At 37.0% G+C, this 54,895-nt stretch carries 57 protein-coding genes and 3 pseudogenes (1 of these 60 running past the window's edge); 41 read left to right on the forward strand and 19 right to left on the reverse strand.

What is annotated here, in order from left to right; genetic code table 11:
* Positions 1-890, forward strand: partial view of a methyl-accepting chemotaxis protein gene (locus ACZLXV_RS05635; RefSeq protein ID WP_482382768.1) — the 3' portion only. The gene continues 970 nt to the left of window position 1, outside the view; 890 of the gene's 1,860 nt are visible here — the last part of the coding sequence; the start codon falls outside the window, past its left edge; it ends in the stop codon at positions 888-890.
* Positions 891-1,020: 130 nt separating this feature from the next.
* On the opposite strand, the gene cbiQ is transcribed toward ACZLXV_RS05635, so the two are convergent.
* Positions 1,021-1,794: a cobalt ECF transporter T component CbiQ gene (gene cbiQ / locus ACZLXV_RS05640; RefSeq protein ID WP_482382769.1), complete on the reverse strand. Its 774-nt coding sequence runs from the start codon at positions 1,792-1,794 to the stop codon at positions 1,021-1,023.
* 11 nt (positions 1,795-1,805) lie between these two features.
* Entirely contained in the window at positions 1,806-2,846 is a 1,041-nt protein-coding gene (locus ACZLXV_RS05645; RefSeq protein ID WP_022223756.1) for an energy-coupling factor ABC transporter permease, read from the reverse strand.
* A gap of 316 nt (positions 2,847-3,162) precedes the next feature.
* Here ACZLXV_RS05645 and ACZLXV_RS05650 point away from each other — a divergent pair, with 316 nt between their 5' ends.
* Together ACZLXV_RS05650 and ACZLXV_RS05655 are read left to right on the forward strand one after the other, a co-directional pair.
* Entirely contained in the window at positions 3,163-3,909 is a 747-nt protein-coding gene (locus ACZLXV_RS05650) for an energy-coupling factor ABC transporter ATP-binding protein (RefSeq protein ID WP_482382797.1), read from the forward strand.
* Positions 3,910-4,035: 126 nt separating this feature from the next.
* The gene (locus tag ACZLXV_RS05655; RefSeq protein ID WP_482382770.1) at positions 4,036-4,326 is read left to right on the forward strand and encodes a metal-sensing transcriptional repressor; all 291 of its coding nucleotides are present in this window, start codon (positions 4,036-4,038) and stop codon (positions 4,324-4,326) included.
* Positions 4,327-4,389: 63 nt separating this feature from the next.
* Here the strand turns inward: ACZLXV_RS05655 and ACZLXV_RS05660 are convergent, their stop codons facing one another.
* Positions 4,390-6,123 (reverse strand): methyl-accepting chemotaxis protein, encoded by a 1,734-nt coding sequence (locus ACZLXV_RS05660; protein WP_482382771.1) that lies wholly within the window; start codon positions 6,121-6,123, stop codon positions 4,390-4,392.
* A 153-nt stretch (positions 6,124-6,276) separates the two neighbouring features.
* Here ACZLXV_RS05660 and ACZLXV_RS05665 point away from each other — a divergent pair, with 153 nt between their 5' ends.
* Positions 6,277-7,260 (forward strand): alpha/beta fold hydrolase, encoded by a 984-nt coding sequence (locus tag ACZLXV_RS05665; RefSeq protein ID WP_482382772.1) that lies wholly within the window; start codon positions 6,277-6,279, stop codon positions 7,258-7,260.
* Entirely contained in the window at positions 7,257-9,434 is a 2,178-nt protein-coding gene (locus tag ACZLXV_RS05670) for a M56 family metallopeptidase (RefSeq protein WP_482382773.1), read from the forward strand. Before ACZLXV_RS05665 ends, ACZLXV_RS05670 begins: the two co-directional genes overlap by 4 nt.
* 4 nt (positions 9,435-9,438) lie before the next feature.
* On the opposite strand, the gene ACZLXV_RS05675 is transcribed toward ACZLXV_RS05670, so the two are convergent.
* From ACZLXV_RS05675 to speB (ACZLXV_RS05720), 10 genes are all read right to left on the reverse strand, one after another.
* Complete coding sequence (locus tag ACZLXV_RS05675; protein ID WP_482382774.1) at positions 9,439-10,059, reverse strand: GDSL-type esterase/lipase family protein; 621 nt, start codon at positions 10,057-10,059, stop codon at positions 9,439-9,441.
* A 226-nt stretch (positions 10,060-10,285) separates the two neighbouring features.
* A complete protein-coding gene (locus tag ACZLXV_RS05680) occupies positions 10,286-11,377 on the reverse strand; it encodes a C40 family peptidase (RefSeq protein ID WP_022223749.1) in 1,092 nt (363 codons plus the stop codon).
* Between the two features lie 206 nt (positions 11,378-11,583).
* On the reverse strand, positions 11,584-12,390 hold the full coding sequence (locus ACZLXV_RS05685) for an urease accessory protein UreD (protein WP_482382775.1): 807 nt from the start codon (positions 12,388-12,390) through the stop codon (positions 11,584-11,586).
* Positions 12,391-12,449: 59 nt separating this feature from the next.
* Positions 12,450-13,046, reverse strand: coding sequence for an urease accessory protein UreG (gene ureG / locus ACZLXV_RS05690; protein ID WP_022223747.1), 597 nt, complete (start codon positions 13,044-13,046; stop codon positions 12,450-12,452).
* A gap of 23 nt (positions 13,047-13,069) precedes the next feature.
* Positions 13,070-13,762 carry an urease accessory protein UreF gene (locus ACZLXV_RS05695; protein ID WP_022223746.1) on the reverse strand — a complete coding sequence of 231 codons (693 nt, stop codon included), beginning with the start codon at positions 13,760-13,762 and terminating at the stop codon, positions 13,070-13,072.
* A gap of 73 nt (positions 13,763-13,835) precedes the next feature.
* A complete protein-coding gene (locus ACZLXV_RS05700) occupies positions 13,836-14,312 on the reverse strand; it encodes an urease accessory protein UreE (protein WP_022223745.1) in 477 nt (158 codons plus the stop codon).
* A gap of 22 nt (positions 14,313-14,334) precedes the next feature.
* Positions 14,335-16,056, reverse strand: a complete 1,722-nt coding sequence (gene ureB / locus ACZLXV_RS05705) for an urease subunit beta (RefSeq protein ID WP_482382776.1) — start codon at positions 16,054-16,056, stop codon at positions 14,335-14,337.
* A 1-nt stretch (position 16,057) separates the two neighbouring features.
* Complete coding sequence (ureB, locus tag ACZLXV_RS05710) at positions 16,058-16,411, reverse strand: urease subunit beta (protein WP_022223743.1); 354 nt, start codon at positions 16,409-16,411, stop codon at positions 16,058-16,060.
* 62 nt (positions 16,412-16,473) lie between these two features.
* On the reverse strand, positions 16,474-16,776 hold the full coding sequence (ureA, locus tag ACZLXV_RS05715) for an urease subunit gamma (protein ID WP_022223742.1): 303 nt from the start codon (positions 16,774-16,776) through the stop codon (positions 16,474-16,476).
* A 58-nt stretch (positions 16,777-16,834) separates the two neighbouring features.
* The gene (gene speB / locus ACZLXV_RS05720) at positions 16,835-17,794 is read right to left on the reverse strand and encodes an agmatinase (protein ID WP_022223741.1); all 960 of its coding nucleotides are present in this window, start codon (positions 17,792-17,794) and stop codon (positions 16,835-16,837) included.
* 386 nt (positions 17,795-18,180) lie between these two features.
* On the opposite strand from speB (ACZLXV_RS05720), the gene speB (ACZLXV_RS05725) reads away from it, so the two are divergent.
* The 22 genes from speB (ACZLXV_RS05725) to ppdK all read left to right on the forward strand — a co-directional run bounded on the left by speB (ACZLXV_RS05725) (position 18,181) and on the right by ppdK (position 40,260).
* Positions 18,181-19,134 (forward strand): agmatinase, encoded by a 954-nt coding sequence (gene speB, locus ACZLXV_RS05725; protein WP_022223740.1) that lies wholly within the window; start codon positions 18,181-18,183, stop codon positions 19,132-19,134.
* 144 nt (positions 19,135-19,278) lie between these two features.
* Positions 19,279-20,166 carry a transporter substrate-binding domain-containing protein gene (locus ACZLXV_RS05730; RefSeq protein ID WP_482382777.1) on the forward strand — a complete coding sequence of 296 codons (888 nt, stop codon included), beginning with the start codon at positions 19,279-19,281 and terminating at the stop codon, positions 20,164-20,166.
* 106 nt (positions 20,167-20,272) lie between these two features.
* Positions 20,273-20,938: an amino acid ABC transporter permease gene (locus ACZLXV_RS05735; RefSeq protein WP_482382778.1), complete on the forward strand. Its 666-nt coding sequence runs from the start codon at positions 20,273-20,275 to the stop codon at positions 20,936-20,938.
* Between the two features lie 14 nt (positions 20,939-20,952).
* Positions 20,953-21,612 carry an amino acid ABC transporter permease gene (locus ACZLXV_RS05740; protein WP_367335293.1) on the forward strand — a complete coding sequence of 220 codons (660 nt, stop codon included), beginning with the start codon at positions 20,953-20,955 and terminating at the stop codon, positions 21,610-21,612.
* A gap of 19 nt (positions 21,613-21,631) precedes the next feature.
* Positions 21,632-22,408, forward strand: a complete 777-nt coding sequence (locus tag ACZLXV_RS05745) for an amino acid ABC transporter ATP-binding protein (RefSeq protein WP_022223736.1) — start codon at positions 21,632-21,634, stop codon at positions 22,406-22,408.
* Positions 22,409-22,457: 49 nt separating this feature from the next.
* The gene (locus ACZLXV_RS05750) at positions 22,458-23,753 is read left to right on the forward strand and encodes an AAA-type ATPase lid domain-containing protein (protein ID WP_482382779.1); all 1,296 of its coding nucleotides are present in this window, start codon (positions 22,458-22,460) and stop codon (positions 23,751-23,753) included.
* Positions 23,754-23,827: 74 nt separating this feature from the next.
* Positions 23,828-24,433, forward strand: coding sequence for a cytidylate kinase-like family protein (locus tag ACZLXV_RS05755; protein ID WP_022223734.1), 606 nt, complete (start codon positions 23,828-23,830; stop codon positions 24,431-24,433).
* A gap of 76 nt (positions 24,434-24,509) precedes the next feature.
* On the forward strand, positions 24,510-24,992 hold the full coding sequence (locus tag ACZLXV_RS05760) for a ribonuclease FAU-1 family protein (protein WP_022223733.1): 483 nt from the start codon (positions 24,510-24,512) through the stop codon (positions 24,990-24,992).
* 143 nt (positions 24,993-25,135) lie between these two features.
* Positions 25,136-25,483, forward strand: coding sequence for an AtpZ/AtpI family protein (locus ACZLXV_RS05765; RefSeq protein ID WP_022223732.1), 348 nt, complete (start codon positions 25,136-25,138; stop codon positions 25,481-25,483).
* Positions 25,484-25,504: 21 nt separating this feature from the next.
* A complete protein-coding gene (locus ACZLXV_RS05770; protein ID WP_482382780.1) occupies positions 25,505-25,900 on the forward strand; it encodes an ATP synthase subunit I in 396 nt (131 codons plus the stop codon).
* A 141-nt stretch (positions 25,901-26,041) separates the two neighbouring features.
* A complete protein-coding gene (gene atpB, locus ACZLXV_RS05775) occupies positions 26,042-26,785 on the forward strand; it encodes a F0F1 ATP synthase subunit A (RefSeq protein ID WP_482382798.1) in 744 nt (247 codons plus the stop codon).
* A gap of 33 nt (positions 26,786-26,818) precedes the next feature.
* Entirely contained in the window at positions 26,819-27,085 is a 267-nt protein-coding gene (gene atpE / locus ACZLXV_RS05780; protein WP_022013168.1) for an ATP synthase F0 subunit C, read from the forward strand.
* 43 nt (positions 27,086-27,128) lie between these two features.
* A complete protein-coding gene (gene atpF / locus ACZLXV_RS05785; protein WP_022223729.1) occupies positions 27,129-27,686 on the forward strand; it encodes a F0F1 ATP synthase subunit B in 558 nt (185 codons plus the stop codon).
* On the forward strand, positions 27,674-28,225 hold the full coding sequence (locus tag ACZLXV_RS05790; RefSeq protein WP_022223728.1) for a F0F1 ATP synthase subunit delta: 552 nt from the start codon (positions 27,674-27,676) through the stop codon (positions 28,223-28,225). The genes atpF and ACZLXV_RS05790 overlap by 13 nt, the downstream gene beginning before the upstream one ends.
* Before the next feature lie 29 nt (positions 28,226-28,254).
* Complete coding sequence (gene atpA / locus ACZLXV_RS05795) at positions 28,255-29,769, forward strand: F0F1 ATP synthase subunit alpha (RefSeq protein ID WP_022223727.1); 1,515 nt, start codon at positions 28,255-28,257, stop codon at positions 29,767-29,769.
* Between the two features lie 14 nt (positions 29,770-29,783).
* On the forward strand, positions 29,784-30,662 hold the full coding sequence (gene atpG, locus ACZLXV_RS05800) for an ATP synthase F1 subunit gamma (protein ID WP_482382781.1): 879 nt from the start codon (positions 29,784-29,786) through the stop codon (positions 30,660-30,662).
* A gap of 33 nt (positions 30,663-30,695) precedes the next feature.
* Positions 30,696-32,093 (forward strand): F0F1 ATP synthase subunit beta, encoded by a 1,398-nt coding sequence (gene atpD / locus ACZLXV_RS05805; RefSeq protein WP_022223725.1) that lies wholly within the window; start codon positions 30,696-30,698, stop codon positions 32,091-32,093.
* Positions 32,094-32,132: 39 nt separating this feature from the next.
* Positions 32,133-32,543 (forward strand): ATP synthase F1 subunit epsilon, encoded by a 411-nt coding sequence (gene atpC, locus ACZLXV_RS05810; RefSeq protein ID WP_367335374.1) that lies wholly within the window; start codon positions 32,133-32,135, stop codon positions 32,541-32,543.
* 404 nt (positions 32,544-32,947) lie between these two features.
* Entirely contained in the window at positions 32,948-33,100 is a 153-nt protein-coding gene (locus ACZLXV_RS05815) for a hypothetical protein (protein ID WP_482382782.1), read from the forward strand.
* Positions 33,101-33,141: 41 nt separating this feature from the next.
* Positions 33,142-33,831, forward strand: a complete 690-nt coding sequence (locus ACZLXV_RS05820; RefSeq protein WP_022223722.1) for a peptidylprolyl isomerase — start codon at positions 33,142-33,144, stop codon at positions 33,829-33,831.
* Between the two features lie 360 nt (positions 33,832-34,191).
* Positions 34,192-37,242, forward strand: a complete 3,051-nt coding sequence (locus ACZLXV_RS05825; RefSeq protein ID WP_482382783.1) for a glycoside hydrolase family 3 C-terminal domain-containing protein — start codon at positions 34,192-34,194, stop codon at positions 37,240-37,242.
* Positions 37,243-37,623: 381 nt separating this feature from the next.
* A complete protein-coding gene (ppdK, locus tag ACZLXV_RS05830) occupies positions 37,624-40,260 on the forward strand; it encodes a pyruvate, phosphate dikinase (protein WP_482382784.1) in 2,637 nt (878 codons plus the stop codon).
* Between the two features lie 211 nt (positions 40,261-40,471).
* Here the strand turns inward: ppdK and ACZLXV_RS05835 are convergent, their stop codons facing one another.
* Complete coding sequence (locus tag ACZLXV_RS05835) at positions 40,472-40,963, reverse strand: IS66 family transposase (protein WP_482382785.1); 492 nt, start codon at positions 40,961-40,963, stop codon at positions 40,472-40,474.
* A 64-nt stretch (positions 40,964-41,027) separates the two neighbouring features.
* Between ACZLXV_RS05835 and ACZLXV_RS05840 the strand changes: the two genes are divergently transcribed.
* From ACZLXV_RS05840 to ACZLXV_RS05895, 12 genes and pseudogenes are all read left to right on the forward strand, one after another.
* Positions 41,028-41,315, forward strand: coding sequence for a transposase (locus ACZLXV_RS05840; RefSeq protein WP_482382786.1), 288 nt, complete (start codon positions 41,028-41,030; stop codon positions 41,313-41,315).
* 41 nt (positions 41,316-41,356) lie between these two features.
* A complete protein-coding gene (locus tag ACZLXV_RS05845; protein WP_482382787.1) occupies positions 41,357-41,770 on the forward strand; it encodes an IS3 family transposase in 414 nt (137 codons plus the stop codon).
* 15 nt (positions 41,771-41,785) lie between these two features.
* A pseudogene (locus tag ACZLXV_RS05850) lies at positions 41,786-41,962 on the forward strand (DDE-type integrase/transposase/recombinase); the annotation flags it as partial.
* Positions 41,963-41,971: 9 nt separating this feature from the next.
* Positions 41,972-42,229 (forward strand): integrase core domain-containing protein, encoded by a 258-nt coding sequence (locus ACZLXV_RS05855; RefSeq protein WP_482382799.1) that lies wholly within the window; start codon positions 41,972-41,974, stop codon positions 42,227-42,229.
* Positions 42,230-42,289: 60 nt separating this feature from the next.
* Positions 42,290-42,439: pseudogene (locus ACZLXV_RS05860) on the forward strand (IS481 family transposase); the annotation flags it as partial.
* Positions 42,439-42,870: a hypothetical protein gene (locus ACZLXV_RS05865; RefSeq protein WP_482382788.1), complete on the forward strand. Its 432-nt coding sequence runs from the start codon at positions 42,439-42,441 to the stop codon at positions 42,868-42,870. The pseudogene ACZLXV_RS05860 and the gene ACZLXV_RS05865, both read left to right, overlap by 1 nt.
* Before the next feature lie 66 nt (positions 42,871-42,936).
* On the forward strand, positions 42,937-43,503 hold the full coding sequence (locus ACZLXV_RS05870) for a hypothetical protein (RefSeq protein ID WP_482382789.1): 567 nt from the start codon (positions 42,937-42,939) through the stop codon (positions 43,501-43,503).
* Between the two features lie 192 nt (positions 43,504-43,695).
* Positions 43,696-44,187, forward strand: coding sequence for a helix-turn-helix domain-containing protein (locus tag ACZLXV_RS05875; protein WP_482382790.1), 492 nt, complete (start codon positions 43,696-43,698; stop codon positions 44,185-44,187).
* Positions 44,188-44,287: 100 nt separating this feature from the next.
* On the forward strand, positions 44,288-44,908 hold the full coding sequence (locus tag ACZLXV_RS05880; protein WP_482382791.1) for a hypothetical protein: 621 nt from the start codon (positions 44,288-44,290) through the stop codon (positions 44,906-44,908).
* Positions 44,905-45,075 carry a hypothetical protein gene (locus tag ACZLXV_RS05885; protein WP_482382792.1) on the forward strand — a complete coding sequence of 57 codons (171 nt, stop codon included), beginning with the start codon at positions 44,905-44,907 and terminating at the stop codon, positions 45,073-45,075. The genes ACZLXV_RS05880 and ACZLXV_RS05885 overlap by 4 nt, the downstream gene beginning before the upstream one ends.
* Positions 45,076-45,095: 20 nt before the next feature.
* The gene (locus ACZLXV_RS05890; RefSeq protein WP_371818814.1) at positions 45,096-45,212 is read left to right on the forward strand and encodes a putative holin-like toxin; all 117 of its coding nucleotides are present in this window, start codon (positions 45,096-45,098) and stop codon (positions 45,210-45,212) included.
* Positions 45,213-45,402: 190 nt separating this feature from the next.
* Complete coding sequence (locus ACZLXV_RS05895; RefSeq protein WP_022223439.1) at positions 45,403-45,585, forward strand: hypothetical protein; 183 nt, start codon at positions 45,403-45,405, stop codon at positions 45,583-45,585.
* Between the two features lie 45 nt (positions 45,586-45,630).
* Here ACZLXV_RS05895 and ACZLXV_RS05900 read toward each other — a convergent pair.
* The 4 genes and pseudogenes from ACZLXV_RS05900 to ACZLXV_RS05915 all read right to left on the reverse strand — a co-directional run.
* Positions 45,631-45,843 (reverse strand): annotated as a pseudogene (locus ACZLXV_RS05900) (hypothetical protein); the annotation flags it as partial.
* Positions 45,844-46,008: 165 nt separating this feature from the next.
* On the reverse strand, positions 46,009-46,836 hold the full coding sequence (locus ACZLXV_RS05905; RefSeq protein ID WP_482382793.1) for a helix-turn-helix transcriptional regulator: 828 nt from the start codon (positions 46,834-46,836) through the stop codon (positions 46,009-46,011).
* A gap of 161 nt (positions 46,837-46,997) precedes the next feature.
* Positions 46,998-47,423: a transcriptional regulator gene (locus ACZLXV_RS05910; protein ID WP_022223437.1), complete on the reverse strand. Its 426-nt coding sequence runs from the start codon at positions 47,421-47,423 to the stop codon at positions 46,998-47,000.
* Positions 47,424-47,443: 20 nt separating this feature from the next.
* Positions 47,444-49,378 carry a serine/threonine-protein kinase gene (locus ACZLXV_RS05915; RefSeq protein WP_482382794.1) on the reverse strand — a complete coding sequence of 645 codons (1,935 nt, stop codon included), beginning with the start codon at positions 49,376-49,378 and terminating at the stop codon, positions 47,444-47,446.
* Between the two features lie 249 nt (positions 49,379-49,627).
* Here ACZLXV_RS05915 and ACZLXV_RS05920 point away from each other — a divergent pair, with 249 nt between their 5' ends.
* The gene (locus ACZLXV_RS05920; RefSeq protein WP_022223434.1) at positions 49,628-51,415 is read left to right on the forward strand and encodes a methyl-accepting chemotaxis protein; all 1,788 of its coding nucleotides are present in this window, start codon (positions 49,628-49,630) and stop codon (positions 51,413-51,415) included.
* Positions 51,416-51,688: 273 nt separating this feature from the next.
* The gene (locus ACZLXV_RS05925; RefSeq protein ID WP_482382795.1) at positions 51,689-53,590 is read left to right on the forward strand and encodes an HD domain-containing phosphohydrolase; all 1,902 of its coding nucleotides are present in this window, start codon (positions 51,689-51,691) and stop codon (positions 53,588-53,590) included.
* 151 nt (positions 53,591-53,741) lie between these two features.
* Here ACZLXV_RS05925 and ACZLXV_RS05930 read toward each other — a convergent pair whose 3' ends face one another.
* Positions 53,742-54,830 carry a CapA family protein gene (locus tag ACZLXV_RS05930; RefSeq protein WP_482382796.1) on the reverse strand — a complete coding sequence of 363 codons (1,089 nt, stop codon included), beginning with the start codon at positions 54,828-54,830 and terminating at the stop codon, positions 53,742-53,744.
* Positions 54,831-54,895: the final 65 nt, after the last annotated feature.

Here is a 54,895-nt window from a genome sequence, read left to right on the forward strand (position 1 = left end):
CGATTGCCTTGAAAAACAGCATTGAACAGGTAGATGATACCGTATCCGGTATTGAACAGGCTGTTACGGGGATTGCAGATGGTGCCGGAAGCCAGGCTGATGATACACAGCGTGCAAATGAAAATGTTATAAGTATAGGCAATGATATAGATGCATGTACGGATTCTATGAGAATATTATCTGAAACTGTAGAAAAAATGAAAGACATGAGCAACGAGACATCAAAAGTGCTCAAGGAGCTTGTTAAGATAAGCGAAAATACTTCAGAAGAAATTGCAACATTAAAAGACGAGACATTCAGAACACATACTTCGGCAGAGGCTATCAGAAGTGCAGTTGAATTGATACAGTCAATTGCAGACCAGACAAGTCTTCTTTCTCTTAATGCATCCATAGAAGCAGCAAGAGCCGGTGAACATGGAAAAGGATTTGCTGTTGTAGCGAATGAGATAAGAAGTCTTTCTGACAGCAGTATGAACAGTGCTGATGAAATTGAAAGAATAGTTTCAGAACTTTTGGACAATTCAAATATAAGTGTTAAGAGAATGGAAACTGTAAGTAATGATGTTGCTATTCAGGTTGACAGACTTGGTAATACAAGAAAATCCTTTAAAGGTCTTACTGAAGAGACAGACAAGGTTATTGAGCTTACAGAGACGATATCAGCTCAGGTGGATAAAATCAATAGTGCTAAGAACAATGTAAGTAGTGTTCTCGAGAGTCTTTCGGCAATTGCAGAAGAAAATGCCGCAAGTACACAGGAAACATCAGCTTCAGTTCAGGAGATTGGTTCTTCAATCAATGAAATCAGTGAGAGTGCAGTAGCTTTACAGAATCTGTCTACAGATATGAGTAATTATATAAAGAAATTTAAGTTGTACGAGAATTAATGAATAATTCTTTAAATCCTGCCATTAAAAATGGGATTGATAATTAACTAAAAATCTCCGCTTCTTTTATAGAGTGCGGGGGTTTTTAGTTCTAAATTTTGTGATTTTAGTTTTTTTAGTTTTGGAACTTTTAAATTTTTTTATTACTGTTTTTCTTGCCTTCGGGGTTTGGAAAATCTCCATTGAAGCCACGCAGAAGCATGGCATTGTAAATTTCGTCAGCACGATCAATTGTGCGTAACAGAAGATGACCGAGAAGTGAACCCCAGTTTTTAATATTTATACCTTTTTGATTTGGCGCACGCAAAGCATATGCTTGAGTAATGCGTCCTGCTTCAGAGAGCAGAAGTGTGACATATCTGTAGGTGAGCATTACCTGTGTTACAATTACAGATGGAATTTTTATAAGACGCATAGCATAGCATATTTTTTCAATTGTTGTCGTTGCGATGAGGATGTATGATGCAATTACGGTTAGTATACCTTTTAATGCCAGAGTAAGCATTGATATTATGCCGCCTGTTATGGCAAGGTTTTTAAATAGCGATAAATTTTGAGTTAGTTCAATGCCGTTAGAGCGAAAGAGTACATGTCTGTCAAAAAAAGGATTTAATATTCCTATAAGACAGACAAGCGGCAGAACTATTCTAAGGCGTTTAATACTGTCCTTAAAATTTATATCTCCAAGAATAAACATTGCCACCGGATAAACTGCCATTATAACAAGCCTGCTTACATTATATTTTGGTGTGGATATGACAAGCAGTATATATCCGATGGTTATAATAAGTTTAATTAAGGGGTGTATGTTATTTATCAATTTGTCCTGCCTTGCAAGTTCGTCAATTTTTGTTATTTCATGTATTGTATTTCCGATTTTATCTTTCGGTTTTCTTTTTGTCATTTGTATTTTTCCTATTTGTTTTTGTGTCTGCTTACAGACCTGATTATAAGGCATATGACTGTGCAAAGAATTAGTACGATAAGTGAACCGGCTATACCGGAAAATGATGTGCCGCCCACTGTATCGGAATTTTTGAAAGCGTAATCAGGCAGGAACGAAAGCATGCTTTGTATTGATGAAAATACAGAATGTACTTTATCGGAGTTTCCTGAAATGTCAGTTGAGCCTGTAAGCTTTGCTATAGACCATTCAAGTCCGTCAGGGTGTGAAGAAGCAAAGAGGGAAATAATTCCTCCTGTTACAAGTGTAACTGTGAATAAAATTGTAAGTATCTTTTTCAGTGATAATTTTTTGGTAAAGTCTGTTTGCGGCAATGCTGTGTTTGTTTCGTGTGTGACAAAGTTTTCGTTTTTATTGGTCCCAAGCATTTCAGGACGTGATTCGTATATGAATACAAGTACAGCGGCAGTTATAAGTCCCTCGACAAGTCCGATTGCAAGGTGTATCGGCTGCATTGTTTTTACAAATGTCATAAACGGCAGTTCAGTGATGCCTGAGATTTTTGTTTCGACTGATACACTAAATGCTCCGAATTGAAGAGAAATGACTGAGCCGAGGATAGAGGCTGTTATAATTCCTGCTTTGTTTATGCCTTTTTTGATAATCGGTTTCCACACGAGAAAATATCCGAGAAAGCATCCATAAAATGCCATATTCCATACATTACATCCAAACGCCAGCAAACCGCCGTCAGCAAAGAAAAGACATTGAATTAGTAAAACACTGATGAGTGTTAAAAAAGCGGCGTAAGGGCCTAATAAGGCTGTCAAAAGCATGCCGCCACAGAGGTGCCCGCTTGAACCTGTACCCGGAATTGTGAAATTTATCATCTGGGCTGCAAAAATAAATGCACCCATAACTCCCATGACAGGAATTTTTTTGTCGTCATTCTCAAGACGAATTTTTTTTACTGAATAAGCTGCTGCGCCTGCCGAAAGTGCATACATGGTTCCGGCAACTGTTGCAGAGACAAGGGCATCTGCCATATGCATATAAATCACTCCATTCTATAAAAATTTAATATAAATAAAAAAAGCATCTGAACTGTGAACATCGTTGTCCGGATACTTTTTTTATTATTGATAATACATTTATTGTGTTATATTAACATATTATAATACTGTCCGGAAGCTTCCCAGGGGGATATTTTTTGGAATAATTTGTGTAAAAGAGTGAAAGTTTGGAAAACATGATAAGAATCAGACACATGAAATGCAAAAGTTTAGAGAAGGGTTTTAAACTTGAAAATAAGATATTTTTTTGTCATAATAATATGAAGATGGAGATAAGGAAATGGGGATTAAAATGATAAATGATATAACTGTTAATATAAAAAATGTCAGCTTTTGTTATGAAGCGGGAAAAAATATTTTAAATAATATTTCAATGAGTGTATGCGGCGATGAAAACATAGGTCTTATTGGTGCAAACGGTGTCGGAAAATCGACATTGCTAAAACTTCTTGTCGGTCTGAATTTAGGATTTCATGGTGATATAGAGATAGAGGGAATACCTGTCACTAAAAAAAATCTAGCTGGAATAAGAGAGAAGATTGGATATGTGTTTCAGGATTCTGAAAGCCAGCTTTTTATGTCAAATGTTTATGATGAGATAGCTTTTGCACCGAGAAATTATGGATTGAGTGAGGGTGAGACAGAGAAAAGAGTTGAGAATGCTCTAAAGAGTATTCATATTGAATATCTGCGTGGCAGACAGATATATAAAATGTCGGGCGGGGAGAAAAAGATGGTCTCGATAGCTACTATCCTTGGAATGGAGCCTGATATAATATTGATGGATGAGCCATCAATTGCACTTGACCCTGCGAACAGAAGAAATCTTATAAATATTTTAAAGGAAACAAAGCAGCTTAAAATAATCGCTTCACATGACCTTGATATGGTGCTTGAAGTTTGTGACAGGGTTATTTTGATGGCGGATGGAAGAATAATGAAAGATGCAAAGGCAAAGGAAATTCTGACTGATGAACAATTGCTTTTGGATGCAGGTCTGGAACTTCCGCTTTGTATGCAGCAGCCGAGATGGAGAAGTTAAAAAATATCAGAAAGTAATTATAAAGGATAGAGAAAATACTGTTACTGTTTAAATTTATGGTGAGATAAATAATAAATATAGTTTTTTGAAAAAATATGGAGGAATACTATGTGTGAGGTTCAAAATATGGATGAAAAAAAGCACAGTCATAGCCATAGTCATACACAGACTAAAGCTGTTGTAAACAGGCTGTCACGTGCAATTGGACATTTGGAATCCGTGAAACGAATGGTTGAGGATGGAAGAGACTGTACAGAGGTGTTGATACAGCTTTCAGCAGTAAAATCAGCAATAAATAACACAGGAAAACTTATTTTGAAAGATCATATAGAACATTGTATTGTTTATGCTGCCAAAAATGATGATGAAGAAGCGATACATCAGCTGGAGGAAGCAATAGATAAGTTTATGAAGTAAAAATATTATGGGAGATATTGAATTTTATCTAAATTTCAATATCTCCCATTTTAAATAATGAAATTATAGTGTGACAAATTTGTCTGCCTCATCTTTTAATTCATTTGAAATCTGTTCATTTGTTGTCATTTCTGATGAGATGTCTTCAATGCTTGCAACCAAATCTGTTGTGTTTGTTGCAACTGTCGTTATGCCGTTTGTACTCTCTTCAATTGCAGATGAAATTCCATCGAGGGATTCTGCAACATTTGACATTGACGATTTTATGGATGATGCCATATCATTAAATTTGCTGACTATCTCAGAAACGTGTTCTGCATCATCACTGTACTGATGTCCTGATTTTACAAAGCCTACATAGTCTTCCATTACATTGTTTTTTATGTAGTCAATCATTTCATTTGAATTTTTGGTTAATTCTTTGACTGCAACAATAACCATTCCATTTATATTCTGTATATTGTTTGCCGCTTCTCTGCTCGAGTCAGCAAGCTGGCGGATTTCATCAGCTACTACGGCAAATCCTTTTCCGGCGTCTCCGGCTCTTGCTGCTTCAATGGAAGCATTTAATGCAAGAAGATTTGTCTGGCTTGAGATGTTTAATATATCCATTGTGAGATCGTTGACTTTGTCCACGCTCTTACTTTCTTCAATTGCATTTTCAAGACTTTCTACAATTTCGCTAATAATCTGATTTGCATTGTCACCGTTTTTAACAGCGGTTTCTTCAAGTTCATTTGCACGAACTTTCATTTCGTTTACATAGTCAAAAAGTTTTATAGATTCATCTGAAAGTTCAGAAATGCTTGAATCAACGGAGTTTGTATTGTCATTTACGGATATAACGGTTGCGGATACTTCTTCCATTGATGATGAAAGCTCTTCCATAACTGCTGAAATGTCACATGAGTTGTCGTTTGCTTTAACAACTTTGTCGGTAACCGTACCAACAATACTTTCAAGCTGATTTGTGTTGTTGGTGATTTTTTTCATAATGTTCTGTAAAGTTTCTATAAAATGATTAACGCTTATACCGATAACTCCGATTTCGTCATTGCCTGCGACATAAACCCGTTTTGTAAGGTCACCGTGTCCGGAATTTATATCATCAATAAGGTCAGTGAGTTCTTTGTTCATGCGCGCAACAGGACGACATACGGCTTTGTAACATATATATATCACGCTTAACCCCAAAATTAAACCGGCTATAAGCAATATTATACCGCTGATCTGGCTTGTTCTATAAACACTTGTCTGTTTAAGAACACCGTTATCCATAGCAGCCCGATTTAATTTCTGTAATTGTGTAATATTGTCTTCAATCTTCGCAGATTGTGTTATAAGAGTATCATTTGCCATCTGGGCAGCAATAGTACCCTGACCTGATGCACTGGCATTTATTGCTGTTTTGTAGTCTGTCAGATATGCATTGTAATTTTCCTGAAATTTATTAAAAATCTCTGTTTCTTTGCTGGTATTAAGTCTTTTCTTGAAATTAGCAATGAGTTTTGAAATTTCATTTATGGTGTTTTCGTATTCTGTGACAAGCTGTTCTTTGGCCTCGCTGTTTGTAGCAATACAGTGCTTGTAGATAGTACCATTTAATTTTTCAAACTTTTCAGATATCTTACCAAGCTGGGTAAGGCTTGCCGAGTAATTGCCGGAAATTTTTTGGCCTATACTAAGCATATTATTTGCTATTCTTATAGAAGTTAAACTTGATATTACAAGAAGTATTGATATTAATGCGACGGGCATCATGATTTTGAATTTTACATTCATATTTTTAAAATTCATAAATTTTCTCCTTTCGAATCATAATATATTTATTTTACAACAAAATGAAGATTAAATAAATACACAAATACGAATAAATATGGTATTATTCAGACATGTTAATGCATTAAAAATCAGAGATTTGAGAAATTTAATTTTAGAATGGAGATTGTTATGTGCGATATGTATCTAAAAGACAGCAGATTTATTGAGGATATGGAAAAGACAGTTGTGCCAAAGCTCTCAAAAATAAAGGAGTCAGGTTATTATGGTACAAATGACGGAAAAAGACTTTATTATGAGAAGTTCATAAATGAGAATGAGCGTGCGGTTGTAGTTATTTCTCACGGGTTTTGTGAATTTGCGGAAAAGTTTGAGGAAGTTATATACTATTTTTTGTGCAAGGGATATTCGGTATATATACCGGAGCACAGAGGGCATGGCAAGTCTGACAGGGACGTGGACGATTTATCAAAGGTGTATGTTAAAAGTTTTGATGAATATGTGAGTGACTTTGCGGGTTTTGTAAATGACATAGTAAAAAAGGAAACAGAGAAAGATAAAAAAATTATTTTATATGCACATTCCATGGGAGGTGCCATAGGAGCACTGGTACTGGAGAAATATCCACATTTGTTTGACTGTGCAATATTAACGTCACCTATGCTTAAAATGAGATACAACGGGATGCCTGAGTTATTGGTAAAGTTTTTGAAGGCATATGCGGCATTGTTTCCGGTTGGAAAGAAATACGTCATTGGTCAAAAGGCATTTACCGGAGATAGAGAAGATGATTTTGGATGCTGCACCTGTGGTGCAAGATATGAATACATCTTTAAAAAACGTGAAAGAAATAACAGGTATCATATGAATGGTGCAACTTACGGATGGAGTGTAGGTGCGATGAATGCAGTTAAAAAGCTGCAGAAAAATGCACATAAGGTTGACATTCCTGTACTTTTGATGCAGGCAGACAATGATATGGTTGTTGACAACAAGGGACAGGATAAGTTTGCAAAGGCGAATAAAAATGTTATTCTTATTAAGATACCAAATTCAAAACATGAGATTTATGGTTCTGATTACAATACAATAAAGTGGTATTATGATATTATATGGAAATTTTTAGATAAACAAATAGGAGGAAATCTTGGTTGAATATATTGTATAGTCTATTTTATACTGTTTTTTCGCTTGCCATTGTTTCGGCGGCAGCTTTGCCGGTGATATTGTTTATAAGATTTATTGTTATCAATATTCCAAAAAAATTTATTATGTATTTGTGGATGCTTTATCTGGTGAGAAGCATATGTCCCGTATCGCTGTCGAGCATCTTTGCGATTGTTCCATCATTTAACAGGAAAGTGCATATTTTTATGGAGACGATGGGACTTTCGTTTGTTTCAAATGGCGGAAGTTTAAAAGGATGGCAGAGTGTTTTTGTCGAGCCGTTTACCGTAAACATAAACTTTAGATTTTGCAGTATTATATGGGCAGCAGGAGCCGTTTTTATATGTATATATACATTTGTGAAACAGGCACGCATAAGAAACTGGCTTAACAGCGGGGCGAAGAGGCTTGAGAGTGATATATATCAGCGTGAAAAATTAAACATACCTGTTATGACGGGTATATTTAATCAGAAGAAATATATACCGCAGGAGATGAAGGCGGCAGAGGCAAAGTACATAATTAAACATATGGATATACATGCCGGCAGGCATGATGGGGTTTTGAGAGCAGCAGCATTTGTCATTATGTCAATTCAGTGGTTTAACCCATTTATGTGGCTTGCGTATTATTTTATATGCAGGGATATTGAGATGGCGGCAGACGAGGACACGATTAGTTATTTTGGCTTGGAAAAGCGTGCAGAGTACGCTCAGGAAATAATTAACATGAATAAAGGAAAGAAAATCATAAATCCATCGCTGGTAACATTTCAGGAAAATTACCTTGATGACAGGGCATCAAAAATGTTATATCAGCAAAAGGTGAAAAAAAAGGACAGGCAGATAGTTATTTTAGTGTGTCTGCTTATATTCATATGGTGGTTTATGGTAAGGCCGCTTCAGATATTGTGGAACGGAGGTTTGTGGGATGGCAATGCAAATGAATCGCAGACAAACACCACAAGCGAACCGTTGTTTTCAAATGATAATCAGAAGGTTGTGACAAAAGCGTCGGTTAAAAGTTCCGACGGACTTGAAAAAATTGTAAAAATTGTTATGACGGACGGAATTGAAAATGATAACGGTTATGATGGCCGTTTTAGTATAATGCTTGAGGACAACAGCGGAAATAAACTTGCGGAGGAAAGCCTTGATAATTTGTATTCTGTGAGAGAAGAGAATAAGCTTCATTTTAACAAAGATTTTGAGGTACATATATCAGATTACAATAATGACAGCATAAATGAGATTTCTGTGGGACAGGATATAGAGGTTTCTGACGAAAACGTGAAAGCGGCATTAGGAAAGAAAGCAAAGAACAAAAAAGAAAAGAATATAAAGAGCCTGCAGGAATACTATCTTTGGAATATAGAAGGAAATGATTTGCGCAGAGCATCAGAATCGATTTATCTTACAGGAAAGAGTGATAATTCGGTTAATTCCTGTGAGCTTAAAATTCCTGAGAATACAACAGGTGTTATAAAGAGCAAAATTGCAGGAAACAAAATATTCTATGTGTGGGATACAGATAAAAAGTTATTTGTAAAAAAAGAGCTTAGCAAGGAGGAGTTAAAAAGCTACAAAAAAGCTGATACTTCTGATAATGCAGAAAAGACTACGCATTCATTAAACAATGATTCTAACCGTGAGATTATAAGAGTTACTACACAAAAGGACAGTACAGGTTCGGAGGAAATCAAAAAAGTGGAGATAACGCCGGATGGCGTAAGTAAGTCGTTTAAGAATATAAAAGGCTACTATTGTGATATTAAATGGGTTCAGGATACGCAGGATGAACAGAGATATGCAATTTTGACATATAACGGTACAAAATCACAGACATTCATAGTTTTCGATACAAAGCTTAAAGACGTGTATTATAAACAGGAGGATGGAAACAGCACCCTGAGCAAAGTTTTTGAACGTTACAACGGAGACAGTATCACATTTGGCAAAAAAGACATTGTCGTTTACACGCTGCTGGAGAAAGATAAAGATATTCTTAAAATTGGATTTGCAGCTAATGCAAAAAACAATGTCACTGTTAAGGGCAGTTATAAATATGATGTTGAAAATGAAAATCCGTATGAGTTCAGCTATTCTCAAAGCACCGGTACATCCGGCGGTGATGAAAGCGGAGATAATACTGAAACAAACTGATTTATCAGTTAAACAAACCAAGATTTAATATTGCATCTGCAAGGTGGCGGTGGCCTATGGCATCCATATGTTCCATATCATCGTCACTGTAGGATGCGGCATCTGAGGCTGCTAGAAAATGGCAGCCGTATTTTTTGGCTATTTTTTTATATACATCTTTAAGTTTATGTGAAGTCTTTACGGAAGTTTTGTTAAATTCAGGGTCATACTCAGGCTTCCAGACTTCATCACCTAAAACAATAGGAGACATAAGCAGTATACTGAGTTCTGAATTGTAGCTTTTAATCTGTGCAATAAGCTTTTCAATGCCTTTTCCGATAAGTCCGGCAGAAGCGTTGTAGTAAGTTTTGCAATCGTTTGTTCCGAGCATAAGAATTACATAATCGATAGGATTGTGTGATTCGAGAAGAGCCGGAAGCATATCTACACCACGTCTGTTGTCACGAAGTTCATCTTCAAAAATTGTAGTGCGGCCGCACAAACCCTCCTCGACAATCTTATAACCTTTTGAAAAAAGTTCTGATTCGAGTATACCGGTCCAGCGTGTATCACGGTCAAAGCGGGATGTAGTTCCCGGGATAAGTCCATATGTATTTGAATCTCCAAAGCATAATATCTCTTTCATATATATATATAACCCTCCAACTAAATAAATCAAATTTAAATTCATACTTATCATACTAATCTGATAGGATATATATGATTATATGTATGAGGGATGCTTTTGTCAAGAAGTTTTTGAATTTTTCAAATAAAATAAGTGCAGATGTCAGAGTTATTTACAGTTTGACGTTTGCACTTTTATGGCACTAAAAAAGCCACTGTTTTCAGTGGCTTTTAATTATCTTAAATTATTTGTAAGCAATTCTTCTTGCACATTTAGGTCTTGAATAATTGTATTTTGAAATCTTGATACCTGTCTTTGGATTGCTTGCATGAACAATATTACCGTTTCCGATATACATTGCAACATGGTTTACACGACCTGTACCGTGTGTATAGAAGATAAGGTCTCCGGGTGCAAGATGCGAAAAGCTGACTTTCTTTCCGTATGTTGACTGTTCACGGGAAGTTCTAGGAATTCTGTATCCGAACTTTTTGTAAACACTCATTGTAAAGCCTGAGCAGTCAGTTCCGCGAGTAAGGCTTGTGCCACCCCATACGTAACGATTTCCGACAAATTTTTGTGCATATACGGAAGCTTTATATCCTTTGCTTGAACCGTATTTTCTTGCTCTGACACCGTTAAGTGTGAGAGCGTTGCTGAATGAGTAGTAAGCTGTCATAGCTGAAAGTTTATCAGTATAACCTGTTTTGTTTCCTGATTTAACTTTTGCCCATCCATCACTATATAAGTTAACTAACTTGTAGCTTTTTCCTGTCTTAATGCTTGTAAGTGTTTTTGCACTTGAATTTTTTGATTTCTTTAATGAGATTTTCTTTGCTGACTTATTAACTTTTACATATTCAGTACCATATTTATTTGCAACTTTTGCCGCATCAGTACCGATTGCTAAATATTTTTTGTTTACATATCCTGAAACTCTTCCTGATTTAACTTTGAGCCAGCTTTTATTTGTAGAACCAATGATGTTTACTTTATAGCCTTTGTAAAGCCTTCCAATGACTGTACCTCTTCCCGCTTTTTTGTTTACATTGATAAAACCACTCTTTTTAACAACGATACCGAGTTTGCTGAAATTTGTTGTAACTTTGATTGCTGAGTTGATAGCTGAACCTGTTGTTACAGTATCGTCTGTATTGTCATCTACATCTGTAGTATTGTCATCATCTGTAATCTGATCGTCGAAATATATCATTCCCGGAATTGTTGCCGCTTTAGTCTCAGCAGGTGTACTAAACGATGAAAGTACGCAAGCAACAGACATTGTCAACGCTGTTCCAAGTGATAATGCTTTTTTTGTCAAGCCTTCCTTAAACATATTATCCTCCATAATTATTCGTTTTATAAGTAAATTGTATTTTTGTTAAAAGAATTTGTAATGAATTATTTAAGTTTGTTACAAAAATATTACATCACGATTTTTATTGTAACAACTTGATATATATTTGTCAATACAATTTAATTAAAAATTACAAAATGATTAACAGATTTATACGTTTTTTTGTGATATTTTCATCTTTTTTGTTAAAGTATGTTTAAGATATGTTTAAGAAGACTTGTAACATTTTGGAGCTGCTGTGCGTTGTTTCCGAGAACTTTGATTATAAATCCGTGTTCAATTGCTGAAATGCCTCCTGTCATTTCGGGATTTTCATTTATTTTTTCATATATTGAGGATTGTTCCCGTTCTGTAAGGAGAAAATTCAGCAAAAGAACGGTGGCAAGATGTGAATGTTTTTCAAACATGCCAAGTCCGTTTAAATCAGATTTGCGAGGAGAGTATCTTGTATTATCGAAAAAGACAAGTTCATCTCCGATATAAGCGTTTATTAACGAGTTGTAATATTTGTATTTAAATGCCTCCCCGTGTGCTATTCGTCCTGCACTGATAATATCAGTGAGTGCAAAGCGGGATGTATTGTCATTTAATGATATGTCAATTTGATTTGTAAATGCGGAGTCTGCAAACGGAATGACGGGAAGCAGCTCGTACCAAAGCGTTGCATTGCTATCAACTGTGAGTTTTATGGTGCGTCCGGCCTCGCCGTTATTCATTTTGTGAATTTTTTCAAACGCCTGTGATGTGCATAAAAGGTTTGCATTTTCTTTAGCATGTATAAAAACTTCCTGCCTGTCGCCCTCCATAAGTCCGGCAGATACGGAAATTATCATGGTTGTCGCAAATTGACTGTTATCGTTATAAAAAGGAGGAAGTATTTTATATGGAGATGTAAAATACACATCATCAATAATTGTCTTACCGTCCTTTGAGGCGGCTGAGAGTCTCAGTGTGGAGGTTTTTCCAAAGCGGTTTATATTTGTGTCAGGCATTATATCGAAATCTCCTTTTGATGGAATATGAAAATATTCATACAGCAGTAAAAAAATTATTAGAAAAGAACATTTTCCTTAATCCATTCTACAACTGTATCCACATTTTCGTCACCTCTTATGTTTGTAAATATAAAAGGTCTGTCACCACGCATTTTTTTTGAGTCACGTTCCATTACACCGAGGTCGGCACCAACCATCGGAGCCAAATCGGTTTTGTTTATTACAAGCAGGTCGGAACGGGTGATTCCGGGGCCGCCTTTGCGTGGTATTTTATCGCCCTCGGCAACATCTATTACAAATATTGTAGCTTCGACAAGTTCAGGGCTGAATGTTGCGGAGAGATTGTCACCGCCGCTTTCTATAAAAAGAAGCTCTATGTCAGGAAATTTGTCGATAAGTTCATCGACAGCTTCAAGATTCATGGAGGCGTCCTCCCTTATGGCGGTGTGCGGACAGCCACCTGTTTCTACACCTATAATACGTTCTTTTGGCAGAACACTGTTTTTAGATAAAAATTCAGCGTCCTCTTTAGTGTAAATATCATTTGTTATAACGCCAATACTGTATTCTTTTGAAAGTTTTCTTGTCAGTGCTTCGATAAGAGCTGTTTTTCCCGATCCGACAGGGCCGGCTATACCGATTTTTGTATACATATTTATGTACCTCCTTGTTTGTTTTAAGACATATAAAGTCTGGAATATAATCTTTCATGCTGCATGCATCTTATGTCAAATCCGGGACAGGACAGACAAAGCATATCTTCTGAAGTGTTTTCAAGCTTTTCAAGAAGAGTTTCAAAGAGTTCATGACAGTCATAAAGAATTTTTTGTCCCTGTGTCTGGCTCAGGGGAATTGTTTTTACGCAATTTGTGACCATCGCCGATGTTTGTGCATACAGATATGTTTCTAAAGTTTTGGCTTTATCAACACCTGCAGAAGCACAGAATACGCCATAGGCAACGGAATGGCTTGGCTGTTTTACTTCTTTAATATAAGTATTAAATATATCTGCCGTGGATTTATCATCGGTCTGCCAGCCTGATACCGTTTTTACAAATCTTGAACCGAGTTTTTGGGCAGCAAGCCTTATTTCTTTAGGTGTTTTTGCTGCCCTTAATTTGGCTTCGAGACTTTTAAGCCTGTCAACATTGCCTGAAAGACTATATTTATATGCAAGTTTTACGGATAAAAGTTCCGTGTAAAAAAGTGAATTTGAAAGTTTTTCTTCTATATATAATGCTGCATCATCTGCGTTTTTTATAATGTCCTTCTGAATGTAAGTTTCAAGCCCATAGGAGTGTGAGTACCCGCCTATGGGAAATAATGCATCATTTATCTGCAGAAGTAAAAAATCGTTCTTATTATGCATAACATTCCTTTTGTGATAGTACAACGAATGATTTGTATATCAAAGATTTAATTTTCGTTGTACTATTTTTACTCTAATGAGTGTGGTTGTTTACTGTTGATGAGATGCTTTTGTCAAAGTCAAGGTGAATAGTGTCAACATGTACAGTCGTGCCGTGTATTTTTTCGAGCATTTCTTTCATAGTCGCTGTGTATGGAGTTAAAAATTGAAAGTCTCCCTTGCCATGTAAAAGTGTGGCATGACGGTTGCCTATTTCGTAACATACTTTTGCAACTGATGCTAAGTGGTCGGGTCTGACATCAATAATGATTGTCTCGCATGGAAGAATATTTACGACAACTGTTTTCTTGTCATCCTCATATAAAATATCACCGTCACGAAGTCCTTTTTTTAAGATGTCATTGTCCAGTCTTATGCCGATTTCTTCACCTGAGCTTGTGATTTTTTTATGGAGTTTTTTATATATTTCATGCCATTCAAAATCAACTGTTTCTACAGCTTTAGTATGATTGGTGTTATTTATGTTTCCGAGTATTTTTTCACAGAGCATATTTCTACCTCATTTCTTTATCTTAAAAAAGATTGTAAAGTTGTGTCAGCGGAAGTTTATCAGCAGGTTCTGATGTCACAGGAGTGTCGTCAACTTTTACTTCATATGTTTCAGGGTCTACATCGATTGAAGGTGTCTTGTCATTAAATACCATATTTTTCTTTGTGATGCTTCGGCAGTTTTTGACCGGGAGAATTACTTTATTTAATTCAAGAGCATCTTTTATATCTGCTTCATATGCCGCTTTTGAGACAAAGGTAATACATGATGCCTTTTTAGCAAGTCCATGTGCGCCAAACATATGCCGGTACATTATAGGTTCGGTTGTAGGGATTGAGGCATTGGCATCACCCATTTTTGAGGCAATTATCATGCCGCCTTTTATAATAATGTCAGGTTTGCTGCCGAAAAATGCCGGATTCCAAAGAACAAGGTCTGCGAATTTTCCTTTTTCTACAGAACCGACATATTCGGAAATACCATGTGTTATTGCCGGGTTTATTGTATATTTTGCAATATATCTTTTTGCTCTAAAATTGTCATTGCCGTGATCTTCGTCCTCAGGAAGAGCACCTCTTTGAATCTTCATTTTATGGGCTGTCTGCCATGTTCTTGTGATGACCTCACCGACACGTCCCATAGCCTGTGAATCGGAACTCATCATACTGAAAATACCCATGTCGTGAAGAACATCTTCTGCTGCAATTGTCTCAGGTCTTATTCGGGAGTCAGCAAATGCAACATCCTCAGGAATGTTTTTATCGAGGTGATGACACACCATAAGCATATCCATATGTTCGTCGAGAGTGTTAATGGTAAATGGCATTGTTGGATTTGTACTTGAAGGCAGTACATTTAAAAATGAAGCAGCCTTGATAATATCAGGAGCATGACCGCCGCCGGCACCTTCGGTGTGATATGTATGTATTGTTCTTCCGTCGATAGCGGCAATTGTATCCTCAACGCATCCGGCTTCATTTAAGGTGTCTGTGTGGATTGCGACAGGAACATCGTATTCATCTGCAACATTCAGACAATGGTTTATAACCGCAGGAGTTGCACCCCAGTCCTCATGTATTTTCAATCCCATTGCGCCTGCTTTTATCTGTTCTTCAAGCGGTCTTTCGTCCGAGCAGTTACCTTTTCCTAAAAATCCGAGATTCATAGGATATTCTTCGGCTGCTTTTAACATCATTGCAAGGTTCCAAGGACCGGGTGTACAGGTTGTTGCGTTTGTTCCGTCTGCCGGACCTGTACCACCGCCAATCATGGTTGTCACACCACTGTAGAGTGCACAGTCTATCTGAGTAGGGCTTATAAAATGAATATGGGAGTCAATTCCGCCTGCTGTTACGATAAGATTTTCTCCGGCGAGAGCTTCTGTTGATGCACCTATAGTCATTCCGGGTGTTACATCAGTCATAATATCGGGGTTGCCGGCTTTTCCTATACCTGCGATTCTGCCGTTTTTAATTCCGATGTCTGCTTTAATGATACCGGTGTAATCCAATATCAGGGCATTTGTGATAACGAGGTCGAGATCACCGTCAGAACTTGTTGTGCGGACAGACTGCCCCATTCCGTCACGGATTGTTTTTCCGCCGCCAAATTTTACTTCATCACCATAAGAGGTGTAATCCTTTTCTACTTCTATTATAAGGTCTGTATCGGCGAGTCTTACTTTGTCACCGACAGTAGGACCGTACATCATGGCATATTTTTTCCCGGTTATTTTACAACTCATTTTAATCCTCCAATCCTAATTTGATTTTTGCAGCTTTGTTTGTCTGACCACATGTCAGGTCATTTAAACCAAAAACCCGCTTTTTGCCGCCGAGTTCAACAAGCTGTACGCTTTTTGTCTCACCCGGCTCAAATCTTACGGAAGTACCTGACGGAATATCAAGTCTGTATCCGAAAGATTCTTTTCTTGGAAAATCAAGAAATTTATTTGTCTCAAAAAAATGGAAATGTGAGCCGACCTGAATAGGTCTGTCACCTGTATTAGATACATTTATTTCTTTGGTTTTGCCTGATGAATTTAGAACTATCTCATCATTGTTAGAGATAATTTCGCCTATCTTCATATTTAAACTCATTTGTAAAGCCTCCTTTTGCAGATGTTTGTGTGGCATTCTGCTTTAATTTTAATAAAGCAAAGTTACTGAATAGGGTTGTGTACGGTTACAAGTTTTGTGCCGTCAGGAAAGGTTGCTTCTACCTGAACTTCGGTTACCATGTCTGCAACTCCATCCATTACATCATCTTTTGTAAGTATTTTTGTGCCTTCGTGCATAAGTTCTGTTACGGTCTTTCCGTCTCTCGCAAGTTCAAGAAGTTCTGAACTTATATAAGCTACTGCTTCAGGATAGTTTAGTTTAAGACCACGTTCTTTTCTTTCTTTTGCAAGATTACCTGCAAGATGTAAGAGTAGTTTTTCGCTTTCTTTTGGCGTTATTCTCATTATTATTTTCCTCTCTCTGTAAATTCAAGTAAATGATTTCCTACTATATTAAATATACTTATTTAAAGTAAATTTTGTTTTTTTTCTTATAAGCAAGATGAGCCATAAATTCTGTCATAAGATTTGCTGCTGCAAAGGAAGTGATATTTCCAACATCGTACTGTGGTGCTACCTCTACCACATCATATCCTACAATATTGAGGTCTTTTAAACCACGCACAATTTCAAGAGCCTGTGCAGTTGAAAAGCCACCGATTTCAGGAGTGCCTGTTCCTGGAGCGAATGCCGGATCCAAAAAATCTATATCAAATGTTAAAAATGCTTTAGAATCACCGACACGTTCTTTTATCTGTCTAACAATTTCATTCATGCCGATTTTATGGCATTGAGTGGCAGTTATGACTTTAAAACCGAGATCGGGACTCATTTTTGTATCGGCTTCAGTATAAAGACCGCCACGTATGCCCACCTGTATTGACTTTGAAGTGTCAATAATGCCTTCATTTGCAGCAATCCTGAATGGGGTTCCATGGTTGTATTTTTTTCCGAAGTATTCATCCCATGTATCATAATGGGAATCAAAATGAATAAGAGCTACTTTGCCATTAGCCTGATAACAGGCACGAAGCTCAGGAAGCGTGACAGAGTGATCACCGCCCATTGCGATAGGAACAATGTTGTTTTTAAATAAGGTGAGCATATCGGAGGTTATTGCTTCGTATGAATCTTCTATATATCCCGGAACTGTTTTTACATCGCCATAATCAATTCCACTGCAATAATCAAAGATGTTTACATTAAGTTCAGGATTATACGGTTTGGTAAGAGAGGAAATTTCTCTAATCGCACTTGGTCCAAATCGTGAACCTACTCTATATGATGCACATGTATCGAAAGGAATACCCACAACAGCAAAATCAACATCTTCTGTTGTTTTGATATATTCCATTCTCATAAATGTTTTTATTCCGGAAAATCTTGGAGATTCCTGTGAATCTGCTGCTTTGTATCTAATCATATCAATCATCCTTTCCTAATCAGTTAATTATTATTATTGTTATTGTTTTATACAAAAGAAAAAGGCGTCTTGAACAAAATGTTCAAAAACGCCTTCGTTTTTGTTGTATTTATTATACATACAAAACGCCGGTTTTGTAAAGGCGTATTCAAAAATGAATAAAAATTATTTTTTGCAAAACTATAAAATGGAAAATCCTGTTTTATACTGATTTCAACGCTATTCAAAAATGAATAATAAAGCAGAGGCAGACAAATTTTGTTATAAAAAAATTATTTTTTGACTTGACAAGTGAATTTTTTTGTCTAAAATGGGGTTCATCAGCTGAGAACAAAATGCAACTATGACAGACAAGAGATTTAACAGACGGAAAAGAGGTATGCAATATGAGTAATTATCAGCCACCTAGCGCATCAGGTTCACCACGTTTTTGCAATATGGGAAATTTTATGAGACTTCCACATGCACAGAGTGCAGAAGGTCTTGATTTTGGAATTATAGGTATTCCATTTGATACGGCAGCTTCATTTAGAGCCGGAGCAAGATTTGGTCCTAACGGCGTGAGAAATATTTCAGCCATGATTAAACCAAATAATGTGGCTATGGGTGTGAATATTATGGATACACTTAAAGGCGCAGATCTTGGTGATGTCCCTGTTATTCCTGATTATATACATGAAACTTATGCGGCTATTGAAGAAACACTTACAGGAGTTTTGGATGCTGGAGCAGTTCCGATTAGTATCGGAGGTGACCATGCGATCACACTTGGAGAGCTTCGTGCAATAGCGAAAAAACACGGAAAAGTTTCACTTGTTCATTTTGATTCACATCTTGATCTCTGTGATACTGTATTTGGACAGAAATACAATCACGGAACACCTTTTAGAAGAGCGATGGAAGAAGGTCTTATTGACCCTTCAAAATCAATTCAGATTGGTATGAGAGGTTCACTTTACGATCCTGATGATTTTAAGATTGCAGCAGATTTAGGGTTTAAGGTTATTCCGGGAGATACATTACATACTATGACACCAGCAGATCTTGCAAATGCAATTAAGGAAAGAGTTGGAGACAACAAAGTGTTCCTTACATTCGATATAGACTTTATTGACCCGGCTTATGCACCGGGAACAGGTACACCGGAAGTCGGAGGATTTACTTCATATGAAGCACTTCAGTACATAAGAGGTATAAAAGACCTTAACTTTGTAGGATTTGATGTTGTAGAAGTCGCACCGCCATATGACCATTCAGAGATTACGGCATACATGGGTGCAAACCTTATATTTGAATTTTTATCAATCCTTGCTTATCAGAAAGCAAATAAGAATAAATAAAAATCAGTTTTGAATTTAAAAATAAACATGTATTAACAGCAAAGAGGCTGGTAAAACCCCTGACGGGTTTACTGGTCTCTTTTCGTCTATAAAAGCAAAAAAATCAGCAGCAAAGCATTTTAATATGCGGAAACGGAGGCATTTATGAGAAAATTGAAAAAGTTATTAGCGGCGGTACTTGCAGGAACAATGGTCATCACAAGTCTTACGGGATGTGGAGGAAGCGGTTCTTCAAGCAAAGGACCTCTTACAATTGAACAGATAAAGAAAAACGGAAAGCTTATTGTTGCGACAGAAGCAGCTTATGAGCCTTTTGAGTACCTTGACAAAGACGGTGAAACCATCATCGGTTACAATGCGGATTTGTTTAAGGAAATCTGTAATGGCCTCGGTGTAGAACTTGATTATATGGATGTACCATTTCAGGGGATTCTTGCAGGGCTTGAAGCTAAAAAATATGATGTTGTAGGTGCAACACTTGGAATAACAAAGGAGAGAGCAGATAAATATACAATGACATTGCCTATTCAAAAAGGTACAAATGTATTTATTAAAAGAAAAGGTGACAATTCTATAAAGACACCTGAGGATATGGAAGGAAAAGTCGTGGGAACACAGACATCATGTTATAACGAGACAGATACAAAGGCATTTAATAAAAAACTTATATCAAAAGGTGGAAAGGGATATAAGGCTTTAAAGACATATGATGGTTTTCCAGATGCTTATATGGAATTAAAGAATGGGAAGCTTGATATTGTAGCACAGAACTATGCATCATCAGCAGCTCTTGTAAAAAATAATCCGGATGATTATGAGCTTGTTCAGGATGGAAAAGGCAATGTGGCAATGGTAAGTGATACCGATACATGGCTTTCATGGGCTGTAAGAAAATCAGATACAGAACTTTCAGATTATATTAATAGTGAAATTAAGAAGTTTAAGAAAGACGGAACACTCGATAAACTTCAGAAAAAATGGTTTGGACAGACTGTAGAACTTCCTGATAAGGATTATATTCCAGAAAAATAGTAACAGGCAGACGGGTATATGCGGGCATGGGCTATTTGCTACAGAGCGAAGGCAGATAGGTTGATGACATCCCCTCGCAGGATTTCGCTCAGAAACGAGGAATTTTATGGCTGAATCAATAAAAATGGTTATGGGTTACAAAGAACTTTTTTTAAAAGGTCTTGGATATACCATGATGGTGTCGGTGGAAGCGATTATCGTAGCCGTTTGTATTGGTACGATATTGACAGTGCTTAGAATGGGAGGAGATTCTCTATTCAACCGCATCATTCAAAAAATAGTTGCGGTGTACATAAGTTTTGTGCGTGGAACACCGATTTTGGTACAGATTTATATTATCTTTCAGGCATTATCTATGCTTGGGTTGAATTTGTCAGCATATACATCAGGTGTCATTGCTTTAAGCTTAAACAGTGGCGGATTTATGGCGGAGATACTTCGCGGTGGTTTTTCGGCAATACCGAAAGGGCAGATTGAAGCGGCAGAAGCAATAGGAATGCCAAAGGCAAAAATATGGACAAGAATAATATTGCCGCAGGTATTCAGAATTGTCATACCTCAGCTCACAAGTGAGTTTATAAACGTAATCAAGGTGTCGCCGATGCTCTCTGTTCTTTCTGTCGTAGAACTTACAAGAACAGCAGAAAGACTTGTCAAGGTGACAGGCGAGGCAATACCATTCTATGTAACAATTGCGATTATATATTTCATTGTCTGTACAATACTTGAAGAATTTGTGAAACTTCAGCAGCGCAGAATCAGAAAGGCATAAAGGAGGGCAAAGCAATGGGAGAATTTTTACATGTGGCAGAAATTGCATTTCCTCTTTTGTTTCAGGGAATTCTGGTCACAATTCAAATATCGGTTTTGGCGATAATCATGGCAATAATAATCGGAGCTGTCGTGGCATATATGAAAATTTCAGATATGGTGTTACTTAAAGCGATTGCGGAAATTTATATCAAGATATTCAGAAATACACCGTTTATGGTTCAGGTATATCTTGCGTATTATGGTCTGCCAATGATTGGTTTCGATGTACCGGCATTTTGGACAGGTGCTTTGATACTTGGATTTTATACAGCAGCATATGTGGCAGTAATACTTGAGAGTGGATTGTCGTCTTTGCCAAAAGGACAGTCAGAAGCAGCATATGCAATAGGAATGTCAAAAACAAAAACATTACTTAGAATACTTTTACCTCAGACAGTCGTGGTAATAATTCCGTCTATAACAGGTCAGCTTGTGCAGACGGTGAAAGATTCATCTATTTTATCAATCATAACAGTTGCAGAAATGACAATGATGACAAAAGAGGCTATAGGAATTACATTTAGTCCGCTTATTGTTTACATTTGTGTAGGACTTTTGTACTGGGCATTAAATCTGGTTATAGAATTGTCGTCTAAAAAGATTGAAAAGAGTTATAAGAGAAGAAGCATATAAATTACTAGGAGGGATTATTATGGGCGAAAAAGGAAAAGTAGTAATGTCGGTAAAAAGTCTGGCAAAAAAATACGGAGAGATAGAAGTTTTAAAGAAAATTGACCTTGATATACATGAGGGAGAGGTTATAAGTATTGTCGGTCCTTCGGGTTCAGGAAAAAGTACCTTTTTAAGGTGTCTTAATTATCTGGAACATCTTACTGACGGAGAGATTGAGATATACGGTCATTCTTTATATGGTGAGAGCAAGGCAGGGATGAAAAAGAAAAACGAAAAGGCTGCGAGAGAGATAAGAAAAAATGTCGGAATGGTATTTCAGCAGTTTAATCTCTGGCCTCATAAGACGGTTCTTGAAAATGTAATAGAAGGGCCTGTGCAGATTAAAAAAGTAAAAAAAGAGGATGCGGTAAAGACAGCAGAAAAGCTGCTTGATAAGGTTGGTATGCTGGCTAAAAAAGATGCATATCCGGGACAGCTTTCAGGAGGACAGCAGCAGCGTGTTGCAATTGTCCGAACACTTGCAATGGAACCTGATTTGATTTTATTTGACGAGCCGACATCGGCACTTGATCCTGAGTATGTAGGAGAGGTTTTGTCTGTAATGAAAAATCTTGCAAAAGATGGAATGACTATGCTTGTCGTAACACATGAGATGGGATTTGCTGCGGAAGTAGCTAACAGAGTTATATTTATGGATGGCGGCTATGTTATTGAAGATGGAACACCGGAAGAAGTATTTAAAAATCCAAAGTCAGACAGGGCAAAACAGTTTTTCTCAAAAATTTTAAATGTATAATTTTATAATTTACATTTATAAGACAGGCTGCAAAGTGAGGTGAGATCTTATGGGTGAGGAAAGATATGAATATATCGGGAGGATTCTTGAAAGTATTCATCCAAGTGTAACGATTGCAGATGGAAAAGGACGGTTTGTCTACCTTGGGAAAGCGTTCAAGGAATTTGCAGGTAAAGGTGAAATGGCAGAAAGGATTAAAGGGATGTACGCCAATAATCCGTCGGTTTTGGAACTTTTTAAACCATGTGTAACTCAGCTTGTACTTGAAAGCGGAAAGAAAGTCACTACCACTCAGAAAAATCTTCAAAATAAAGAAGTTTTTGTGACAGGAATACCTATTTTTGACAATAATGGAAATCTTGATATGATAATATGTTTTTCTTCATGGGAAATTTCAAATTCAGAAGAACTGGAACTTCATTTTGAAAAATTGAAAAAGGAAAACAGCGATCTCATAAATGAGATAAAACGTCTTACAAAAGGAGAAAATTCTCTTGCCACAATGATTAGTAACAGTAAAAATATTACGAGTGCTTTGAGAATTTTAAAAATTTTCTCTAAACAGAATGTCCCTGCATTTGTGCATGGCCCGACCGGATGCGGCAAAGGATATTTGTGCCGTATGGCTTACGAGCAGGACGGTGCGGTGTATGAATATAATTGTAAGCTCATATCCGAAGAAAATCTTGAAATTGAACTTTTTGGAGATAGTGAAAAAGGAGGAATACTTGACTTTATCGGTTACAGGGCAATAATTTTGGGAGATGTGGAAGTTTTGTCGCCCAAATTGCAGAAAAAGCTTGTTGCAAAACTCAAAACGGAAGATAAGCTTTGTATTGGTCTGTCGGAATATTCACTTGAAGAATTAAAGGATAATCAGAAAATAACTGATGAGTTTTATTATTATTATAAAAGTTATCAGGTTGAGGTCCTCCCAATAAATGAAAGACCTGAGGATTTGCAGGCTTTTATTGAATATTACCTTGAACATTATAATAAGAAATATGGAAGAAAAATTGATTTTTCGCCAAAGGCATTAAACTGTCTGCTTAATTATGAATGGAAAGAAAATATAATAGAGATAAGATACACAATAGAAAGACTGGTATTAACGGCAGAAGAAAATATTATTGAGGTTTACAATCTGCCAGAGAAAATGACGGAAAAATCCGCACAATTGTTTCTTGAGGACACATGTCTGAAAGATATGATGGAACTTTATGAAAAGGGAATTATTTGTCGTGCATACGAAAAATATCATACGACGGTTGAAGTTGCAAAAAAGTTGGGAATAAGTCAGGCGTCTGCGGTTAGAAAAATCGGAAAATATGTGACTGAAAGATAAAGGATTTTTGCTTTTGCAAATATTGATGATTGACAATAAATAATAAGTACACAGTAATGAAAGGAAGGCTCGGCATGAAGAAATTTAATATAACAATAAGCAGGGAATTTGGGTGTAATTCAAGAGAAATAACAAGAATGCTTGCAAGCAGACTTGGTGTGGAAATGTATGACAGAGATTTGGTTGATATGGCGGCAAGAAAAGCGGGAATCAATCTCGATGAATTTGCGGATGCAGACAAAGTAATAGACTCATCAGTTGAGAAACTTACAAGGAGATTCGGATACGGTTCTTCAAGCAAATTTTATTCGGATGAGGCGATAGAAGCACAGAGTCAGGTTATAAGAGACATAGCAAATACAAAAGACTCAGCTATCTTTTTCGGAAGATGTGCTGATTATGTGCTTAGAGAGCATCCTAATACACTGAATGTATTTTTGTATTCTTCATATGAAGCGAGAATAGAGCATCTTAAAAAAGCGTATTCGCTTTCGGCTGTCGAGGCAGAGCATCTTATAAAAAGGATTGACAGACAGCGTCACAATTACTATAAATATGTAACAGGCGTAAACAGAAGTGACAGACATCTGAAACATGTAATGCTTGATGTATCTAAATTTGGTGAGGAAAAAGTTGTTGATATTCTTTATCATATAGTCATGATGGAATTTGGAGAGTAGCGATTTTTTACTTTACAACATTGTCTGCGGATATTATAATTAACTTTATACAAATTTAATCATACAGGGGGAGAATATGAATAAGATACAGCTTTTCCGCAGAAGATATATCCCGGATGAAATAAAGGAACTTAAAGATGATATTGTTTTGTCAGCAGATGACAAAATGATTCTTACAAAATGGAATGTTTTAAAGCCGAGAAAGGATATTGCCAGAGGTGTGTCTGCGTATTTTCTCGATAAAGGCATAAAGGTCAGCAAGGTGTATGACGCAGAGGATAACCTTGTTTACTGGTACTGTGATATTATTGAAACGGTTCATGAAGAGGGAAGTTTAAAATATGTATTTAATGACCTTCTGATAGATGTTTTAGTTTACCCTGATGGTTTTGTGAAAGTTGTTGATATGGATGAGTTTGCAGATGTTATGGACGAAAAGAGACTTGACAACTCTGTTATAGCACAGGCACTTAGAAGTGCTGATGCGTTATTGCAGGTGATATATTCCGGCAAATTTGTAAATTATACAAAGATTATAGAGGACGCTGAAAATATATGATAAAAAAACACTGATAATGTTGTGGTGTATGCCATGCATTGTCGGTGTTTTTTTGTGTAGACTTTTGGAGGTTAATCACTTATAATAATAGTGGTATGTGAAAATGATATGAGGGATATATTATATAGGTATGGAGGACGGCTTTGAAAGAGGATAACAGAAAGGTCTTAAAAAGCATGATGATGGTCACACAGCTTGGAATAGTTATGATGGTTCCGATTTTTTTATGTGGGGCTTTGGGCGTGTGGCTGAACAGAATTACAGGAATAGACATTTTATTTCCACTTTTGGTTTTGCTCGGTATAGGTTCAGGTTTTAGGAGTGTCTATATGGTCACAAAATCGTTTTATGCATCAGATATGAAAAAAGAGCGTGAAAAACAGCAGTATATAGAAGATTTGAAGAATTATAAAAAAACACATCCTGATGAAGATTTTTCAGATGTTATGGAGAAAAAGAAAAAAAGGTATCCGGAACATGTAAACAGATAAGGAAAAAGGGTAGAAGAAGGTATGAAGAAAGCAAAAATTATTTTAAAAGAAATGATTATAGGATTATTCATATGGTCAATGCCGGTTTTGGTTATACTTACTTTAGCAGCCACAAATAAACCGGCGGTTATTTGTGGTGTCATTGTTGGAGTGTTATCGGCAGCAGGCATTATTTTTCATATGTACAAACATCTTGACATTGCGCTTGACATGGACCCGGAAAATGCGAGAAAACATACATTAAAATCAGCATTTCAGAGAACATTTATAATGGCGGCAGTTCTTACGCTTTCTATGATATGGTACGGATATATTCACCCAATTGGTGTTGTCTTAGGTTTGATGGGAGTTAAGATGACAGCTTACATTCAGCCGTATGTGCATAAATTTTTACAGAAAAAGTCTATGGCAGGATGATTGTTGATTATTACACTGAAAAACTATGGTGATGAGAGCATATTTATTTAAAATATATTTTCATGACTATAGTTGTAATGACTACAATAGTCATAAAAAATAAAGAAGGAGGATGAGAATGTGGGAAGTGACATCTTAAATATGTCATGGCTGAACAGTAAGGCTTTGCTTGCAGGCGGTGAAGTAGACTTTTTCATCAGAGGATATACCGACAAGAAGTTTATGTTTCTCGGACATGAAGTCTACCTTACAACGACACATATATCAATGATAATAGTCATGGTATTTCTGCTTATTTTTGCCTTATTTGCAAACCGTGCGATTAAGAAAGCAGATCCCAAGGAAGCGCCCGGTCCGTTTTTGAATGCGGTTGAACTGATAGTTGAGAAACTTGACGGTATGGTTGCAAGCTCTATGGGAGCTAAAAATGCTGTTAAGTTCAGAAATTATGTAAGTGCATTGTTTTTGTTCATACTTACATGTAACTTATCAGGATTATTAGGTTTAAGACCGCCGACTGCGGATTTTGGTGTGACATTTCCGCTCGCCGTTATTACATGGGTGATGATTCAGTACAACGGATTCAAGTACCAGAAGATGGGCAAGATAAAAGGATTGTTTGAACCGATTTTCTTATTTTTCCCAATGAATCTTATCAGTGAGTTTTCAACACCGGTATCGATGTCTCTTCGACTTTTCGGAAACATCTTGTCAGGTACCGTAATGATGGGACTTATCTATGGTTTGTTGCCAAAAGTGCTTACTTTGGTATGGCCGGCAGCATTGCATGTATATCTTGATGTATTCTCGGGATGCATTCAGACATATGTATTCTGTATGCTGACTATGTGCTTTGTCGCAGATGCGATTGGAGAAGACGCATAACAATTATTATATTTATTTTGAGGAGGAAGAACAATGAATATTACAAACGAAGGTTTAGTTTTGATGGGCTCTGCAATTGGTGCAGGTCTTGCAGTTATCGCAGGTATCGGACCTGGTGTAGGTCAGGGTATTGCAGCAGGTTACGGTGCATCAGCAGTAGGACGTAATCCGGGTGCAAAAGGTGACATCATGTCAACAATGCTTTTAGGACAGGCGGTAGCAGAGACAACAGGTCTTTACGGACTCGTAGTTGCCCTTATTCTCTTATTTGCTAACCCTCTTTATGGCAAACTTAAATAATGCTCTATTTAAAAAATATTTAAAATAGAAAGGAGGCTGTAAAGTGAACGGTTTGGTAAAAGTTGCTTTAGCAGGTGACGGACTTGGAGATTATATATTTGGTCTTGATCCACAGCTTCTTGTGGATTCAGCTATCACAATACTTGCAATGTTCGCAATGTTTTTGCTTTTGTCGTATCTTCTTTTCAACCCGGCAAGGGATCTTTTACAGAAGAGACAGGCATATATAAAAGAACAGCTTGAAGAAGCAGCAAAGGAAAAAAAGGATGCCATTGAATTTAAGGCAGAATATGATGAAAAACTTAAAGCTGTCGATAAGGAAGCAGAACAGATTTTGAGCCAGACAAGGAAGAACGCTGTCAAGAGAGAAAACGAGATAGTGGATGAGGCTAAAGCAGAGGCTGCAAGAATTGTTGACAGAGCAAATCATGATATAGAACTTGAAAAATCTAAAGTTAAAGATGATGTTAAGAAAGAAATGATATCTGTTGCAACAGTTATGGCTGAAAAGATTGTGGCATCTTCTTTGGATGAGGAAAAACAGTCACAGCTTATCACAGATACATTGGAAGAGATGGGTGAAGAGACATGGCTAAGCTGATATCTAAAACTTACGGCGATGCGCTTTTTGAGGTAGCGGCTGAGGAAAACAAGCTCGAGAGCCATCTCAAAGAAGTGGAAGCTGTGCTTGATGTGCTCAAAGAAAATGAAGAGTATATCAACATTATAGGATATCCAAGAATTCCGATTGAAGAGAAAAAGACCATGATAGAAAGTGCTTTCAAGGGAAAGGTTTCTGACGATATGGTTGGATTTCTCACAGTTATTGTGGAAAAGGGAAGATTTTCAAAAATAGAGGAAATTTTAAACTATTTTGTTGACAGAGTGCATGAGGCAGAAAAAATAGGAACTGCTGAAATTACATCCGCTATAGAGCTTAGTGAAGCACAGAAAAAGGCGGTTGAAGATAAGCTGCTTACGACTACAGCCTATAAGAAAATTATTGCGAAGTATAGTGTAGATAAGTCACTGATAGGCGGTATGGTTATAAGAATCGGTGACAGAATCGTGGACAGCAGCGTAAAGACAAAACTTGAAACTATGGCAAGAGATTTGTCAAAGGTTCGTTTGTCAAACTAAATTAAATCGAAAGAAGGTGCGAGAGTATCATGAATTTGAAACCTGAAGAAATCAGTTCAGTTATCAAAGAACAGATTAAACAGTACAGTACCAAATTTGAAGTTGCAGATACGGGTACTGTTATACAGGTTGCCGATGGTATTACGCGTATTCATGGTCTTGCAAAGGCTATGGAAGGCGAATTGCTGGAATTTCCTAATGAAATTTACGGCATGGTTTTAAACCTTGAGGAAGACAATGTCGGAGCAGTACTCTTGGGTGACCATAAAAATATCAATGAGGGCGATATAGTAAAAACTACAGGACGAGTAGTAGAGGTGCCTGTTGGCGATGAAATGCTCGGACGAGTAGTAAATTCTCTCGGACAGCCTATAGATGGCAAAGGTCCGATAAAGACAACAAAAACAAGACCGATTGAGAGAGTGGCATCAGGTGTTATCTCAAGAAAATCGGTAGATACACCACTTCAGACAGGTATTAAGGCGATTGACTCGATGGTTCCTATCGGAAGAGGACAGCGTGAGCTTATCATTGGTGACCGTCAGACAGGTAAGACAGCGATAGCCATTGATACAATTATCAATCAGAAGGGACAGGGCGTTAAGTGTATTTATGTTGCAATAGGCCAGAAGGCATCTACGGTTGCAGCACTTGTAAATAAACTTGAAGAGTTCGGTGCGATGGACTATACAACAGTAGTTGCATCAACAGCCAGCGAGCTTGCACCGTTACAGTATATTGCACCATATTCAGGATGTGCTATCGGTGAAGAATGGATGGAGAATGGTGAGGACGTACTTGTAATATATGATGACCTTACAAAGCATGCAGCAGCATATCGAACACTTGCATTGCTCTTAAAACGTCCACCGGGACGTGAGGCATATCCGGGAGATGTATTCTATCTCCACTCAAGACTTCTTGAAAGAGCAGCACGTCTTTCAGATAAGCTTGGCGGAGGTTCACTTACAGCACTTCCTATTATAGAGACACAGGCGGGCGATGTATCTGCGTATATTCCTACAAATGTTATCTCAATAACAGACGGACAGATTTATCTTGAGACAGAGATGTTTAATTCTGGTTTTCGTCCTGCCGTAAATGCGGGTCTTTCAGTTTCACGAGTTGGAGGAGCTGCACAGATAAAAGCTATGAAGAAGATTTCGGGTTCAATCCGTATTGAACTTGCTCAGTACCGTGAGCTTGCGGCATTCTCACAGTTTAGTTCAGACCTTGACCCTGAGACAAAAGCACAGCTTGCACAGGGAGAGAGAATTCGTGAGGTATTAAAGCAGGATAACTACAATCCTATGTCTGTTGAACATGAATTTATCAGTATTTATGCGGCAACACATAAATATCTTATAGATATTGAACTTGAAGATATTGCTGACTTTGAAAAAGGTCTTTTACAGTTCATTGATGAGAAATATCCTGAAGTACCGGATATGATTAAAGAGACAGGTGAACTTTCAAAAGAAATGGAAGACAAGTTTGTTCAGGCAATTGAGAAATTCAAGGCAGAGTTCGTTAAGAACAGATAGAGAGGTGTGATGATATGGCCTCGATGAGAGATATAAAAAGGCGTAAGGAAAGTGTCCAGAGTACAGGGCAGATTACAAAAGCAATGAAGCTTGTATCATCTGTAAAATTGCAAAAGGCGAAAGTCGGAGCAGAATTGTCAAAACCTTATTTTGATACTATGTATGAGACAGTTGCCGATATGATTGCAAGATCAGGAGGATTGTCACATCCGTTTCTTAAAAAGAGCGAGTCTGATAAAAAGGCTGTTATAGTCATTACATCAAACAGAGGACTTGCGGGCGGTTACAATTCAAATGTCGTAAAACTTGTGACACATGATGAACGCTTTAAAAAAGAAGATACAATTATATATGCAGTCGGAACAAAGGGAAGAGATTCGCTTATGCGTCAGGGATATGAGATAGCAGGTGATTATTCGGAAGCGATGAACGAGCCCCTTTACAGTGATGCGACAGGTATTGGGAAAGATGTGCTTAGTAAATTTGTCAAAGGTGAAATTGGCGAGATTTATATAGCTTACACAATCTTTAAAAATACTGTTGTCCAGATTCCGACACTTATGAAACTTCTTCCTATTGATGCAGATGATATTGTATCAGAGCAGGAGGAAGACCAGAATCCGTTAGACAAGCTTACGCTTATGAATTATGAGCCGGAGCCTGAGGAGGCACTTGATGCCATAATTCCAAAGTATATAAACAGTCTTATATATGGAGGACTTGTGGAGGCGCATGCCAGTGAAAACGGTGCACGTATGCAGGCGATGGATTCGGCAACAAGCAATGCGGAGGAGATGATAAGTGACCTGTCACTTAAATATAACAGAGCAAGACAGGCATCTATCACTCAGGAGCTTACGGAGATTATTGCGGGTGCATCAGCAATATCTTAATAAAAATAAAAAATCTTAAGAAGGGAAAAAGAGATGGCAGAATTAAATACAGGTAAACTTACACAGATCATTGGTGCCGTTCTCGATGTCAGATTTTCAGAGGGAAAACTTCCTGAAATCAATGACGCTATCAAAGTTCCGCTCAAAGACGGAGAAGAACTTGTGGTAGAAGTAGCACAGCATCTTGGTGATGATACTGTCCGCTGTATTGCCATGGGTCCGACAGACGGGTTGGTACGAGGAATGGAAGCTATTGCTACAGGTGGTCCTATATCAGTTCCGGTCGGTGAAAAGACACTTGGACGAATGTTCAATGTACTTGGCAATCCTATAGATGAAAAACCGGCACCGGAAGGTGTTGAATATGATCCAATTCACAGAAAAGCACCTGCTTTTGAGGAACAGTCAACACAGACAGAAATCCTTGAAACAGGAATAAAAGTCGTTGACCTTTTGTGTCCTTATCAGAAAGGTGGAAAAATCGGTCTTTTCGGTGGTGCGGGTGTTGGTAAGACTGTACTTATACAGGAGCTTATCACAAATATTGCTCAGGAGCATGGTGGATATTCAGTATTCACAGGTGTAGGAGAGCGTACAAGAGAGGGTAATGATCTTTATTATGAAATGATTGAGTCCGGAGTTATCGATAAGACAACAATGGTATTCGGTCAGATGAATGAGCCGCCTGGAGCTCGTATGAGAGTTGCGCTTACAGGCCTTACAATGGCAGAGAACTTCCGTGACAGATCAGGAAAAGACGTTCTTTTGTTCATTGATAATATTTTTCGTTTTACACAGGCAGGTTCCGAGGTTTCAGCACTTCTCGGACGTATGCCTAGTGCCGTAGGTTATCAGCCTACACTTCAGACGGAGATGGGTGCTTTACAGGAGCGTATCACATCTACAAAGAAAGGTTCTATCACATCAGTACAGGCAGTATATGTGCCGGCCGATGACCTTACAGATCCGGCTCCGGCAAACACATTTACACATCTTGATGCGACAACGGTACTTTCACGTTCTATCGTTGAGCTTGGAATTTACCCGGCAGTAGATCCGCTTGAGTCAACATCACGTATTCTTGACCCACATGTTGTCGGTGAAGAGCACTATAAGGTTGCGCGTGGCGTACAGGAAATATTGCAGAAATACAAAGAACTGCAGGATATTATCGCAATTCTTGGTATGGATGAACTTTCAGAAGATGATAAGATTGTCGTAAACAGAGCAAGAAAAATTCAGAGATTTCTTTCTCAGCCGTTCCATGTAGCAGAACAGTTTACGGGACTTCCTGGTAAATATGTACCTGTTGCAGAAACTATTAGAGGTTTCCAGGAAATTCTTGAAGGAAAACATGATGACATACCTGAAAATCTTTTCCTCAATGCGGGAACAATAGACGAAGTTGTTGAAAGAATGAATTCAAAATAAAAATGACAATTCAGGATTTGTATAAAGTGGAGGTGGAGCATGGCTGAAAAGAAGTTCAATCTTCAGATAATATCACCTACCAGGGTTTTCTTTGATGGAGACATAGATATGGTAGAAATGAAGACAACGGAAGGTGAGATAGGTGTACTTGCCGGTCACATTCCGCTGACTGCTATTCTTGAACCGGGTCTACTTCGCATAAAGAATAATGATGGTGACAAGGAAGCGGCACTTCATGATGGATTTGTAAAGATAACAAAAGACAAAGTGACAATTCTTGCTGAATCATGTGAATGGCCTGATGAGATAGATGTAAACAGAGCAAATGAAGCAAAGATAAGGGCAGAGCGCCGTATTAAAAGCGGAGAACCTGCTGTTGATATGCTTCGTGCAGAGCTTGCACTTAAAAAGGCACTTACAAGAATTGATATTGCAGGAAAATATAAATAAAAACGTGGGCAGCTGCATTAGAATGTGTGGCTGCCTGTTTTGTTTTTTGTTTGACAGACTTAAAATTTTGGCTGGTGAAATATAGTTTCTATATTAGATTAGAATTGGTGCGGAAATTAAATAAATTGCTGTAAATTATTACAAAAACAATGTAAAATATTACAATTTAAGTAAAAAATTAGAAAAATAAGATGTTGATTCAAAGTGGGCAATGCGCCAAAAACAGGGATTTTTTGACATAAATATGACTTTCTTACAAAAATCTTACAATATATTAAAAATATTGCAAAAATGTTAAGCGTATGGTATGATTATATTGCGAGTGTAAATTTGATGTTTAAATTGCATTCATTCTACATATTGTTAACGTATAAAGGGAAAAAAGAAACGGGAGGTACATATTTATGGAAAAAACAATGTTACGCAGAGTTATGGTAGGTCTTACGATTGTTGTTATTGCGCTTGGTGTTGCAAATTTTGTCAAGACAAATATTTCAACATCAAATGGAAACAATTCTTTTAAAAGCAGTGTGACGGCAGCCGAGATTTCAGAATAAGTTTCAGTGATAAATCATAATATATGCAGGAAAGAGGAAACATGAAACGTTATTTTAGTATTATAGCAGTTATGGCACTTGTATTATGCATGCTTGTAGGATGTGGTTCTAAAAAGGATGATACATCTTCAAAAAGCGCAAAACAGGAAGAAACTGTTGCTCCTGAGAGTACAGACAATTCTGGACAGGATGCAGAAACAAGTGATTCGTCATCAGATGATACAAACCAGCTTTCAGGTAAGCATCATGTGGTTATAAAAGTTAAAGACTATGGAAATATAAAGGTGGAGCTTGATGCTGATACAGCACCTATTTCAGTTACAAACTTTGTAAAGCTTGCTAAGCAGGGGTTTTATGACGGACTTACATTTCATCGTATCATAGATGGATTTATGATTCAGGGCGGTGACCCAAATGGTGATGGAACAGGTGGTTCGGATGAAACAATAAAGGGTGAATTTAGTGAAAATGGCGTTGAGAACAATATTTCGCATGTCAGAGGAACTATTTCAATGGCTCGTTCATCTGAAAATGACAGTGCAAGTTCACAGTTTTTCATTGTACAGTCAGACAGCACATATCTTGACGGACAGTATGCAGGTTTCGGAACTGTCACAAGTGGAATGGATATTGTAGATAAGATTTGTAAAGATACACCGGTTACAGATACAAACGGTACTGTTGAAAAGGAAAATCAGCCGGTTATCGACTCTATAAAGGTTGTAGACTGACAAATATGATGTAAGGGTCAAAAACAAACAGTAATGTATGTTTACAAACAAATTGCTATTTGGTGGCTTGACCATAACATCATAATAATAGTAAGAAGTTTACAAAATATCATAAACGGAATTGAAATTAAAAATTTAAATAATAGTAAAAGTCTCTTTAAGATTGACTTATAATAGTTTGTCTTAAAGAGGCTTTTTGTTTTATATTTTAAATGTCAAAAATAAATAGTGTATTTTTTGGCGAAATTTTGGGTAAAAATTTATAAGAAATTATGGTATATATTTGTATATTAAGATGTTGGGGCAAAAAGGTATTTTGACCCTTGCATCATATTAAACAGTTATAGAAATGAGGAAATTATGACAGATAAAAGAATAAAAAATTCTTTATGGGATTCTGAACTTGATATTGAGAAAAGACTTGATTTTTTAATTGAAAATCTTACACTCGATGAAAAAATAAGCTGTATGAGCAATGCAAATCCGGATATAGAAAGATTGGGAATAAAGGCATTTAATATAGGAGGGGAAGGAGCACACGGAGTTCAGGCAAGACACGACCAGAGCTGGGATTTGAGCGAGCCTGATTATACAACAATTTTTCCAAACCCTATAGGAATGAGCAGGTCGTGGGACAGAGAACTTATTAAAAAGGCAGGAAAAGTTACGGGAACGGAAACAAGAGGTCTGTTTGCAGCGGGCAGAAGCGGCTGTCTTTCTGTCTGGGCACCTACGGTGGATATGGAAAGAGATCCCAGATGGGGAAGAAACGAGGAGGCATACGGAGAGGATCCATATCTCACGGGTGAACTTGCGGGAGCGTATGTTGAGGGCATGCAGGGTGATGATGATTTCTATCTTATGTGTGCGGCAACATTAAAACATTTTTATGCAAATAATGTGGAAGAGGACCGCACATTTGTGTCTTCCGGTGTTGACCCTAGAAATAAGCGTGAGTATTATCATGAACCGTTTAGACGAATTATTATGGAACATGGAGCTGAAGCAATTATGACAGCATACAATGAGATAAACGGAGTTCCGTGTATGCTGATGCCTGACATAAAAAATTATGCGAAAAATAAATGGGGTTTGCACCATGTTGTAACAGACGGCGGAGATGTGTTCCAGACCGTAAATCAGCATGAATATTTTGGTACGGATGCGCAGACGGTAGCGGCAGGACTAAAAGCGGGAATAGACAGTTTTTCTGATAATACGGCTAAAGTCGAAGCGGCAGTTAGAGAGGCATATGAACTTGGGCTTATCGATATTAAAGATATTGATGAGGCAATAAGAAACCGCTTTGGAACAATGATAAGACTTGGATTGTTTGATGCATATGGGGACAATCCTTATTCGCATATAACAATAAATGATGTAGGTACGAAAGAAAATCAGAAAACAGCACTTGAAATGGGGCAGAATTCTATTGTACTACTTGAAAATAAAGGCATTCTTCCACTTGATTTATCAAAAGCAAAAGATGACATATGTGTACTTGGACCTTTGGCGGATGTCTGGCAGCTTGACTGGTATTCGGGACTGCCGCCTTATTGTGTGACGGGACTGGAAGGAATTGAAAAATATGCAGATGTGCCTTTTGAAAAAGGTCTATGTGAATTTAAGATAAAGGCAGACGGAAAATATCTCGGACTTGATGAGAGTGAAAGACTTATTGTCACTGACAGCATGAATGCCGAGATATTCCGGATTGAGCAGTGGGATAAGAAACAATTTACGATAAGAAGCAGTACCAATGGGAAACTTTTGTCTGTAAGGGACGATATTGAAGGTGGCGAAAGCGGAGATATTTGTGCCTGTAAAGACAGGGCTTTTGGATGGTTTGTAAAAGAAGCATTTAAAATAAAAGACAGTGAAAATAAAGAAATAATTTTTGATAAATCGTTTTCGGGCAAGGTGACAAGCTGGAATGATGAAAGCTTTTATATAGATAAAAATGGTGTCTTAAAAGTCGAGAGTGCTTTTGAAAAATCAGGTGCTGAGAAAACGGAAGATAGAATTAAAGACGGCAGTTCCGGTAATGAGTGCAGGGATATTTCTGAAACGGCAAAGGTAAGCAATTTGCAATTTGAAATTGTTGCAGATGGAATTGAGGCGGCAGCAGAACTTGCAAAGAAAGTCAAATATCCTATTCTTTTTATTGGCGGAGACCCTATGGTTACATGTAAAGAGGATGTTGACAGGGATGATATAGATTTTCCGATATATCAGCAGAAACTTCTTGAAGCGGTATATGAAGCGAACGAAAATGCAATTGTTGTTTTGGTTTCAAATGTAGCGTTTGATATATCGTGGGCAAAAGAGCATGTAAAAGCAATGATATTATCTGCATCAGGATGTATGGAACTTGGAACAGCTATTGCAGATACTCTTTTTGGAAAAGTCAGTCCTGCAGGAAGACTTAGTACAACGTGGTATAAGGATATTGATAAACTTCCGCCCAAAGAAGATTATGATATAATTGCACATCCGAGGACTTATGCTTACTATGACGGAGAGGTACTTTATCCGTTTGGATACGGGAAAACATATTCTGAGATTAAATATCTTGAAATGAGAGCAGAAATTAAGGACTATACGAAAATCGAGGTATGTGTAAGCATTGAAAATACAGGTGAATATGTGACGGATGAGGTTGTTCAGATTTATATGACAAAGAAAGATTCAAAGGTTGTGCGTGCCATAAAGAAGCTTGAAGCATTTGAAAGAGTGAAAAACCTTAGACCGGGAGAAAAAAGAGATATTGTATTACAGATAAAAATAAAAGATTTGAAATATTATGATGTTGTTGAAGAAAGATGCATTCTTGAGGATGGGGACTATATTATTCAAGCCGGTTCATCAAGCAGGGACATTTATTTGAGTCGGACAGTGAACATAAAAGGTATATCAAGAGGTGCAAGGGAAGCATGGCAGACAATAAAAGCAGACCATTACGATAGCTATAAAAATGTTTATCTGCATGAGGGCATAAATGGTTTTGATGCGGTCTGCACGCAGGATAATGAAATTGAATGTGATGTTTCCTATAGAGATGTACTTTTGAAAGAAGCTGTATTCTTAAGAAATGACGGTACGGATATGAAAGAAATTACACTTGAAATTCTTGCTTCAATAGATGACGGTGGTGTGGTTGAAGTGTTGGCAGACGACAATATGATTGGAAAGTTTGTAAAAGGTCAGACGAAAATAAAAGACATGCACAGTGAAATAGGTCAGGCGGCATTTAGAACGGACAAAAAGATGCCGTGGGCAGCGTTTGAAAGAAAGACTGATTTTAAAAAGTACAACATTACTGTAGATACGGACAAAATTCCGCATAAAAAATTTGAATTAAAATTAAGATTAAAAGGATATATAAGAATTTGCGCTTTTAAATTTGCATAAGAAACAGTTGGTGTGTGCTATCGGAATTGCAGCAGGTTGGAAATTTACCTATATTATTTAACCGAAAGTCATTGCTACATTATACTGGCAGAAATAAAATGTTTTTGTGTTTTTTTAAAAAAAGATTTTTACATTTTGGTTTTATATGTTATACTATGGGTAGCGGCTTCATGCGGAGCGGAGAATGTCGTATTATTATTGTTTGATATTAGTACAGTTCAGAATATATGATATGTACAAGTTTATGTTTTACAGGAGATACGATACAGAATATCTGACATGAGGTCAGTGTGATGCCGGAATTTCATTCGGAATGACGGCGGTTGCAATGCGATTTTATCGCAGTCAATTATTTATTCATATTTAGGAGGTAACTTTACAATGGCAAACAAATGGGTATATATGTTCGACGAAGGCGACATGACCATGCGTAACTTACTTGGTGGTAAGGGTGCTAACCTTGCAGAGATGACTAAGATTGGTCTTCCTGTACCACAGGGATTTACAGTAACTACAGAAGCTTGTACACAGTACTATGAAGATGGTCGTCAGATTAACGATGAAATCATGGCTCAGATCATGGATGGCGTTAAGAAGATGGAAGAAATCAACGGAAAGAAATTCGGAGATTCTAAGAACCCATTATTAGTTTCAGTTCGTTCAGGTGCTCGTGCTTCAATGCCTGGTATGATGGATACTATCCTTAACCTCGGTTTGAATGACGATGTTGTAGAGACAATGATCAAAGGAAACCCAGATCCAACATTCGAGCGTTTCGTATATGACTCATACAGACGTTTCATCCAGATGTTCTCAGACGTAGTTATGGAAGTTGGTAAGAAATATTTCGAGCAGCTCATCGACAAGATGAAAGAAGAGAAAGGTGTTCAGTATGACGTAGATCTTACAGCACAGGATCTTAAGACTCTTGCAGAGCAGTTCAAGGCTGAGTACAAAAATCAGTTAGGAACAGATTTCCCATCTGACCCTGTAGAGCAGATGAAACTTGCTGTAGAGGCTGTATTCCGTTCATGGGACAACCCTCGTGCAAACGTATATCGTCGTGACAACGACATCCCTTACTCATGGGGAACAGCTGTTAACGTAATGCCTATGGTATTCGGTAACTTAAACAATGAATCTGGTACAGGTGTTGCATTTACTCGTGACCCTGCAACAGGTGAGAACAAACTTATGGGTGAGTTCCTTATTAACGCACAGGGCGAGGACGTAGTTGCCGGTGTTCGTACACCAATGCCAATCGCTCAGATGGAACAGGAATTCCCGGAGGCATATGCTGAGTTCGTTAAGGTTTGTGATACACTTGAGAATCACTACCATGACATGCAGGATATGGAGTTCACAGTAGAAAACAAGAAACTTTACATGCTTCAGTGCCGTAACGGTAAGAGAACAGCTCCTGCTGCATTAAAGATTGCTTGTGACCTTGTTGATGAAGGACATAAGACAGAAGAAGAAGCAGTAGCTATGATTGATCCTCGTAACCTTGACACACTTCTTCACCCACAGTTTGATGCTGCTGAGTTAAAGAAAGCTACTCCAATCGGAAAAGGACTTGGTGCTTCTCCAGGAGCTGCTTGCGGTAAAGTCGTATTTACAGCAGAAGACGCTGTAGAATGGGCTGAGCGTGGAGAGAAGGTTGTACTTGTTCGTCTTGAGACATCTCCAGAAGATATCACAGGTATGAAGAGTGCACAGGGTATCCTCACAGTTCGTGGTGGTATGACATCTCACGCAGCCGTAGTTGCTCGTGGTATGGGTACATGCTGTGTATCAGGATGTGGCGATATCGTTATGGACGAAGAGAACAAGAAATTTGAATTAGCAGGAAAGACATACACAGAAGGTTCTGAGATTTCTATCGATGGTACAACAGGTAACATCTATGATGGTCTTATTCCAACTGTAGATGCAACAATCGCCGGTGAGTTCGGACGTGTTATGGCTTGGGCTGACAAGTATAGAACACTTAAAGTTCGTACAAATGCTGATACACCTGCAGATGCTAAGAAAGCTCGTGAGCTTGGTGCTGAAGGTATCGGACTTTGCCGTACAGAGCATATGTTCTTCGAGGAAGACAGAATTGCTGCATTCCGTGAGATGATCTGCTCTGATACAGTAGAAGAGAGAGAAGAAGCACTTGCTAAGATTCTTCCTTACCAGCAGGGAGACTTCGAGGCTCTTTATGAGGCACTTGAAGGAAATCCTGTTACAATCCGTTTCTTAGACCCACCACTTCATGAGTTCGTTCCTACAGAGGAAGCGGATATCGAGAAGTTAGCTAAGGCTAAGAACAAGAGCGTTGATGAAATCAAGGCTATCATTGATTCACTTCACGAGTTCAACCCTATGATGGGACATCGTGGATGCCGTCTTGCAGTAACATATCCTGAAATTGCTAAGATGCAGACAGCAGCAGTTATTCGTGCAGCAATCAATGTAAAGAAGAAACATCCTGATTGGACAGTTGAGCCTGAAATCATGATTCCACTTGTTGGAGAAGTTAAAGAGCTTAAGTATGTCAAGAAAGTTGTTGTTGAAACAGCAGATGCTGAAATCGCAGCAGCAGGTATCGAGATGAAGTACGAAGTTGGTACAATGATCGAGATTCCTAGAGCAGCTCTTACAGCTGACGAAATCGCTAAAGAAGCTGAATTCTTCTGCTTCGGTACAAACGACTTAACACAGATGACATTTGGTTTCTCTCGTGATGATGCAGGTAAGTTCCTTGATGCTTACTATGATGCTAAGATCTTCGAGAGCGATCCGTTTGCAAAACTTGACCAGACAGGTGTTGGTCAGCTTATGGAAATGGCTGTTGAAAAAGGAAAGAAAGTTCGTCCATCACTTCACTGCGGTATCTGTGGTGAGCACGGTGGAGATCCTTCATCAGTTGAATTCTGCCACAAGATTGGTCTTGACTATGTGTCATGCTCACCATTCCGTGTGCCAATTGCACGTTTGGCAGCAGCACAGGCAGCTATTGCTGACAAGTAGGATATCGTCTGATGTAATACAGCTTTATATTGCAATAATAGATTCCCATTCCGAGCTAAGATTTAGTTTGGGATGGGAATTTTTTTGAAAATTGCTGTTTTGGATTATTCAAAAGTTGCTTAGTAAGCGCAAAAAACTTAGGCGTATATTCTAAAATAACTTAGCATAAATATTATTTTACTCTTTATGCTAAGTTATTTTTTGTCTTTATCTATCTTTCGATTTTACACATTTCAAAAACTTTATCATTCCATGGTAACAGCTTTTCTAATTCACTGTCTGCCATTTCTTCAGTAGGTCGTTTCTCTAATACATATGTTATATATTTATATACATTTAATCCATTCGCTAATGCTGTTTCGGCTATACTGTATGATATGGCACTTGCCTCTGCACCTTCAGGACTGTCACTGAAAAGCCATCCCTTTCTACCTATAACATATGATTTCATTTTCTGTTCACTTAAATTATTGCTCAGACTGCAGCGACCATCTTCGAGATATGTCATCATATGTTCTTTTCTATTTAATGCATATGTAACTGCTGTGGCAAATTTACTGCCTTTAATGGGTTTCTGCTTTTCAAGCCATGACAAAAAAGCCTCAATTACCGGTTTTTCTTTCTTGAGACGACCATTTTTTATCTGTTTGTATGAATAACCTTTTTCTTTAAAATGTCTGATGTTAGAATGTAAATAGTACAAGTTAGATATGGAATAATTCTTAATATAGATTTATTATTAAAGTTAAAGATTGGAGGATTAAGACATGGCTACACAGTACTCAGAAGAATTTAAGAAAGATGCGGTAAAATATTGGGAAGAGCATAAGGATTTAGGCATTAACGCATGTGCTAAAAATCTAGGCATATCTAAAAGTACACTATCTACCTGGCGCAAACTTTATGAAAGTAATGAGGGTAATATACCAACCCGAGGAAGAGGCAATTACGAAAGTGATGCTGCAAAAGAAAATGCTAGACTTAAGAAAGAATTAAGGGATGCACAGGATGCTCTGGAAATATTAAAAAAAGCAATCGGCATACTGGGAAACTAACAGAAGCTATATACCTTGAAACTGCAAATAAAGAGAGAAATATGAGGGAACAAGGTGGACGCCGGCTTAATGTTAGCGGTGTGCTGAGACATTTAGGCGTCTCTAGAAGTGGATATAATACTTGGAAAAACAGGATTCCAAGTAATCAGGAGCAGCGAAAAAACAAAATAAAGGATAAGATATGTGATATTTATGATGAATCGCACCAGAATTATGGTGCTCCCAAAATAACAAAGAAACTAAAAGAAGAAGGAGAAACAATAAGTGAAAAGACAGTAGGTAATTATATGCGTGAAATGGGCCTAAAGGCACAATGGATTAAACCATATACTATAACAACTATAGATTCAAATTTTAGTGAAGAATACAAAAATATACTTGATGAGAAGTTTAATCCTAATTCCCCTGATGCGATATGGTGTACAGATATTACATATATTTGGACTTATGAATGATTTGTATATTTAACAAGTATAATGGACTTATATTCAAGGAAAATAATATCATGGGTATTAAGTGATACCCTTGAAACAAAGTGGGTTGTAGAAGCTGTTAATAAAGCTAAAAGGGTAATAAATGCTGACAAACCATTAATTATGCATTCAGATCGTGGCAGACAATATACGGCTAAAGATTATGAAGAAGCAACAGCAGGAATGACGCTAAGTTATTCGAAGAAAGCATATCCATGGGATAATGCATGTATTGAATCTTTCCATTCATTACTTAAAAGAGAGTGGATAAATAGATTCAAAATAATAGATTATAATCATGCATATAAACTTGTTTTTGAATATATAGAAGCCTTTTACAATACAGTAAGAATTCACAGTCATTGTGATTATGCATCGCCTAATGACTACGAAAAGAAATATTGGATAAAACTAAGACAAATGGAAATAAATGTGGCATAAGACAGATTATTGAGGTGAAAAGTTCATGTTTAACTTGTACTTTTTCTTGACATAGGACCACAGCGTATCAGACTTAGATATTCTCCTGGTCTTAAGGATATATTTATTGTAGAAACGGATGGCACTTTGACTCCTATAAGACTTTTAAACAAAACTGAAAACGCTTTTGTCAAGCGCGAAAAAATTCATTTATGCAGAGGTGAAGACTAATGGACTCCAGAGACCGTGCCGCAATACTGCTTGCAGGACTTCCAAAACTCAATTCGACCCTTACGCTTCAGATTCACGAACCACTGAGGCAGCGTATTGTTATGAATTATAATTTAGAAGGTCTTACAAAAGATGAAGGCAAAACATATATACTGGAAAAATTAAAAGGTGCCGGCTGCAATCAGACCATCTTTGAAGATGCAGCTATTGAAGCAATACTCAACGCTGCCGATGGAATACCCAGACTTATAAATAAATATTGCAATGCCAGCATGAAAGATATGTGTAAAGCGAAGGATTTGGCTGGGCGTATCTGTCATGAAGAAGAGTCAGGTAGTCAGGAGCTTTCTCTTGTTGTGAATAATATAAGGAAAGAACTGGAGAACTTGCAGGCAGAAAAGCGGAATCATGTTAAAGAAATTGAAAGATAATATTCTTTTTTTATCATATGGATGGGTGTATAATGAGAGAAAATATCGTCGAGAGAGGAGAATTATATGAGCCATACAGAAAATATATCTAAATTTGAGCAGTTTATTAAAATGATGACAGGTCACTTTGATAATCAGGAACAATTTCAAAAAATGAAGGAAGCAGGAGAGATATATCCATATGCGGAGCATGTTAATACGCCGTGTAACAATAAAATACAGGATCTGCCGGCAGATTTTTCTGGCATATTCATTGTGGAAGAAAGTTATTATCAAAGCCAAGGAAAACGTCATTCTTCGCCACATTTGTTTTTGTTGACAGAGCAGGATGATGGGATTATGCTTTCTTCCTATGAAATTCCGGAAGGAGAGGATAAGAATACATTTTCCTACAAAACAATGAAAAATGTGAAATATAGTGCATTGAAAAAGTCAGAAAAATTTACTCCGGCTTTGTATCATGAAAAGGATGGAGTATGGGAAGGGGGCAGTGTGAGCCAGTTTTCGCCGGTAATGATATTTCGGTTGTGGGAGAAATTTTCTGATACATGTTTGGAGGTATCGGAGAGTATGGAAGTGAATGGGAAACGTACATTTGGATATGATGCTCCTATTATTTATAAAAGGGTATAAAATCAAAACAGAGGTGACTGCAATGTCGTGGATGTACCTATCATGATCTGATTTATAGCAGAAGTGCATAAATCGGCAGTATTTTCCGGAATGTAACCTTGAATTGCGGATTTGCAAGGTACAGATGGTAGATAGATTGGGAGATAAAGATATACTGTAATTACACTGAAAAACAGAAAGGGGATGTAAGTTATGACATTTGCTGAAAAATTACAGAAATTAAGAAAACAGAACGGATTATCACAGGAGCGGCTAGCAGAAAAACTGAATGTTTCCAGACAGGCTGTTTCCAAGTGGGAAATGGGGACGATTCCTGATATGGAAAATATGGTCAAATTAGGAAGATATTTTGACTGTTCGTTGGATTATCTTATGAAGGACGAGGTTGATACCGATAACGATCAGGACACAAATAATCACAATATGGATAGGAAAAATAGTAATGGTAGTATTATTGAAAGGTGTATCTCCATAACGTGTATCATGATAGGTGGGATATTTGCTTTCTTGATGCCGTTATTTGCAAAATGGTATCAAGCATTTGAATTTAGAAATTATAATGAGTGTTTTACAAATTCGTCAGATTATATTTTACGGTTCCCTTTGGTTTGCATTTTAATAATAGCTGTTTTATTATTGGGTGCTGGAATGGTGTTTCTCTATCATTCTATTCGGAAACATTGAAATTTAGCTATTGGACAAATTCATATACAAAAAATGAAAAAAGAATTACTTCGGTAGTTCTTTTTTTCATATCTAAAACAAGATCAGGAGGTTAGAACAAATGCTAAAATTATTCAGAAAGGACTCACTGACTCCACAGACGCAACACATTTACAAAGTTCCATTGTGTATCCAGGATACGATACCAATCTATCGAATATCAGAAAACGGTATCTTTGAACTGGAGAGTCCAACAAACAAAGACGGAGTGAAAAAGAAGATTCACCAGTTTGACAGGATGTATCTGTTTGAGGATATTAACTTTTCCACACAGGATGAGCAAGAAAAAGAAGAAACCGGCAAGCGATTTGAAACGCTGCTTCGGTCAATGAATGTCAGCTACAAGGTGATTGTATCCAATCATTATGCCGACAATGGAAGGTTGCGGGAAGAAATTCTGCAGAAGGCAGTCAGCAAAGAAATGGAGCCTTTGGCGAAAGAATACCACAAGCTGATTGAAAAGCGATTGCAGGAAGGGCGGGGAGGACTTTTGCAATCCAAGTATTTCATTGTCAGCTGCAGAAAGCCGGATTATGAAAGTGCCAGAAATTATTTTAACACCATAGAATTTTCCATTCAGCAGTTATTTCACCGATTGGGGAGTTGCCTGATACCGTTAGATGCCACGGAACGCTTGCGAGCATTACATAGTTATTATCGCATGGGTGGCTTGCCTGTGTGAATGGAGCAGAGCCGGGAATGGGACTTATCCGGTTTGGCGATAAGATTGTTCCGTTTGATAATACGATGGAAAAAGACAGTAGTCTGTATCAGTTATTTAATACCAATTTCCATGAGATGGTCAATAAAAAAATAACAGGCAAACAGGGAAAAAATAAGGAAAAATAAGGGCAGATGAATTGACGTGAATGACAGCTTTTGAAATCCTTTCGATTTTCATCGGCATATTAACATTGTTATGTGCCTTTGGTAGTCTTGTTATAGCGTTGCTTGCCTTTCTCAATAAGAGAAACAAGCGAAAATAAAAATGCCTATCCTGTCGGCAAACAGGATAGGCGGTGTCCGTAAGGACATTTAAAAACCATCTGGGAGCATCCACTTTGGAGTGGGTACTTTCCTTTTCTAATATCAATATATCATATTTCCCCAAAACATTCAACAGAAAAATCAAAAGCATACATACAGCCCACTGAATATAATTGGAGGTGGCAGCGAATGGATCATCTTGATAAAGAGGTCATTGAATCATTAAGTGAACCGGCAAAGCGTGTGTTCGAAAGTCTGGATTATCGTTCCAAACAGCGAATGTTAAAGAAAGCCAGAGAAATGGCTAAGACAGAAAAAATGAAACGGCGGAAAAAGAGCCGGTTCAAGAAAAAAGGTTTTTTTGTCATATAAAGATATGACGGCAGTATAAAGATTTGGGTTATCACAATCCCATAATTTCGGTTGTTTTATTGTGATTGTCACAGTAGAAGTTTGTTTTTCGTCAGATGCAATGGTATTGATTGGAGCATCTGAGGTTGTCACAAGCTTTTCGTTATTGTCATAAAGTGCAACCTGCGCAGCCATATTATCAACGGAAACAGTTGAATTATTCTGTATGGTTAAGTCAAAATCAGCCGAAGCAGAATCATAATTAGTGTCAATCAGCAGACACTAATTATTAGGATTTGAAAAAAGTGACAAGCTCAAAGCAGATGATAATAATATGGCACTGGTTTTTTTGATAAGAGTTTTTAGTCGCATAATAATACCTCCAAATGAATAAAATATGAAGTTAATAAGTTGGTTTGAGAATTGAAACTATAATTATAGTAATCAAATAACACTGTTTCGGTATTCCAGCGGGGTTAAGTGTTCAAATTGTTTAAATTTTTTGCAAAAATAGCTGGTGTTTTGAAAACCACATTTTTCTCCAATCTCTTTAATAGAAAGATTACTGTATAACAACATTGAACATGCAAGTTCGATACGTACCTGATTTATATATTCAGTTGGATGTATACCCAGTGTTTTTTTAAATATTCTACAAACATGTTGAGGTGATACAGCTAATACTTTGCATAAATCACTTATAGAAATTGGGTGTACACAATGTATCTTGATGTACTCTTGTAAAGTACGCATTTGTTGTTCATAAGGTGTGTTATTAAATTCTGTTGAATTATACAACATAGTCTGGTATATAAATTCTATAATAAATGGATAAACAGAACCGGCAGCCAGTACATTTCCTGTTTTAGGGTGTTTAATAAGTTCCATACGGATTTGGTTTAATATACGATCAAGTTCTGATTCGTCATGTAATGTAAAGACTCCTCCGTTTTCTAAATTATATTTATGGTAAAGAGGTGTCAGGCTGTTTCCACCGGGTACCATCCAGCGAATATCCCACACATCCCCATCCGGATAATAACAATGTGGTTTTTTTGCTGGAATAAAAAAAGCGGAACCTTCCGGCAATTCATATTTATGATCATTTATTTCTAGCCATCCTGAACCGGTGCAATTATAGAAAAACTGGTCGTAGTCATAGCCATTGGGCCGTTCAATGCGTGGCTGCAATTCATGTAAACCAATACTTACAACGTAAAATGGTAAATCTGTAACTCCTTCAGTAGATGGATACATATAATACCAGAGCATTTTTAATCCTCCTGTAATATTGTCGCGACTATAAATATTTTAACATGTGTATGTTTTGTGTACAATATGAATTGCAATGTGATGTTCAAATTGTTCTATTGTATTCGTATTACGACAGATAAATTTGTTTAAAGGGATTTATTTTGATAAATAAAAGGACGCTAAATTGAGAGCGTCCTTTCGTTGTGTTCATATAAATAATCGTTAGCTTGTATAACGGTATATTTCTGGTGTAGTGCAAACATAATATAGGCATCTCTTTTGACGCGGGGATATAGTGTACCCACGTTGCCATAGTAGAGTAAATGGTTTGTTTCATCGACGGTCAATGGAAAACCGAAAGCAATTTTTAAAAGTATGTCTCTGCTTGGATGTTTTTTACCCTGAAAAATCTGGTAACCATAAGTTGTGTCAAGCTGTGCATTAGAAATTACATTGATTTTAGAAATATTATGTATTTCAAGCATACGTTTTAAATATTCTGCTAAGGTAATCTCGTCGATAGAATCCTTTTTGTCTTCTGACCAATTTTCAAGTGAATCAGAAGCTGTGATTTCATTTTTTAATTCTTCAGTTGATTGTTTCATTGTTTCCTCGTTTCATATTATTAGTCTTTGATATTAAAGGTGAGTAGTGTGTACCTATTCGAGTCAATTATCTGCGATACAGTATTGTAATAAATCTGCAATTTAATATTTGCATTGTTTCCAAATTCTTTAAAGAAAGACTTCTTAAAAGTAATGTATGAATTAGTTTTATCTATACTGTAATATTTTGAACTTAATGTTTTGCCTGAATCGTTAAATTTAATCTTGGTGACCTTGCGTCCGTATCCGTTTGTCAATGACAGCGTTATATTTTTAGGATTTTTGTACGAATAGTCAATGCAGGCAGGTGATATTGCGAAAAGATTAAAAGGTTTTGTAACTTTGCTGAGTTCTTTTATAGCCCTAATCTTAACGGTAATATATGCGTTGTCACAGTCAAGAATAATTTTATATGTATGATTTGTCTGCAATGCGTCTAAAAATTTGTCAGATATATTTACAATGTGATTATCTTTAAGTGACCAATATTTTGCGGGAATAAGATAGGTATAACCGTTGGAAATATCTTCAAGATAAACATTTTGAAGTTTATATGTATCCAATAATCCACATCCGACATTGACAGGTGTAAGTGACGGATTGGTTTTCAAATAAAAAATAATAAATTCAACAGATTCCTGAGTGTCTGCAAAATATGAATCAAGATGATATACTGCTTTGTTTGAAAGTTCTACGGCAACCGGATTGGAGAGCTTCGGAGTTGAAGCTGCTTTTGGTGTAGAAGTTGCTTTAGGTGCACTTTTCGTGTTTTTTTTATTTGTTGCAGTTTTATTCTGTGTGGTATTTTTTTTGCTGTTGCTGTCAGCATTTTTTTTGCTTTTAACTGTATTAGTTGGATTAGCTGCACTGCTTATTGTTGGGACAGCTGATTTTTGTGGCTTAATGCTTTTGGCTTTTTTCTTTTTTGTATTATTTTTAGTTATTTTTGTTGCTTTTGCTATTTTTTTGACAGGATTTTTCTTTGTATCATTGTCAGCAGTTTCAGAAACGGAAACATTTTCAGGTTTTACGGGTGTTTCGGTTTGTGCAGCGTCAACATCAGATGCCGGTTCAGAAACAGGTGTGTTTGCAACAATGTGCTTTGCACCGTTAGCTTTATCATTTGGCTTTAATGATATGATGAGACTTCCGATAAGACAGCATAATGCGAGTGCCGCAACGCTGCATGAAGCTACAAGTTTTTTTGTGCGGTTATTGTAATTTGTTAATGCACGTTTTAATTCATCAATATTCTGGTATCTTGCAGAAGGATTAAACATAGTGCATTTTTCAATAATATTAATTAGCTTTTTGGAAGATTTATGCGCAGAATTGCAAAGTTCGTCTGCATTTAAAGTTAATTCAGATGAATTTTTCGGAAACTGTCTGCCCGAAAATAATTCATACATAACAGCACCTATGGAATAAATGTCGCTTCGTGCATCCGTCTGTGAATAACCGTAATGCTCAGGTGAGGCAAATCCGGAGGTGCCGAGATGACATGTATCAGTATCTGCAGTATCATTATATTTTCTGGCTGCATCAAAATCTATAATTTTAACTGTGCCGTCAGTTGATACAAGAATATTTGACGGTTTTAAATCTTTATGAATAATAGGCGGATTTTGTGTGTGCAGTGTTTTAATGCCATCGCACACCTGTGAAATGAGACTGATGATTTCAGGCTCTGATAATTGTTTATCTTTGATATAGGAATCAAGGGGCATACCTGAAATGTATTCTTCGACAATAGTGGTAATATCGCCGTTTGTTTCACAGGATAAAATATTAGGAATGTGAATATTTTTTATGGATGCAACAGAATTTAAAACATCTGTATTTGCGTTGGAAATTTCTTTTACAACAACAATAGTGTCTGAATTTTTTAAATTTGCCAACCATACCTTGTTATAAGTTTTTTCCGAAATAAGTGATATTTTTTCATATGATACCATGTGCTTCTCCTCCTAGATGCGTGTCTATTTATAGTATAGCAGATGTGGCATAAAATTGGAATTAGAAAAAAGGCATTAAACATTAGTCAGATAACAATTTTTTTGATAAGGTACGTTAAAATGCGAAAACGGGAAGTTAATAGGAGAAAATGCGACATTTTTGTGGATTTTTATATTATAGCGTGATATACTAATAGAGTAAGGTTTATTGAAAAAAATTATTAAATAAAGGAAGAAAGGGTAAAGGGTATGAAAAAATCACTTGCGAATAAATTAAGTTTATTTTTCTCAGGCGTTGTTTTGGTGACATGTCTGATTTTAGTTGGAATTACAGTATTGATTTTTGGAAACATTCGGGAGAGAATGGAAAATGTTTTATATGAGAACACTTTAGAATCATATAAAACAGAAGTTAAATCAGAGGTTCAGTCTGCAATAAGTTCTGTGGAATATTATTATAATCTTAGTGAAGATGGTAAGATTGACGAAGATACTGCGAAAAAAGATGCGTTGGAAACATTGCGCAATCTAAGATATGGAGATGATTCTTCAGGATATTTCTGGGTTGACGATACCGATTATAATCTTGTTATGCATCCAATTCTGCCGGAGCAGGAGGGAACAAACAGATATGACCTTACAGATAAAAACGGAGTAAAAATAATTCAGTCTATCATGAAAACTGCCGATGAGGGTGGAGGATTTAATGAATTTTATTTTACTAAATCGGATGGAAAGACGGTAGCACCAAAGGTTGCTTACAGCCAGAAGTTTGATAAGTGGAACTGGGTTATTACGACAGGAATTTATTCAGACGATATACAGGGGATTGTTCAGAAATCCACAGGTTTGAATAGAATTATAAAGATATTCAGCGGTTCTACAAGTTTTCTGATAGTAGTTACTGTTGTACTTGTAGTTTTGATGCTCGTTGTATCATACATAATTGTAAGACAGCTTGTAGGAGTTATCGAGAGGGTGCGCGGTAAACTTGAGTCAGTTGCATCAGGTGATTTGTCAAGCACTCTGGATGGCAAAGTTGTTTCAAGGTCAGATGAATTGGGACAGATGGTGGCACATACCAATCTTGCCATCAAATCATTTAGAGACAGTATTTCCAAGGCAAAAGAGACAGCCGGAACAGTACAAAACAACAGTACAGATATAAAGGGAAAGACAGAAACAGCGTTGACGGCTACTTCTCAGGTTGCAAAAGCTATTGAACATGTTGCAACAGACGTTACAACTCAGGTCGATTTACTTTCTGAAATTGCAAACAATGTTGAGGTTATGTCAGGTGACGGTAAAGAAATGAACTTGAGTGTAAACAATGTAAGTGAGTATGTGGAACAGCTCAATGTCTCAAGTAATGAGATGAAAGAAAAAGTTGAGCTTATGAGCAAGGGAAGTGCCGAAATGACAGAACAGATTTCCGGAATAGCAACAAAGATAAATGAGACAAATGAATCTATTAAACATATGACTCAGATATTGAATGTTATTGAAGAAATAGCTGTTCAAACAAACCTTTTATCTCTCAATGCAAGCATAGAAGCAGCAAGAGCAGGAGAGGCAGGACATGGATTTGCCGTGGTTGCAGGAAATATAAAGACACTTGCCGAGAATACATCAGCAGAGCTTAACAACATTAAAGATATTATTGATTCATTGACTACCGATTTTGAGGAATGCCACAGAGATATTGATAATGTTGTAGGAAGTAATGAAGAAAATGCATCATATACAAAACAGGTTATTGAACAGTTTGATAAAGTATTCAGTGGAATATCATTTACAAACGAAAAGCTTGTTGACATAAATCGCATAACAAAGAACATGACAGAAACTGTCAACGATATATCTGACAAAGTGCGCAACATAGAAAAAGGAACTGAGAGTACGGCTGCATCTACAGAAGAGGTGACAGCATCATCACAGGAACTTGAAGCACTTATGACAGGAGTTGCACAGAGTTGTGATGAGATGGCACAGCAGGCAGAGGGACTTGTCGGAGATATGAGCAGATTTATTGTCTAAGATTTATTGCTTAAATTGAAAAGTTTATCTGTAAACAGCAGAATAAATATGAATAATTAAAACAAAAAATATGATAAAAATGTGACTGTATATTTTGAAAAAAGCTGATATGCAGTCATTTTTTACTTTATTTATATATTTTTATGGCATAGGACAATATATTTTGATATAATCAAAGCAAATTTATATTTTTTAGTTGTTTATGTATAAAAATAACTTACATAGAAATGAATTATTTGTTTAAAAGCAGATTGATAAGGGGAATGGAGCCATATGAAAAAAATCAATAAGAGACAGTATATTGCGACGTTGATAGTATGTTTTTGTGCGATTGCAATTTTATCATTTTGTACAATTCAGGCATTTTATAAAAAGGCTGTGGATGATACGCTTTCGGTGGGAGAAAGTGCATTAAAGCAACAGAAAGAGCAGATGGATGCATATTTGTCGAGAGGAATGGATGCAGTTGAACTTACGGCTATTACCGTAGAATATATGCTGCGTGAAAATTACAGTGGGGATGATATTTTAGACTTTCTGACACAGGAGTCAAAATATTACAAGAGGGATGTAGATAAAAGTTTTACGGGAATTTATGGACTTTTCAATGGAGAATATCTTGACGGAATAGGCTGGCAGCCTGAAAAAGATTATGTGCCGCAGGATAGAGAGTGGTATAAAGCGGCTGTTGCCGCAAACGGCGAGCCTACATTTGTACAGCCGTATCTTGATGCGCAGACAGGGACTATTATGGTTTCTATAAGCCAGCTTCTGGAGGACAAGGAGAGTGTTATATCTTTAGATATAGAACTTGGAACTCTTCAGGAAGAGACAGAAGCCATAAAACTTAATGGTCACGGTTATGGATTTGTGTGTGATAAGACCGGACTTGTCGTTACACATTCAAATAATAAAAGCATTGGCAAAGATTATTCAAAAGGTGAAATGGCACCTATTTATAATAAAGTAAAATCAGGCAAAGAGCAGACTTTTACATACAATATGAAGAGCGGAAAAGTTACGGTATTTTCTGCCCCGATTATGGGTGAGTGGTATGCTGTTATGATTGTAAATAATGACAAGCTGTATCAAAAAACAAGCAGACTTATTATGTATGATGTATCGCTGAGTATAGCGCTTTACATAATAATTGTTGTTTTTTGTACGATGTCAAGAAAAATTACAATGCGCACATTAAATGAACTTGATGCGACAAATAACCAGCTTATTGAGATAAATGACAGTGTAATGCAGGCACTTGCAAAAACAATTGATGCGAAAGATAAATACACAAAAGGTCATTCAGAGAGAGTGGCAAAGTATAGCAGGGAAATCTCGGCGCGAATGGGCAAGTCGAAGAAAGAACAGGATGAGATATACAGGGTAGCATTACTTCATGATATGGGAAAGATAAGGATACCTGATGCAATAATAAACAAGCCGGGAAAACTTACAGAGCAGGAGTTTTCAATGATAAAACTTCATCCGGTCACAGGTTACCATATTTTAAAAGGAATACGAAGATTTAAGGACTTGGGTATTGGTGCAAAATATCATCATGAACATTATGACGGAACAGGATATCCAAGCGGATTAAAAGGCGAAAATATACCTGAGATTGCACGAATAATAGCAGTGGCAGACAGCTACGATGCAATGGCATCAAACAGAAGTTACAGAAATGCTTTGCCGCAGGAGGTTGTCCGTGGAGAAATTGAAAAGGGAAAAGGAACACAATTTGACCCTGAAATTGCAGATATTATGCTTCAGATGATTGACGAAGATAAAAACTATGACATGAAGCAGACTGATGAATTGAAGCGGACAATACTTGTTGTAGATGACCAGAAAATGAACCTTATGCTGGTGAAGGGAATATGTAAAGACGAGCCTATGTATGAGATACTTACGGCACAAAGCGGAAAAGAGGCAATCGAAATAGTTAAAGAAAAAGAAATTGACCTTTTGCTGCTTGACATTGAAATGCCTGAGATGGACGGTTTTGATACATTATCACAGATACGCGGATTCTCAGATGTCAAAGCAGCCTTTATAACAGCAACACGAGATTATGATACAATAGAGAAAGCACGGGAAATGGGTGTAGAAGATTATATCACAAAGCCATTTCTGCCGGCAGTATTTTTGGAAACAATACATGGCATAATTGAGTGATAACAGGTGATAGTCATTGATAATTGTGGAATGATTCGATAATAGAAGAGCAACTTGATAATCGAGGATTAGTTTGATAATCAGGGGATGGATGTAATAAATAAGAGCGTGTGAAAAGAGAAAAGTATTATTCACACGCTCTTTGTGATTTTTATTTTAATTTCCCATTTTTATTAAAACTTAAATTATAAGGTTTACAGAAGCTGTTCATTTTTGATATAATGCGTTTTTTTGCGGCTCCTTTAGCCGGGGTAGGCTGATAATTGTTTATGTTGTTTGAAGATGAAACTTTGCAAGGAATAATTTTTACATCTTTAGTTTTCTTTAACTTTTTGTTCTTAAAAGTAAAAGTCTGCTGAAAAATCATAGTATCCTTATCGGCAGGATTGGTGTTTCCACCAAAACAGAAATTGGCAAGGCTGTAGACAATGTAAGCACCCTTGTATTTTTCTATACCCTGTAAAGTGTGAGGGTGATGTCCAAGTACAAGATTTGCACCATGTTGAACCGCATAATGGGCAATGCTTTTCTGTACATCATTTATCGAACTTGTCTTTTCAATGCCTGCGTGCATACTTACAATGATGAGATTGACTTTTTTCTTTTTGAGTTTTTGAATACCTTTTTTTATGTAATATTCACTTGATGAAACACCCTCAAGACCGTTGACAGCAATCATACCGATTTTTTTGCCCTTAGTTTTATAAACAGAAACTTTACCGTAAGAAGCATAAGGCATTTTATTCTTTTTAAAAACAGAAATAGTATCCTGATAGCTGCCCTCACCGTAATCACGGCAGTGGTTATTTGCAAAAGAAACAGCATCAACATTTCCTTTTTGCAAAATCTTTAAATATGAAGGATTTCCTTTGAAAGCAAAAGTTTTTTGAGCTCGGGTATTCCTTTTAGTCAAAGTACCCTCAAAATTGACAATAGTCAAATCATCATTTTTAAACATCTTTTTTACATTCTTAAAGAAGTAAGAAGCATTTTTTTTCTCGTTATATTTTGCATAGAAATTTACGCTGGACGGTGACTTGTAGTCAGAGCCGAGCGTACAATCACCGGCAGCACTGATAGTAATTTTTGTGATATTGCTTTTCTTATTAGCAGCAGTTGGCTTTTTAGTTGAAGTTGGCTTTTTAGTAGTAGTTGGTTTTTTAGTGGTGTCAGGCTTTTTAGTAGCAGCCGGTTCTTTTGTCGTAACAGGAACCTGTAGAAATTTCAGAATTGGAAACAACCGAAAATAATGACTTATCGAAATCGTCAGAAAGTATTACAGTAGATGAAAGTATTGCAGAGGAT

This window comes from Butyribacter sp. (genome assembly GCF_056818865.1).

Coding starts and splice junctions, on each gene's coding strand:
- ACZLXV_RS05680 (WP_022223749.1), bottom strand. CDS start 11,377: ATGTTTAAGGAAGGCTTGACAAAAAAAGCATTATCACTTGGAACAGCG.
- ACZLXV_RS05845 (WP_482382787.1), top strand. CDS start 41,357: ATGAGGGAACAAGGTGGACGCCGGCTTAATGTTAGCGGTGTGCTGAGA.
- ACZLXV_RS05910 (WP_022223437.1), bottom strand. CDS start 47,423: ATGAAACAATCAACTGAAGAATTAAAAAATGAAATCACAGCTTCTGAT.
- ACZLXV_RS05700 (WP_022223745.1), bottom strand. CDS start 14,312: ATGCTCTGTGAAAAAATACTCGGAAACATAAATAACACCAATCATACT.
- ACZLXV_RS05770 (WP_482382780.1), top strand. CDS start 25,505: ATGAAGAAAGCAAAAATTATTTTAAAAGAAATGATTATAGGATTATTC.
- ACZLXV_RS05920 (WP_022223434.1), top strand. CDS start 49,628: ATGAAAAAATCACTTGCGAATAAATTAAGTTTATTTTTCTCAGGCGTT.
- atpB (WP_482382798.1), top strand. CDS start 26,042: ATGTCATGGCTGAACAGTAAGGCTTTGCTTGCAGGCGGTGAAGTAGAC.
- ureB (WP_022223743.1), bottom strand. CDS start 16,411: ATGAGTTTAAATATGAAGATAGGCGAAATTATCTCTAACAATGATGAG.
- ACZLXV_RS05820 (WP_022223722.1), top strand. CDS start 33,142: ATGAAACGTTATTTTAGTATTATAGCAGTTATGGCACTTGTATTATGC.
- ACZLXV_RS05695 (WP_022223746.1), bottom strand. CDS start 13,762: ATGCATAATAAGAACGATTTTTTACTTCTGCAGATAAATGATGCATTA.
- ACZLXV_RS05815 (WP_482382782.1), top strand. CDS start 32,948: ATGGAAAAAACAATGTTACGCAGAGTTATGGTAGGTCTTACGATTGTT.
- atpE (WP_022013168.1), top strand. CDS start 26,819: ATGAATATTACAAACGAAGGTTTAGTTTTGATGGGCTCTGCAATTGGT.
- ureB (WP_482382776.1), bottom strand. CDS start 16,056: ATGAGTTGTAAAATAACCGGGAAAAAATATGCCATGATGTACGGTCCT.
- ACZLXV_RS05875 (WP_482382790.1), top strand. CDS start 43,696: ATGACATTTGCTGAAAAATTACAGAAATTAAGAAAACAGAACGGATTA.
- atpD (WP_022223725.1), top strand. CDS start 30,696: ATGGCAGAATTAAATACAGGTAAACTTACACAGATCATTGGTGCCGTT.
- ureG (WP_022223747.1), bottom strand. CDS start 13,046: ATGTATACAAAAATCGGTATAGCCGGCCCTGTCGGATCGGGAAAAACA.
- ACZLXV_RS05890 (WP_371818814.1), top strand. CDS start 45,096: ATGACAGCTTTTGAAATCCTTTCGATTTTCATCGGCATATTAACATTG.
- speB (WP_022223740.1), top strand. CDS start 18,181: ATGAGTAATTATCAGCCACCTAGCGCATCAGGTTCACCACGTTTTTGC.
- atpA (WP_022223727.1), top strand. CDS start 28,255: ATGAATTTGAAACCTGAAGAAATCAGTTCAGTTATCAAAGAACAGATT.
- ACZLXV_RS05870 (WP_482382789.1), top strand. CDS start 42,937: ATGAGCCATACAGAAAATATATCTAAATTTGAGCAGTTTATTAAAATG.
- ACZLXV_RS05685 (WP_482382775.1), bottom strand. CDS start 12,390: ATGCCTGACACAAATATAAACCGCTTTGGAAAAACCTCCACACTGAGA.
- ACZLXV_RS05750 (WP_482382779.1), top strand. CDS start 22,458: ATGGGTGAGGAAAGATATGAATATATCGGGAGGATTCTTGAAAGTATT.
- ACZLXV_RS05840 (WP_482382786.1), top strand. CDS start 41,028: ATGGCTACACAGTACTCAGAAGAATTTAAGAAAGATGCGGTAAAATAT.
- ACZLXV_RS05645 (WP_022223756.1), bottom strand. CDS start 2,846: ATGCATATGGCAGATGCCCTTGTCTCTGCAACAGTTGCCGGAACCATG.
- ACZLXV_RS05880 (WP_482382791.1), top strand. CDS start 44,288: ATGCTAAAATTATTCAGAAAGGACTCACTGACTCCACAGACGCAACAC.
- ACZLXV_RS05895 (WP_022223439.1), top strand. CDS start 45,403: ATGGATCATCTTGATAAAGAGGTCATTGAATCATTAAGTGAACCGGCA.
- atpC (WP_367335374.1), top strand. CDS start 32,133: ATGGCTGAAAAGAAGTTCAATCTTCAGATAATATCACCTACCAGGGTT.
- ACZLXV_RS05905 (WP_482382793.1), bottom strand. CDS start 46,836: ATGCTCTGGTATTATATGTATCCATCTACTGAAGGAGTTACAGATTTA.
- ACZLXV_RS05655 (WP_482382770.1), top strand. CDS start 4,036: ATGGATGAAAAAAAGCACAGTCATAGCCATAGTCATACACAGACTAAA.
- ACZLXV_RS05675 (WP_482382774.1), bottom strand. CDS start 10,059: ATGAAAGAGATATTATGCTTTGGAGATTCAAATACATATGGACTTATC.
- ppdK (WP_482382784.1), top strand. CDS start 37,624: ATGGCAAACAAATGGGTATATATGTTCGACGAAGGCGACATGACCATG.
- ACZLXV_RS05735 (WP_482382778.1), top strand. CDS start 20,273: ATGGCTGAATCAATAAAAATGGTTATGGGTTACAAAGAACTTTTTTTA.
- ACZLXV_RS05825 (WP_482382783.1), top strand. CDS start 34,192: ATGACAGATAAAAGAATAAAAAATTCTTTATGGGATTCTGAACTTGAT.
- cbiQ (WP_482382769.1), bottom strand. CDS start 1,794: ATGACAAAAAGAAAACCGAAAGATAAAATCGGAAATACAATACATGAA.
- ACZLXV_RS05865 (WP_482382788.1), top strand. CDS start 42,439: ATGGACTCCAGAGACCGTGCCGCAATACTGCTTGCAGGACTTCCAAAA.
- ACZLXV_RS05760 (WP_022223733.1), top strand. CDS start 24,510: ATGAATAAGATACAGCTTTTCCGCAGAAGATATATCCCGGATGAAATA.
- ACZLXV_RS05915 (WP_482382794.1), bottom strand. CDS start 49,378: ATGGTATCATATGAAAAAATATCACTTATTTCGGAAAAAACTTATAAC.
- ACZLXV_RS05660 (WP_482382771.1), bottom strand. CDS start 6,123: ATGAATTTTAAAAATATGAATGTAAAATTCAAAATCATGATGCCCGTC.
- speB (WP_022223741.1), bottom strand. CDS start 17,794: ATGATTAGATACAAAGCAGCAGATTCACAGGAATCTCCAAGATTTTCC.
- ACZLXV_RS05925 (WP_482382795.1), top strand. CDS start 51,689: ATGAAAAAAATCAATAAGAGACAGTATATTGCGACGTTGATAGTATGT.
- atpG (WP_482382781.1), top strand. CDS start 29,784: ATGGCCTCGATGAGAGATATAAAAAGGCGTAAGGAAAGTGTCCAGAGT.
- ACZLXV_RS05755 (WP_022223734.1), top strand. CDS start 23,828: ATGAAGAAATTTAATATAACAATAAGCAGGGAATTTGGGTGTAATTCA.
- ACZLXV_RS05745 (WP_022223736.1), top strand. CDS start 21,632: ATGGGCGAAAAAGGAAAAGTAGTAATGTCGGTAAAAAGTCTGGCAAAA.
- ACZLXV_RS05740 (WP_367335293.1), top strand. CDS start 20,953: ATGGGAGAATTTTTACATGTGGCAGAAATTGCATTTCCTCTTTTGTTT.
- ACZLXV_RS05730 (WP_482382777.1), top strand. CDS start 19,279: ATGAGAAAATTGAAAAAGTTATTAGCGGCGGTACTTGCAGGAACAATG.
- ACZLXV_RS05855 (WP_482382799.1), top strand. CDS start 41,972: ATGACGCTAAGTTATTCGAAGAAAGCATATCCATGGGATAATGCATGT.
- ACZLXV_RS05790 (WP_022223728.1), top strand. CDS start 27,674: ATGGCTAAGCTGATATCTAAAACTTACGGCGATGCGCTTTTTGAGGTA.
- ureA (WP_022223742.1), bottom strand. CDS start 16,776: ATGAGAATAACGCCAAAAGAAAGCGAAAAACTACTCTTACATCTTGCA.
- ACZLXV_RS05665 (WP_482382772.1), top strand. CDS start 6,277: ATGTGCGATATGTATCTAAAAGACAGCAGATTTATTGAGGATATGGAA.